Source organism: Rhizobium sp. NXC14, assembly GCF_002117485.1.
Classification (GTDB): Bacteria; Pseudomonadota; Alphaproteobacteria; order Rhizobiales; family Rhizobiaceae; genus Rhizobium.
This window is the reverse complement of sequence record NZ_CP021032.1, coordinates 171,302-227,708: the sequence shown is the minus strand read 5'-3', so window position 1 is coordinate 227,708 and position 56,407 is coordinate 171,302. Positions and strand designations below refer to the sequence as shown.

General features: G+C 60.9%; 57 protein-coding genes and 1 pseudogene (2 of these 58 cut by a window edge). 34 read left to right on the top strand and 24 right to left on the bottom strand.

Annotation, left to right across the window (positions count from 1 at the left end; all coding sequences use genetic code 11):
- The 5 genes from NXC14_RS25375 to NXC14_RS25355 form a co-directional block, all read left to right on the top strand.
- On the top strand, positions 1–756 hold the 3' portion of the coding sequence (locus NXC14_RS25375) for a sugar ABC transporter substrate-binding protein (protein ID WP_157131503.1). 318 nt of this gene lie to the left of the window's left edge; the window shows 756 of its 1,074 coding nt (coding positions 319–1,074); its start codon lies beyond the left edge, outside the window; its stop codon occupies positions 754–756.
- A 63-nt stretch (positions 757–819) separates the two neighbouring features.
- Positions 820–1,638 carry an ATP-binding cassette domain-containing protein gene (locus NXC14_RS25370; RefSeq protein WP_085780791.1) on the top strand — a complete coding sequence of 273 codons (819 nt, stop codon included), beginning with the start codon at positions 820–822 and terminating at the stop codon, positions 1,636–1,638.
- A complete protein-coding gene (locus NXC14_RS25365; RefSeq protein ID WP_085780790.1) occupies positions 1,635–2,894 on the top strand; it encodes an ABC transporter permease in 1,260 nt (419 codons plus the stop codon). Before NXC14_RS25370 ends, NXC14_RS25365 begins: the two co-directional genes overlap by 4 nt.
- A gap of 24 nt (positions 2,895–2,918) precedes the next feature.
- Positions 2,919–3,647: an SDR family oxidoreductase gene (locus tag NXC14_RS25360; protein WP_085780789.1), complete on the top strand. Its 729-nt coding sequence runs from the start codon at positions 2,919–2,921 to the stop codon at positions 3,645–3,647.
- A gap of 42 nt (positions 3,648–3,689) precedes the next feature.
- On the top strand, positions 3,690–4,454 hold the full coding sequence (locus NXC14_RS25355; protein ID WP_085780788.1) for an SDR family NAD(P)-dependent oxidoreductase: 765 nt from the start codon (positions 3,690–3,692) through the stop codon (positions 4,452–4,454).
- Between the two features lie 75 nt (positions 4,455–4,529).
- Here NXC14_RS25355 and NXC14_RS25350 read toward each other — a convergent pair whose 3' ends face one another.
- Together NXC14_RS25350 and NXC14_RS25345 are read right to left on the bottom strand one after the other, a co-directional pair.
- Positions 4,530–4,925 carry a VOC family protein gene (locus tag NXC14_RS25350; protein ID WP_085780787.1) on the bottom strand — a complete coding sequence of 132 codons (396 nt, stop codon included), beginning with the start codon at positions 4,923–4,925 and terminating at the stop codon, positions 4,530–4,532.
- Positions 4,926–5,018: 93 nt separating this feature from the next.
- Entirely contained in the window at positions 5,019–5,447 is a 429-nt protein-coding gene (locus NXC14_RS25345; protein ID WP_085780786.1) for a Tautomerase enzyme, read from the bottom strand.
- A gap of 122 nt (positions 5,448–5,569) precedes the next feature.
- On the opposite strand from NXC14_RS25345, the gene NXC14_RS25340 reads away from it, so the two are divergent.
- Complete coding sequence (locus NXC14_RS25340) at positions 5,570–6,169, top strand: TetR/AcrR family transcriptional regulator (protein ID WP_085780785.1); 600 nt, start codon at positions 5,570–5,572, stop codon at positions 6,167–6,169.
- Positions 6,170–6,197: 28 nt separating this feature from the next.
- Here the strand turns inward: NXC14_RS25340 and NXC14_RS25335 are convergent, their stop codons facing one another.
- Positions 6,198–7,466 (bottom strand): D-tagatose-bisphosphate aldolase, class II, non-catalytic subunit, encoded by a 1,269-nt coding sequence (locus tag NXC14_RS25335; protein WP_085780784.1) that lies wholly within the window; start codon positions 7,464–7,466, stop codon positions 6,198–6,200.
- 3 nt (positions 7,467–7,469) lie between these two features.
- Positions 7,470–8,453, bottom strand: a complete 984-nt coding sequence (locus tag NXC14_RS25330) for a sugar kinase (protein WP_085780783.1) — start codon at positions 8,451–8,453, stop codon at positions 7,470–7,472.
- Positions 8,454–8,753: 300 nt separating this feature from the next.
- On the opposite strand from NXC14_RS25330, the gene NXC14_RS25325 reads away from it, so the two are divergent.
- From NXC14_RS25325 to NXC14_RS25310, 4 genes are all read left to right on the top strand, one after another.
- Positions 8,754–10,067 carry a sugar ABC transporter substrate-binding protein gene (locus tag NXC14_RS25325; RefSeq protein WP_085781258.1) on the top strand — a complete coding sequence of 438 codons (1,314 nt, stop codon included), beginning with the start codon at positions 8,754–8,756 and terminating at the stop codon, positions 10,065–10,067.
- A gap of 148 nt (positions 10,068–10,215) precedes the next feature.
- Positions 10,216–10,986, top strand: a complete 771-nt coding sequence (locus NXC14_RS25320) for an L-iditol 2-dehydrogenase (protein ID WP_085780782.1) — start codon at positions 10,216–10,218, stop codon at positions 10,984–10,986.
- 38 nt (positions 10,987–11,024) lie between these two features.
- Complete coding sequence (locus NXC14_RS25315) at positions 11,025–12,035, top strand: alcohol dehydrogenase catalytic domain-containing protein (protein ID WP_085780781.1); 1,011 nt, start codon at positions 11,025–11,027, stop codon at positions 12,033–12,035.
- Between the two features lie 123 nt (positions 12,036–12,158).
- Entirely contained in the window at positions 12,159–13,169 is a 1,011-nt protein-coding gene (locus NXC14_RS25310) for a LacI family DNA-binding transcriptional regulator (RefSeq protein ID WP_085781257.1), read from the top strand.
- A 6-nt stretch (positions 13,170–13,175) separates the two neighbouring features.
- On the opposite strand, the gene NXC14_RS25305 is transcribed toward NXC14_RS25310, so the two are convergent.
- The 5 genes from NXC14_RS25305 to NXC14_RS25285 form a co-directional block, all read right to left on the bottom strand.
- The gene (locus tag NXC14_RS25305) at positions 13,176–15,065 is read right to left on the bottom strand and encodes a sugar phosphate isomerase/epimerase and 4-hydroxyphenylpyruvate domain-containing protein (protein WP_085780780.1); all 1,890 of its coding nucleotides are present in this window, start codon (positions 15,063–15,065) and stop codon (positions 13,176–13,178) included.
- A 23-nt stretch (positions 15,066–15,088) separates the two neighbouring features.
- Positions 15,089–15,949 (bottom strand): shikimate dehydrogenase, encoded by an 861-nt coding sequence (locus tag NXC14_RS25300; protein WP_085780779.1) that lies wholly within the window; start codon positions 15,947–15,949, stop codon positions 15,089–15,091.
- Between the two features lie 64 nt (positions 15,950–16,013).
- A complete protein-coding gene (locus NXC14_RS25295) occupies positions 16,014–17,030 on the bottom strand; it encodes a TRAP transporter substrate-binding protein (protein WP_085780778.1) in 1,017 nt (338 codons plus the stop codon).
- A 71-nt stretch (positions 17,031–17,101) separates the two neighbouring features.
- Positions 17,102–18,382, bottom strand: a complete 1,281-nt coding sequence (locus tag NXC14_RS25290) for a TRAP transporter large permease subunit (protein WP_085780777.1) — start codon at positions 18,380–18,382, stop codon at positions 17,102–17,104.
- A 10-nt stretch (positions 18,383–18,392) separates the two neighbouring features.
- On the bottom strand, positions 18,393–18,956 hold the full coding sequence (locus NXC14_RS25285; protein WP_085780776.1) for a TRAP transporter small permease: 564 nt from the start codon (positions 18,954–18,956) through the stop codon (positions 18,393–18,395).
- A 278-nt stretch (positions 18,957–19,234) separates the two neighbouring features.
- Here NXC14_RS25285 and NXC14_RS25280 point away from each other — a divergent pair, with 278 nt between their 5' ends.
- Positions 19,235–19,873: a TetR family transcriptional regulator gene (locus tag NXC14_RS25280; protein WP_085780775.1), complete on the top strand. Its 639-nt coding sequence runs from the start codon at positions 19,235–19,237 to the stop codon at positions 19,871–19,873.
- Here the strand turns inward: NXC14_RS25280 and NXC14_RS25275 are convergent.
- From NXC14_RS25275 to NXC14_RS25250, 5 genes and pseudogenes are all read right to left on the bottom strand, one after another.
- Positions 19,863–20,909 carry a HAMP domain-containing sensor histidine kinase gene (locus NXC14_RS25275; protein ID WP_085780774.1) on the bottom strand — a complete coding sequence of 349 codons (1,047 nt, stop codon included), beginning with the start codon at positions 20,907–20,909 and terminating at the stop codon, positions 19,863–19,865. The genes NXC14_RS25280 and NXC14_RS25275 overlap by 11 nt on opposite strands.
- Positions 20,909–21,613 carry a response regulator transcription factor gene (locus NXC14_RS25270; RefSeq protein WP_085780773.1) on the bottom strand — a complete coding sequence of 235 codons (705 nt, stop codon included), beginning with the start codon at positions 21,611–21,613 and terminating at the stop codon, positions 20,909–20,911. Before NXC14_RS25270 ends, NXC14_RS25275 begins: the two co-directional genes overlap by 1 nt.
- A 46-nt stretch (positions 21,614–21,659) precedes the next feature.
- Positions 21,660–23,155 (bottom strand): annotated as a pseudogene (locus NXC14_RS25265) (DUF4173 domain-containing protein).
- Positions 23,156–23,568: 413 nt separating this feature from the next.
- A complete protein-coding gene (locus tag NXC14_RS25255) occupies positions 23,569–23,757 on the bottom strand; it encodes a hypothetical protein (protein WP_020922905.1) in 189 nt (62 codons plus the stop codon).
- 155 nt (positions 23,758–23,912) lie between these two features.
- The gene (locus tag NXC14_RS25250; protein WP_085780771.1) at positions 23,913–24,632 is read right to left on the bottom strand and encodes an Ig-like domain-containing protein; all 720 of its coding nucleotides are present in this window, start codon (positions 24,630–24,632) and stop codon (positions 23,913–23,915) included.
- 631 nt (positions 24,633–25,263) lie between these two features.
- On the opposite strand from NXC14_RS25250, the gene rpsU reads away from it, so the two are divergent.
- Genes rpsU through NXC14_RS25230 form a run of 4 tightly spaced genes read left to right on the top strand, consistent with a single transcriptional unit; the run spans position 25,264 to position 26,866 of the window.
- The gene (gene rpsU / locus NXC14_RS25245) at positions 25,264–25,497 is read left to right on the top strand and encodes a 30S ribosomal protein S21 (RefSeq protein WP_011427834.1); all 234 of its coding nucleotides are present in this window, start codon (positions 25,264–25,266) and stop codon (positions 25,495–25,497) included.
- 45 nt (positions 25,498–25,542) lie between these two features.
- Positions 25,543–25,737 (top strand): hypothetical protein, encoded by a 195-nt coding sequence (locus NXC14_RS25240; protein ID WP_085780770.1) that lies wholly within the window; start codon positions 25,543–25,545, stop codon positions 25,735–25,737.
- A gap of 10 nt (positions 25,738–25,747) precedes the next feature.
- Positions 25,748–26,326 carry an alpha-ketoglutarate-dependent dioxygenase AlkB gene (locus tag NXC14_RS25235; RefSeq protein ID WP_085780769.1) on the top strand — a complete coding sequence of 193 codons (579 nt, stop codon included), beginning with the start codon at positions 25,748–25,750 and terminating at the stop codon, positions 26,324–26,326.
- Positions 26,327–26,386: 60 nt separating this feature from the next.
- Positions 26,387–26,866 (top strand): pyridoxamine 5'-phosphate oxidase family protein, encoded by a 480-nt coding sequence (locus NXC14_RS25230; RefSeq protein ID WP_085780768.1) that lies wholly within the window; start codon positions 26,387–26,389, stop codon positions 26,864–26,866.
- Between the two features lie 29 nt (positions 26,867–26,895).
- Here the strand turns inward: NXC14_RS25230 and NXC14_RS25225 are convergent, their stop codons facing one another.
- Positions 26,896–27,807 (bottom strand): LysR family transcriptional regulator, encoded by a 912-nt coding sequence (locus NXC14_RS25225; RefSeq protein WP_085780767.1) that lies wholly within the window; start codon positions 27,805–27,807, stop codon positions 26,896–26,898.
- A gap of 97 nt (positions 27,808–27,904) precedes the next feature.
- Here NXC14_RS25225 and NXC14_RS25220 point away from each other — a divergent pair, with 97 nt between their 5' ends.
- Positions 27,905–28,780: an aldo/keto reductase family oxidoreductase gene (locus tag NXC14_RS25220; RefSeq protein ID WP_085780766.1), complete on the top strand. Its 876-nt coding sequence runs from the start codon at positions 27,905–27,907 to the stop codon at positions 28,778–28,780.
- Between the two features lie 133 nt (positions 28,781–28,913).
- On the opposite strand, the gene NXC14_RS25215 is transcribed toward NXC14_RS25220, so the two are convergent.
- The 8 genes from NXC14_RS25215 to NXC14_RS25180 all read right to left on the bottom strand — a co-directional run bounded on the left by NXC14_RS25215 (position 28,914) and on the right by NXC14_RS25180 (position 37,279).
- Complete coding sequence (locus NXC14_RS25215) at positions 28,914–29,105, bottom strand: hypothetical protein (protein WP_085780765.1); 192 nt, start codon at positions 29,103–29,105, stop codon at positions 28,914–28,916.
- A 157-nt stretch (positions 29,106–29,262) separates the two neighbouring features.
- The gene (gene ppk2 / locus NXC14_RS25210; protein ID WP_085780764.1) at positions 29,263–30,177 is read right to left on the bottom strand and encodes a polyphosphate kinase 2; all 915 of its coding nucleotides are present in this window, start codon (positions 30,175–30,177) and stop codon (positions 29,263–29,265) included.
- A 154-nt stretch (positions 30,178–30,331) separates the two neighbouring features.
- Complete coding sequence (locus NXC14_RS25205) at positions 30,332–31,984, bottom strand: GMC family oxidoreductase (RefSeq protein WP_085780763.1); 1,653 nt, start codon at positions 31,982–31,984, stop codon at positions 30,332–30,334.
- An 84-nt stretch (positions 31,985–32,068) separates the two neighbouring features.
- Positions 32,069–33,151 (bottom strand): ATP-binding cassette domain-containing protein, encoded by a 1,083-nt coding sequence (locus NXC14_RS25200; RefSeq protein ID WP_085780762.1) that lies wholly within the window; start codon positions 33,149–33,151, stop codon positions 32,069–32,071.
- Positions 33,152–33,159: 8 nt separating this feature from the next.
- Positions 33,160–34,044: a carbohydrate ABC transporter permease gene (locus tag NXC14_RS25195; protein ID WP_085780761.1), complete on the bottom strand. Its 885-nt coding sequence runs from the start codon at positions 34,042–34,044 to the stop codon at positions 33,160–33,162.
- Positions 34,044–34,931 carry a sugar ABC transporter permease gene (locus NXC14_RS25190; protein WP_085780760.1) on the bottom strand — a complete coding sequence of 296 codons (888 nt, stop codon included), beginning with the start codon at positions 34,929–34,931 and terminating at the stop codon, positions 34,044–34,046. Before NXC14_RS25190 ends, NXC14_RS25195 begins: the two co-directional genes overlap by 1 nt.
- A 104-nt stretch (positions 34,932–35,035) precedes the next feature.
- Positions 35,036–36,268, bottom strand: coding sequence for an ABC transporter substrate-binding protein (locus NXC14_RS25185; RefSeq protein ID WP_085780759.1), 1,233 nt, complete (start codon positions 36,266–36,268; stop codon positions 35,036–35,038).
- Positions 36,269–36,325: 57 nt separating this feature from the next.
- A complete protein-coding gene (locus NXC14_RS25180; RefSeq protein WP_085780758.1) occupies positions 36,326–37,279 on the bottom strand; it encodes a sugar phosphate isomerase/epimerase in 954 nt (317 codons plus the stop codon).
- A 220-nt stretch (positions 37,280–37,499) separates the two neighbouring features.
- Between NXC14_RS25180 and NXC14_RS25175 the strand changes: the two genes are divergently transcribed.
- The 11 genes from NXC14_RS25175 to NXC14_RS25120 all read left to right on the top strand — a co-directional run bounded on the left by NXC14_RS25175 (position 37,500) and on the right by NXC14_RS25120 (position 49,337).
- Entirely contained in the window at positions 37,500–38,570 is a 1,071-nt protein-coding gene (locus NXC14_RS25175; RefSeq protein WP_085780757.1) for a LacI family DNA-binding transcriptional regulator, read from the top strand.
- A gap of 199 nt (positions 38,571–38,769) precedes the next feature.
- Entirely contained in the window at positions 38,770–40,644 is a 1,875-nt protein-coding gene (locus NXC14_RS25170; protein WP_085780756.1) for an adenylate/guanylate cyclase domain-containing protein, read from the top strand.
- Positions 40,645–40,740: 96 nt separating this feature from the next.
- Positions 40,741–42,072: a hypothetical protein gene (locus tag NXC14_RS25165; protein ID WP_085780755.1), complete on the top strand. Its 1,332-nt coding sequence runs from the start codon at positions 40,741–40,743 to the stop codon at positions 42,070–42,072.
- A gap of 8 nt (positions 42,073–42,080) precedes the next feature.
- Positions 42,081–42,683 (top strand): hypothetical protein, encoded by a 603-nt coding sequence (locus NXC14_RS25160; RefSeq protein ID WP_085780754.1) that lies wholly within the window; start codon positions 42,081–42,083, stop codon positions 42,681–42,683.
- Between the two features lie 654 nt (positions 42,684–43,337).
- Positions 43,338–43,775, top strand: a complete 438-nt coding sequence (locus NXC14_RS25150) for a biotin/lipoyl-containing protein (RefSeq protein WP_085780752.1) — start codon at positions 43,338–43,340, stop codon at positions 43,773–43,775.
- Entirely contained in the window at positions 43,775–45,166 is a 1,392-nt protein-coding gene (gene accC / locus NXC14_RS25145; protein WP_085780751.1) for an acetyl-CoA carboxylase biotin carboxylase subunit, read from the top strand. Before NXC14_RS25150 ends, accC begins: the two co-directional genes overlap by 1 nt.
- Positions 45,163–45,588, top strand: a complete 426-nt coding sequence (locus NXC14_RS25140; protein WP_085780750.1) for an acetyl-CoA carboxylase — start codon at positions 45,163–45,165, stop codon at positions 45,586–45,588. The genes accC and NXC14_RS25140 overlap by 4 nt, the downstream gene beginning before the upstream one ends.
- Complete coding sequence (gene pxpB, locus NXC14_RS25135) at positions 45,585–46,292, top strand: 5-oxoprolinase subunit PxpB (RefSeq protein WP_085780749.1); 708 nt, start codon at positions 45,585–45,587, stop codon at positions 46,290–46,292. Before NXC14_RS25140 ends, pxpB begins: the two co-directional genes overlap by 4 nt.
- Positions 46,289–47,284, top strand: coding sequence for a biotin-dependent carboxyltransferase family protein (locus NXC14_RS25130; RefSeq protein ID WP_085780748.1), 996 nt, complete (start codon positions 46,289–46,291; stop codon positions 47,282–47,284). The genes pxpB and NXC14_RS25130 overlap by 4 nt, the downstream gene beginning before the upstream one ends.
- 21 nt (positions 47,285–47,305) lie before the next feature.
- Positions 47,306–48,073, top strand: coding sequence for a 5-oxoprolinase subunit PxpA (locus tag NXC14_RS25125; protein ID WP_085780747.1), 768 nt, complete (start codon positions 47,306–47,308; stop codon positions 48,071–48,073).
- 61 nt (positions 48,074–48,134) lie between these two features.
- Positions 48,135–49,337, top strand: coding sequence for a pyridoxal phosphate-dependent aminotransferase (locus NXC14_RS25120; RefSeq protein ID WP_085780746.1), 1,203 nt, complete (start codon positions 48,135–48,137; stop codon positions 49,335–49,337).
- Positions 49,338–49,351: 14 nt separating this feature from the next.
- On the opposite strand, the gene nac is transcribed toward NXC14_RS25120, so the two are convergent.
- Positions 49,352–50,311: a nitrogen assimilation transcriptional regulator NAC gene (gene nac, locus NXC14_RS25115; RefSeq protein WP_085780745.1), complete on the bottom strand. Its 960-nt coding sequence runs from the start codon at positions 50,309–50,311 to the stop codon at positions 49,352–49,354.
- A gap of 202 nt (positions 50,312–50,513) precedes the next feature.
- Here nac and NXC14_RS25110 point away from each other — a divergent pair, with 202 nt between their 5' ends.
- The 7 genes from NXC14_RS25110 to NXC14_RS25080 all read left to right on the top strand — a co-directional run.
- Positions 50,514–51,293 carry an SDR family oxidoreductase gene (locus tag NXC14_RS25110; protein WP_085780744.1) on the top strand — a complete coding sequence of 260 codons (780 nt, stop codon included), beginning with the start codon at positions 50,514–50,516 and terminating at the stop codon, positions 51,291–51,293.
- Positions 51,290–51,997: an amino acid ABC transporter permease gene (locus NXC14_RS25105; protein WP_085780743.1), complete on the top strand. Its 708-nt coding sequence runs from the start codon at positions 51,290–51,292 to the stop codon at positions 51,995–51,997. The genes NXC14_RS25110 and NXC14_RS25105 overlap by 4 nt, the downstream gene beginning before the upstream one ends.
- The gene (locus NXC14_RS25100) at positions 51,994–52,752 is read left to right on the top strand and encodes an amino acid ABC transporter permease (RefSeq protein ID WP_085780742.1); all 759 of its coding nucleotides are present in this window, start codon (positions 51,994–51,996) and stop codon (positions 52,750–52,752) included. Before NXC14_RS25105 ends, NXC14_RS25100 begins: the two co-directional genes overlap by 4 nt.
- Positions 52,749–53,513, top strand: coding sequence for an amino acid ABC transporter ATP-binding protein (locus NXC14_RS25095; protein ID WP_085780741.1), 765 nt, complete (start codon positions 52,749–52,751; stop codon positions 53,511–53,513). The genes NXC14_RS25100 and NXC14_RS25095 overlap by 4 nt, the downstream gene beginning before the upstream one ends.
- Before the next feature lie 31 nt (positions 53,514–53,544).
- A complete protein-coding gene (locus NXC14_RS25090; RefSeq protein WP_085780740.1) occupies positions 53,545–54,378 on the top strand; it encodes an ABC transporter substrate-binding protein in 834 nt (277 codons plus the stop codon).
- Between the two features lie 88 nt (positions 54,379–54,466).
- Positions 54,467–55,141 carry a 4-carboxy-4-hydroxy-2-oxoadipate aldolase/oxaloacetate decarboxylase gene (locus tag NXC14_RS25085; protein ID WP_085780739.1) on the top strand — a complete coding sequence of 225 codons (675 nt, stop codon included), beginning with the start codon at positions 54,467–54,469 and terminating at the stop codon, positions 55,139–55,141.
- A gap of 100 nt (positions 55,142–55,241) precedes the next feature.
- Positions 55,242–56,407, top strand: partial view of a hypothetical protein gene (locus NXC14_RS25080; RefSeq protein ID WP_085780738.1) — the 5' portion only. Its footprint extends 19 nt past the window's final position; the window shows 1,166 of its 1,185 coding nt (coding positions 1–1,166); it begins with the start codon at positions 55,242–55,244; its stop codon lies off the right edge, out of view.

Below are 56,407 nucleotides of genomic sequence, written 5' to 3'. Positions count from 1 at the left end.
GCCGCATCTCTTGTCCAGCTCGCCCAAAGCCAGGGCGTCAAGGTCATTGCCTATGACCGCCCGATTCCGACCGGCAAGGCCGATTTCTATGTCTCCTTCGACAACAAGGCGATCGGCAAGGCGATTGCGGAATCGCTCGTCAAGCATCTGAAGGCGAAGAACGTGCCAACGGACAGCGGCGGTATTCTGCAGATCAACGGTTCGCCGACCGATGCTGCTGCCGGCCTGATCAAGGACGGCATTCACGAGGGTCTGGCGAGCGGTGGATACAAGACGCTTGCTGAATTCGATACGCCGAACTGGCAGCCGGCGAATGCGCAGCAATGGGCCGCCGGACAGATCACCCGCTTCGGCAAGCAGATCGTCGGCGTCGTCGCTGCTAATGACGGCACCGGCGGTGGTGCCATCGCAGCCTTCAAGGCCGCCGGTGTCGATCCCGTGCCGCCGGTGACCGGCAACGACGCGACGATCGCGGCGCTGCAGCTCATCATATCAGGGGATCAGTACAACACGATCTCCAAGCCGAGCGAAATCGTCGCCGCCGCCGCAGCCGACGTCGCCGTAAAGCTCCTGGCAGGCGAAACGATCAAGGCCGAGATGACGCTCTACGACACGCCGGCGCAGCTTTTCGTGCCGGCCGTCGTCACTGCCGAGAATTTGAAGGCCGAGATCATCGACAAGAAGATCAACACTGCCGAAGAGCTCTGCACCGGCCGTTACGCCGAGGGCTGCAAGAAGCTCGGCATCATCAAGTAAATCCAACGGAAGCGCGTCCGACATCGGCCGCGCTTCCTTTTCGCTTTTCCGAAAGATCAGGCGATGTCTGAAATCTCACATCAATTTGATCCCCGCCAGCCCGTCCTCAGCCTGCGTGGGATTTCGAAGAATTTCGGAGCGGTGTCGGCGCTGACCGATATCGAGCTTGACGTGCACGCCGGCGAAGTCGTGGCGCTTGTGGGCGACAATGGCGCCGGCAAATCAACGCTGGTCAAGATTCTGGCGGGCGTCCACCAGCCGACCGCGGGCACCATCCTGTTCGAGGGAAAACAGGCAGATCTGTCGAGCCCAAGCGCTGCGCTCAATCTCGGCATTGCGACCGTCTTTCAGGATTTGGCTCTTTGTGAGAATCTCGACGTCGTCGCCAATATCTTTCTCGGCAAGGAGCTCAATCCCATCCAGCTCGACGAGGTCGCGATGGAGATCCGCGCCTGGAAGCTGCTGAACGAACTTTCCGCGCGGATCCCAAGCGTGCGCGAGCCCGTCGCCTCGCTTTCCGGGGGCCAGCGTCAGACCGTGGCGATCGCCCGGTCGCTGTTGCTCGAACCGAAACTAATCATGCTCGACGAACCCACCGCCGCACTCGGCGTTGCTCAGACGGCCGAGGTGCTGGATCTGATCGAGCGCGTGCGCGAGCGCGGCCTCGGCGTTATCATGATCAGCCATAACATGGAGGATGTGCGGGCTGTAGCCGACCGTATCGTCGTGCTCCGGCTCGGGCGAAACAACGGCACCTTCATGCCCGACGCATCGAACGAAGAGCTCGTCAGCGCGATTACCGGCGCATCCAACAACTCCGTCTCCCGCCGCGCTATGCGTCGCAAGGCGCAAAGCCAAGAGAACGAGGAGGGCAGGGCATGATGAAGACCATTGAGAACGAACCGGCAGCACCTGTTCTCCTCGATCGGCGTGACGAAAGAGTACGCCATGACGATAGCCTTGCCGGTTGGGTCCGCGCCTTCTGGGATCGTATCCGCTCCGGTGACCTCGGCTCGCTGCCTGTCATCATCGGCTTGGTGATCATCTGGACGGTGTTCCAGGCGCTCAATCCGGTGTTTCTCTCCAGCGCCAACCTCGTCAACATGCTATTCGATTGTTCGACGGTCGGCGTCATCTCGCTCGGCATCGTCTGCATCCTGATGGTCGGCGAAATCGATCTGTCCGTCGGTTCAGTCAGCGGCTTCGCCTCGGCGCTGGTCGGCGTCTTCTGGATCAACCAGGGCTGGCCGGTGGTACTGGCCATACTTGCCGCAATGGCGGTCGGCGCCTTGATCGGATCACTTTACTCCTTCCTCTTCAACCGCTTCGGCATGCCGAGCTTCGTCTCTACCCTGTCGGGACTGCTCGCCGTTCTCGGGCTGCAGCTCTATATTCTCGGAGCGACCGGCTCGATCAATCTGACCTATGGCTCGTGGCTCGTGAATTTCGGGCAGATAATGGTCATGCCGGATCCGGTCTCCTATACGCTCATTGCGCTTGCCGGCATTGCGTATTTTTTCTCCAGCTACCGCACCGCGGCGCGGCGGCGGGCCGCCGGGCTGTCGTCGAAATCCGTCAGCGGACTGCTTCTGCGCGCCGTCGTGATCACTGTTGCCCTGGAAGCGGTAGCCTTCTATCTCAACCAGTCGCGCGGAATTCCCTGGATGTTCGGCCTTTTCGTCGGCCTCGTCGCGGCTATGAATTATGCGCTGACCCGCACGAAATGGGGGCGCTCCATGCATGCCGTCGGCGGCAACAGGGAGGCGGCCCGCCGCTCCGGCATCAATGTGCCGCGTATCTATGCCAGCGCCTTCGTCATGTGCGCCCTGCTGGCCGCGACCGGCGGCGTGCTCTCGGCGGCGCGATTGGCGACGGCCAGTCAGCAGGCCGGCACCGGCGACGTCAATCTCAACGCCATCGCTGCGGCGGTCATCGGCGGCACCAGCCTGTTCGGCGGACGCGGCAGTGCCTACTCGGCCCTTCTCGGCATCATCGTCATTCAGTCGATCGCGAGCGGTCTGACGCTCCTCGATCTGTCGTCATCGCTTCGTTACATGATCACGGGGGCCGTTCTTGCCGTAGCCGTCATCGTGGACTCGCTGGCACGCCGATCGCGTATTTCGCACGGCCGGGCCTAATCAACAGGAAAGCAGAGGAAGAAAATGGGACAGGATCTGTCTGGAAAAGTCGCGGCTGTTACCGGGGCCGCGTCGGGTATTGGCCTGGAGTGCGCCAGGACCATGCTTGCATCAGGCGCGCGGGTCGCGCTGATCGACCGCAACGAAGAAGCATTGAGAGATGTCTGCTCGAAGCTCGGCGAACAGGCTATTCCCCTGGTCATCGATCTTCTGGACCCTAAAAGCGTGGGGCAAATGATGCCTGCTATCCTGGAGAAAGCGGGCCAGCTGGACATTTTCCACGCCAATGCCGGCTCCTACATCGGCGGCGAAGTGCTTGACGGCGACCCCGACGCCTGGGATCGCATGCTCAACCTGAACATCAACGCCGCCTTCCGTTCGGTGCACGCCGTCCTGCCGCATATGGTCGAACGCAAGACCGGCGATGTCATTCTGACGAGTTCGGTCGCCGGGATGATCCCGGTGGTATGGGAGCCGATCTATACGGCTTCCAAACATGCGGTCCAGGCCTTCGTCCATACCCTCAGGCGACAGGTCGCCAAGCACGGCTTGCGGGTCGGCGCCGTAGCACCCGGCCCTGTCGTGACCGCCCTTCTCAGCGATTGGCCGCAGGAAAAGCTCGACGAGGCACTCGCCGCCGGTGGCTTGATGGAGCCCAAAGAAGTGGCCGAAGCGGTGCTCTTCATGCTCACGCGCCCACGCAACGTCACCATCCGTGACCTCGTCATTCTACCGCAGAGCACCGACATCTGAGCGATGCGCCGGCCCCCTAGTAGCCAGAGAAAGGAAACGGCCATGATCTTCGACAGATTTCGCCTGGACGGACAGGTGGCGCTGGTGACCGGCGGCACGCGCGGCATCGGCCTGGCGATCGCCGAAGCACTGGGAGAGGCGGGCGCCAAAATCTTCATCAGCGGAAGAAACCGCAACGCGGCGGCGGACGAGCGGCTGGCCAAAGCCGGGGTCGATTGCGATTTCGTCGCCGCCGACATGATGAAAGATAATGCCGCCGATGCGCTCGTCACTGAGACCCTCTCACGGGCGGGTCGGCTCGATATCCTCGTCAACAATGCCGGTATCGCCATTCATGGCGACAGTGGGGAATTCTCCGATGCCATCTGGCGCGAGATCATGACCGTCAATGTCGATGCCGTCTTCCGCGCCTGCCGCGCAGCACTTGCACCGATGCGGCGCCAGGGCGGCGGCGTTATCCTCAATATCGGCTCGATCTCCGGCATCATATCCAACATTCCGCAGAACCAGGTCGCCTACAACGCCTCCAAAGCGGCGGTCCACATGATGACGAAGAGCCTGGCAAGCGAGGTCGCCGCCGAGAACATCCGCGTCAATGCCATTGCGCCCGGCTATATCGAGACCGATATGTCGCGCGGCGGCATCGCCAATCCCGACTGGTTCCCGACCTGGCGCAGCATGACGCCGATGGACCGTGTCGGGCAGCCGGAGGAGGTGGCGGGTGCAGCCTTGTTCCTCTGCTCGGCCGCGGCAAGCTATGTCACCGGCGAAGTGCTGGTCATCGATGGTGGCTATACAACACGATAATGGACGGAGATCGGATAGGGGAGGGGCCGCAGCTGCTTGGTCGGCGAACCACAATTGCTCATGGTCAGCCCATGCTCACGCCAAGCAATCGAGCATCCACTGAACACCAAAGCGATCGGTGAACTTGCCGTAGTAACTCCCCCACGGCTGCACGGCGAGGGGTGTCGTTATCTCACCGCCTTCGGCCAGCCGGGCGAAAAGCCTGTCAGTCCTGTCATGGTCGTCCATGATCAGCATATGGGCGGAGCCGCGCATCGGCTCGGCATCATGATTGTCCGAGGCGAAAAACATGATGCCAGGTCCTTCGAAGCGAGCATGCATAACCTTGCCCCGCATGGTTTCACTGGCAATAGGCATTCCGTCTGCGCCGTGCCGCTTCAACTGCGTGACATGCCCGAGCCCGCATTCGGCATAAAAGCCGAGCGCCTCCTCGCAGCCGGAGGAAAAGAACAGATAGTTGGCAAGCTGCATCGCTTGGCTCCGTGGTGGTGCCGGACCGCGACTCATTGTTGTCGCCGGTCCGGTCTTGCATCAGGTCAGAGATTTCCGCGCATGGGCCGATCGTTACGAGGCGGTAGCCGCGCCCTGGATGGCGCCGACAAACTCGGCGTTGTTGTAGCTGCGGCCGGCGATACCCCAGGCCCCCTCAGGCGCATAGACGATATTGGACCATATATGCTCGCGCTTCAGCCGGCCCTCCGCGGCCCGTTCGACCACATCGGCCGCTTTTTCGAAGAAAGCCTGTTTTGCTTCAGCGCTCGCCAGTGCGATCTCGGGCAGCTTGAGTTCGATGAACGCAGCGGCAACTGGCGCTCCCCCGGCAAGCACATGTTCGCGCGGCAGCACGTTGATGGTGCCGACGATATTGGCGGTCATGAAAGCATTGCCGGTCAAATCGGCAACATCAAGCAACGCGTTAGTCAGTCCGGCAAAGACTTGCGCCTGTGCTTGCTGCGAAAGCATGCCTTGCGGCACGGTGAGTGTAATGGGCATCGCATATTTCCCTATTTTGGATCGTGACCGTTTCTGATATATACCGATCACTCTTTATGCATACACACTGATCACTCTCTTAGCAAGGTATAAAGAGTGATCACTCCGAATGAGGGTATTCCATGCGTTACAGTGCCGAACACAAGCAAGAGACCCGAATGCGAGTCATCGCGGCGGCCGGGCAGATTTTCAGAAAGGAAGGCTATGGCGGTGCCGGTATTGATGCGTTGACCAAGGCAGCGGGCGTGACCAACGGCGCATTCTACGGACACTTCAAGTCAAAGGGCGAAGCCTTTCGCACAGCCGTGCTGGCGGGCCTCGAAGAACTGCGGCAGGGAATTGCGGCGCTGAAAGCCAATCAACCGAAAGACTGGCTGACGACATTCGTCGGCTACTATCTCGGCTATAAAAGGACCTGCGAGTTGGATGAGAGCTGCGCTCTGCCGAGCCTTTCCCCCGACGTGATGCGCGCGGACGATGAAACGCGAAACGCCTATACGGAAGAGATCAAACGCCTCGTCGAGGAAGTCGCCGCCGGCCTGCAAGAGGGTGCGATACAGGGCCAATCCGACCCGCGGCGCGAGGATCGGGCGATCCTGCTGCTCGCCATGCTGAGCGGCGGCGTTACCTTGGCGCGCGCCGTCTCCGACCCAGCGCTGTCCGAACGCATCGCAGATGTCATCGCGCAGGCTGCGTTGACAGTGATGGAGCCTGGAAATTGATCCGCTCGCCTAGACGACGTCGCGCCGCTCAGATTGGCCTGCCGCAGGCGCTCTGATAGTCGGCAAGAACGCGATCGACCGCTGAAATCAGAATATTCTCGGGATCGCCGGCTTCGGCCGCAGAAAGCTGCGGCAGGAATTGGTGAAGCAGCGTTTCCGGAATGGTCTTGCCACGCAGCGCGCCGAGCAGCTTCTCGAAAGACCGGTCGGCCTCGGGCCTATTCCAATAGTAGCGGATGCGGTCGCTGTAGCTATAGTGCCGTTGCAAGCGCAGGGCGGTGGCGTCACCGTGATAATGGGCCTGCCAGTCGCCGGGCGCCGACAACATCACCGCCTCCATCGCGGCGGCGAGCGGCCTGTCGCCATAACCGGGCACCATTTCGGTGGCGATCAAATCAAGCGCATAGGCGGCCTCGCGCAACGCAAAGGTCAGGCCGGGGCCGACCTTCAGGATCGGAAAGCCGTCCTGCACCAGGCGCCTCAGCGCATCGCGCGTCTGATAATCCGTGGAATGAGCTTCGAAGACGAATTGCGGTTCCTCGTCGAGAAGTGCGGTCAATTCAGTCGCAAGTTCGGGCCTGTAGCCGATTACGTTCTCGCTGCCGAATTCGACGCCCGGCTGGACGACGAAAGCGATGACGCGGGAAAAGGCGTCTTCCAATCCCGCCTGCGAAAAGATCTCGCGATGAATGGCGATCGTCGCCCGGGCAGCCTCCGGCGTGGTCGGCTGGAGTTCTTCGAGGGCATGGTCGGCGCCGCCCGGCACCGGAACCTCGGTGCCGAGAATATAAAGCGGCAGCGGCCCGCCGATCGCCTTCGCGGTCCTTTCGCTCACCTGCGCCAGTCGGGCGGCGCGCTCGGCGATGGTCCGGTCGTCGAGCGCGGCCGGCTCGCCGGCACAGCCCATCGATGCATCGAGATGGATCTTGCCGAACCCGGCTCGGACGTAAGCTTCAACCATCGCCTCGGCCTTATCGAGTGCGGCCTCCGGCTTTTCCTTGCGCCACGGATTGGGACCTAGGTGATCACCCCCGAAGATCATCTGCGAACGGTCGAGCCCTTCCTCGGTAGCAATGCGCTCGGCAAAGCCGATGAAGCCTTCCGGCGTCATGCCGGTATAGCCGCCGAGATGGTTGACCTGATTGCAGGTCGCCTCGATCAGGACCGGCCGGCCGTCGCGCACCGCCCGCCGGATGGCGGCCTTGAGGACGAGGGGATGGGCGGAGCAGACGGAGGTAATGCCGAAGGGGGTGCCTTCGCGCCGCGCAGTTGCAAGACGGGTCAAAATCCGGTCCATCGTCTATCTCCTCGGGGTCTCAGCGATGAAGGCCGTCAGTTCGGCAAGGGTGGAAACGCCTTCCATCGGGCCCAGCCGGGTCACATTGCGGGCGCCGGCTGCATTGGCATGGAGGAGGGCTGCCTCCGGGGTCATGCCCTTACGGCGACAGGTGAGGTAGGCAGCGCCGAAGCAATCCCCGGCGCCGGTCGGATCGATCTCGTCGACCGCAAAAGCGGCGCAATCAACGCGCGCGAGATCGCGGCCGAAGAAGGACGCGCCCTGTTCGCCCCGTTTGAGGACGATTTCACCGATACCGCTTTCCAGCAACTTTGCGACAGCCCCGGCCTCGTCAGTTACTCCAGCGGCGGTGAAAAGCTCGTCGCCTGATGGCAGCAACAGATCGGCTGCGGCCAGCACCTTGTCGAAACTTTCCAGGACGCCATGATCCGTCAGCAGCTCCTTACGGAGATTGGGATCCAGAGACACCGATCCGCCGCGGGCGCGCACCGTCTCGATAGCGTCGAGAATCACCTCGCGGGCGCCGGGAATGGAAAGAGCCGTTCCCATGACGTGCACATGGCCGGCGCGCTCGACGAGCGCCTCGGCCGCAGGCGTCAGAGCGATCTGACCGGCAGCGGACCTGGCGATATTGAAGACGAAATCGCGGGCCCCGTCGGATCGATAGCGGACGAATGCGCTGCCGGTCGGCCAGTCCTCTTTAACGGCGACGGCAGAGACGTCGACGCCGTCCCGTCGCAGGCGTTCGATGTTCAGCCGACCGAAATCATCCTTGCCGACGCTGGCGATGATGCCGCTGGCACCGCCCATGCGCGCGACCTGATCGATGAAAATGGCCGGCGCGCCACTCGGATAGGGCCCGGTTAGCGATTGCGGCTCGAGGAAGCCGGCGCCGACCGTGGCCGCCATGATCTCCACCAGAATTTCGCCAATTGTGATCGTCGGTCCGAGCGCCTCTGGCGCAAGTGCCTTGGGACGTGACGGCATCTGCAATCTCCTTCATGCGGGCCGATCAATGCCTGCGCTTCCGCGCCATCCCGCCCTATCGCGCCGTTCCATAGTTCGTCAAGAATTAGTTTACGTACGGCAATATTTGTGCTGCACCGCAGAAACTTATTTTTGATTCCAGCGCATTGCAAAATGACGCAACGCCGCTGGACTTGCACGTCTGTTGCTTCTATCCAGCAGAAGAATAAGTGAGCGGAACGCGCTTGACAACAGATCTTGAGAAGCCGATACAAAGTTTACGCATGTAATATTATGCGTGACATCGTGGAGGAGGAAATCATGAGCAAGATCATTTGCATCTTTTCTGCATCCGTCGCCTGCCTCGCGCTCACCGCCGGGATGGCGGGCGCCGATGAACTGACGATCGCCACCGTCAACAATGGCGACATGATCATCATGCAGAAACTGTCGCCGGAATGGGAAAAGGAGACCGGCAACAAGCTCAACTGGGTGGTTCTGGAGGAAAACGTCCTGCGCCAGAAGGTAACCACCGATATTGCGACGAAGAGCGGCCAGTACGACATCATCACGATCGGCGGTTACGAAGCACCGATCTGGGGCAAGCAAGGCTGGCTGGCGCCCGTTGGCGACCTCGGCGACGATTACGACTATGACGATCTGCTCGCCCCGATCAAGACGGGGCTGACCGTCGACGGCAAGCTCTATGCCGTGCCCTTCTATACGGAAAGTTCGTTCACGCTCTATCGCAAGGATCTCTTCGACGCCGCGGGCATCAAGATGCCGGATGAGCCAACCTACGATCAGATCAAGGAATATGCGGCCAAGCTGACCGACAAGTCCAAGGAACAATACGGCATCTGCCTGCGCGGCAAGCCTGGCTGGGGCGAGAACATGGCGTTCCTCGGCACGATGATCAACTCCTATGGCGGGCGTTGGTTCGACATGGATTGGAAACCGCAGATCAATTCCGAGCCCTGGAAGAAGGCAATTACAGACTATGTCGAGTTGATGACCAAATACGGTCCTCCTGGCGCGATCGGTAACGGTTTTAACGAAAACCAGGCGCTGTTTTCGACCGGGCATTGCGCAATGTGGATCGATGCGACCTCGGCTGCCGGCCGCGTTTATGACCCGAAGCAGAGCAAGGTCGCCGACAAGATCGCCTTCACCCGCGCTCCTGTCGCCGTCACCGCCAACGGCTCGAGCTGGTCATGGTCCTGGAACCTGGCGATTCCAGCCACCTCGACCAAACTTGATGCGGCTAAATCCTTCCTGAAATGGGCGACCTCCAAGGACTACGTGAAGATGGTGGGTGAGAAGGAAGGCTGGGTCGCTGTGCCGCCCGGCACACGCAAATCCACTTACGCCCTGGCTGAATATCAGAAGGCGGCCCCCTTTGCCGATACGGTGTTGAAGGCAATACTTTCGGCCGACCCGGCAAAGCCGACCAAGGATCCTGTTCCTTATACCGGCGTGCAATTCGTCGCCATTCCGGAATTCCAGGGCATCGGCACCATCGTCGGTCAACAGATCGGTGCGGCATTGTCCGGCCAGCAATCCGTCGATGCCGCTCTCGACAACGCCCAGAACCAGGTCGAGCGCGACATGAAAAAGGCAGGCTACCCAAAGTGAGTTCGTGCTCGCGGGCGCTGCCGCGAGTTCCTCCCGGAGAGGTTCCGGCAGCGCTGCTGCCGGAACCTTCTGGCTGCCGGATCCGATAACAGACAGGACGGGCGCCGCGTGGATCTTCCGGCTCTACGCCGGCTGAATGGAGACAGACATGAGACTGAAAGACAAGATCGCCCTGATTACCGGCGGGGCACGCGGCATCGGACTGGGCTTCGCCGAAGCCTTCGTCAAAGAGGGCGCCAAAGTCGTCATCGCCGATATTGACATCGAACGGGCGACGAGATCCGCCGCTGCGATCGGCCCCGCAGCCAAGGCAATGCAGCTTGACGTTACAGATCTTGCTGCGATCGATGCCGTCGTCAATACGATCGATGCCGAGTTCGGCGGCATCGACATTCTGATCAACAATGCCGCCATCTTCGACATGGCACCGGTCAACGACATCACCGAGGAAAGTTATGACCGCGTCTTCTCGATCAATCTGAAGGGACCGCTGTTCATGATGAAGGCAGTCTCGAATGTCATGATCAAGCGGGGCAGGGGCGGTAAGATCATCAACATGGCAAGCCAGGCCGGCCGTCGCGGCGAAGCCTTGGTGCTTCTCTATTGCGCTTCCAAGGCCGCCATCATCTCGGCAACGCAGTCGGCCGCACTTGCCCTCGTGAAACACGGCATCAACGTCAATGCGATTGCACCGGGCGTCGTCGACGGTGAGCATTGGGATGTCGTCGATGCCCATTTCGCCAAGTGGGAGGGCTTGAAGCCGGGTGAGAAGAAGGCAGCGGTTGCCAAATCCGTTCCGATCGGCCGTTTCGCCACACCTGACGACATCAAGGGTCTGGCCGTCTTCCTCGCCTCCGCCGATAGCGATTATATTCTCGCCCAGACATACAATGTCGACGGCGGCAATTGGATGAGTTGATCGCTCTCCCGCAGCCAGGCAATCCAGGAGCCAGCGAGATGGAATCCATTTGTTATACCGAAAAGGGCGTCGCGGTCACCACGGCGCTGCCGCTGCCGGAACTGAGGCCCGGCCATGCGCTGGTGCGCGTGCGCGCGGCCGGCCTCTGCCATACCGATATCGACGTCCTCCATGGCCGTTACGGAGAGGGTCGCTTCCCTCTGGTTCCCTGCCATGAATATGCCGGCGTGGTCGAGGCGGTCGCGGGCGATGTCTCCGGTGTTGCCGTCGGCGCGCGGGTCGTCGTCGATCCCAATCTTCCCTGCGGAGAGTGCCGGGCCTGCCGCAAGGGACTGACCAATCTCTGCCGCGACCTGAAAGCCTATGGCGTTACGGAGAATGGCGGTTTTGCTGAATACAGCCTGGTCAGGACCGACCATCTGTATGAGATCGGCGACCTCGACTTCAACCTAGCCGCGCTCGCCGAACCGCTCGCCTGCGTCTTAAACGGCCTTGGCAGCGCCGGCCTCGAAGCCGGTCCCGCGGTACCGGAAAACGCATTGGTCTTCGGCGCCGGGCCGATCGGGCTGCTGCTGGCGCTGTCCCTGAAAGCCAAGGGCGTTCCACTGGTAATGGTCGCCGATATCAATGAGGGGCGGCTTGCCCTTGCGAAAAAGCTGGGGCTGGAGACGGCCGTCCCCGAATCCGCGGCACTTTCAGGCCTCCTCCGGGCCTTCGATTTCGTCGCCGATGCGACCGGCATCGCTCGGGTCGTCGAAGGCATGATCGACTTCGTCGCCGATGGCGGTACGGTTCTTGTCTTCGGGGTCTGCGCACCGGACCAGCGCATTTCCATTTCGCCCTTCGAGCTTTTTCGACGCCAGATCCATTTCGCCGGCTCCCATTCGCTGAACCGCAACATCCCTGAGGCCCTCGACATTCTCCGAAGGGACAAAGGCGCGATGGCTGCACTGGTTTCCCATCGTCTGCCGCTCGGCGAAGTGCTGCATTTCATCACCAAGAAATCCGCTGATCCGGCAACGATGAAAGTGCAGTTTTCAGCTGACTAGGTCCGAACTATTGCCGTTATCCCGTTCCGTCGGGGGAGCGCTTTTCGTTGAGCGATGAGTCATCTAGAAACGGTCAGAGGTGCCGTGTCAGGAGATCAGATGGTGGGAAAGACAATCAAAACCATGGAGGACTTTTCCGAGTTCGTCGGCCTGTCGCGTCCCACCGTCTCCAAATATTTCAGCGATCCGATGTCCGTGCGTCAAAAGACCCGGGAGACGATCGAGCAGGCGCTGAAAAAATCGGGATTTCGGCCGAATATATTCGCCGTCAATCTCAACCGCCGGCGCAGCAACATCCTCGGCGTCATCATTCCCAATTCCACCGATCCCTTTTACATGGCGCTCACCCGCCGCATCGAACTGATCGCCAATGAGACCGGCTTCCTAGCCTTCGTCCTGTCCTCGGACGGCAAGGCCGAGATGGAAGACCGGGCGATCAAGACGCTGAAATCGATGAATGTCGCCGGCGCGATCATCGCGCCGCTCGGCGTCGAGTCCCATCATGCGACGCTCGACGAGCTCGGCCGCAGCGTACCCCTCATCTATGTGGACTCGCCGCTCGATGAGACGTCTTCCTTCGTCGGCACCAACAATCGCCAGAGTTTCAGCCTGATCGTCGATTATCTCTGCCGCTCGGGCGAGCCGCCCTGCTATTTCGGCATGCCACATGTTAACACCAACGCCCTGACACGCCAGACGGCGTACCTGGAGGCGATGGAGCAATTCCGCATGGCGCCCAGCATTGTCGAGCTTGCGGATAGCAAGAGCTGGGATTTCGAGCGTTTCGGCTTCGAGGAGGCAACCCGCATCCTGACGTCTGGCCAAGGCTTCCCGACGCGAACCGTGCTTTGCGCCAACGACCGCGTCGCTTTCGGCGTCATCGCCGCCGCCTTCCAGCAGGGCCTCAAGGTTGGCCACGGCGCCAGCCATGACCTGCGTGTCGCCGGACATGACGACCATCCACTGTCCCGATACGCCTGCCCGCCGATAACGACAGTTGCGCAGAACTATAACGAGATCGGCAGGCTGGCGATCGAACTGCTGCTCGAACGGCTCGGCGAAGGGGAGGGGCCCGCCGCACCGGCGGGCCGCATTCTTCTCAATGCCGAACTGATGCTGCGAACCTCGGCCTGAGGCCTCTCAGGCCCGGGGCAGGCCAGTCGGCCTCAGATGTTTCCTCAGCGCTGCGATCCTGAAAATGGCGTTCGCGGCGCCATACCCGCGATAGCCGCGCCGCTCGACGATCTCGAAGAACAGACCCTCGCCATAGGTCGGGCTGTAGAGCTGGAAATACTCGCCATAATCATCGCGGTCGTAGAGGATGTTGTTGGCCTTAAGGCGATCGGCAAATTCGGCGTCGAGGCCGAAGCGGGCTTCGAGATCGTCATAATAGTTCGGCGAAATCGTAAGCGATATGAAACCGTTTGCGGCAAGGGCAGCGGCGGTGGCGAAGATGTCGTCGGTCCTGAAGGCGAGATGCTGGATGCCGGAGCCGAAGGTTTCGGCGATGAAGCGGCCGGCCAGCGTGTTGCGGTTTTCCGCGCCGTTCATGGTGATGCGCAAAGAACCTTCCCGATTTTCCACCACCTGGCTGCGGACGATGCCGGAGGGATCAACGATATCAACCATCGGCGTCTTCTCAGCCTCGAGGAGCGAGGTGTAGAACAGCAGCCAGGTCAGCAGCGCCTCGTATTTCATCGTCTGCGCCATATGATCGATCGTTTGCAGTCCCGCCGGCTGCGAAGCGACATCATCCTCGATCGCATCGAATTCGATCTCCCAGATGCGGCCAAGCTCGGATTTGCGGTCAAGGAAATAGAGGACGCCGCCACCGACACCACGCACCGCCGGCATCTCGATCTCGCCGGCATCGAGCGATTGTTCGAAGCGTTCGGCGCCGAGCGCCATCGCGCGTTGCAAGGCCGCCTTGGCATCGTCGACCATAAGCCCGGCGGCGTAGGCCGAAGTGCCGTGCACGGCATATGAGGCGCTGGCAAAACCTTTCCGCTCGGTATTGACGACGAGATTAATGGCACCCTGGCGGAAGACCGTTACCCGCTTGGTCTTGTGTTTGGCCGCCTTGCGGAAACCGAGGCTCGCAAACAGCGCTTCCAGTTCCGGCGCCTCGTCTTCATCGGCAGTGAACTCGATGAAGGCGATGCCCTCGACGACAGCGCGTGGCGGCATGGCGGGCACCGGCAGGGCGCTCTCCGGCTGCTGCCGCTTCACCTGGTCTCCGAGATAGATCAGCGAACGACGACCGTCGACAGCAATCGCGTTCGGCGAACCGCCGCGGAATTGGTCATTGAAGATCTCCAGCGAGAGATAGCCGTCATAACCGGTTGCCGCCACAGCCTTCATGAAATCAAGTACCGGCAGGTCGCCTTCACCAGGCATGTTGCGGAAGTGCCTGCTCCAATAGAGCAGGTCCATGTCGATCGACGGCGCGTCGGCAAGCTGAATGATGAAGATCTTTTCCTTCGGGATCGACCGGATCGAGTTGACGTCGATCTTCCTCGACAGCGTGTGAAAGCTGTCGAGGATCAAGCCGACATTCGGATGATCGGCCCGCCGGACGATCTCCCAGGCGTCGCGGTGATCATGAATGTGGCGGCCCCAGGCAAGCGCTTCGTAGCCCACGCGCAGACCGCGTTTCGCGGCGCGCTCGCCGAGTTCATGAAAATCGGCCGCCGCTCGGTCCAGACCACCGAGCGAAGCCGGCGAAACATTCGAACAGACGAGGACGAGGTCGGTACCCATTTCCTGCATGATGTCGAACTTGCGCTCGGCGCGATCGAAGGTGCGGCTGCGCAGCGGCTCGGGCATGCCTTCGAAATCGCGGAACGGCTGAAAGAGGGTGATCTCCATGCCGAGATCGTGCACGATCCGGCCGACCTCCTTCGGGCTTTCATCGAAGATCAGGAAGTCGTTCTCGAATATCTCCACGCCGTCGAAGCCGGCCTTGGCGATCGCCTCCAGCTTGTCGCGGAGGTCGCCACTCAGCGAAACAGTCGCAATCGATGTCTTCATCGCAGTGGTCCTTGCGGGTAGCGTTAAGTCGTCATGGTCTTGAAATGCGCTAGCATGCGACCGGCGTCAGGCTCCCTGCCGGTGATCAGACGAAAGGCGCCAACCGCCTGAAAGACCGCCATGCCGCCGCCATCGAGCGTCCGGCAGCCACGCTGCCTCGCCTGCCACAATAGCTCGGTCTCCAGGGGGAAGTACACGATTTCGGCGACCCAATGCCGCCTTTCCAGAAGTTCGGGCGGAAGCGGCGTGCCGGGATATTTGGCCATGCCGGTCGGCGTCGCATGGATCAAGCCGGAAGCCGCCTTCATCGCGACAGCAAGATCGCTGCCGGCGGTGATCGACGCATCGGGAAAGAGCGCGGACATCGTTTCCGCCAGATCGATGGCACGCTCATGCTCGCGATCGAAGACCGTCAGCCTCTTCAGGCCGAGCGTCAGGATCGCATAGGCGGTCGCAACACCCGCTCCACCTGCGCCGAGCTGCACGGCCGAGGAAAGATCGGCTTGCGGCAGTCCACGCCGAAAACTCTCGGCGAAGCCCCACCAGTCGGTATTATGCCCGAAGCGCCTGTTGTCCTTCAGGACGACGGTGTTGACGGCGCCGAGCGCCTGGGCTTCAGGCGACAACTCGTCGAGCAGGGCGATGACGAGCTGCTTGCAGGGATGAGTGATGTTGAGGCCGGCAAGACCGCGCTCTTCGGCATCCGCGACCAGCCGCGAAAGATCGGCCGGCGAGGCGTTCAGCTTGACGAGATCGATCAGCTCATAGTCGTAGTCCAGCCCCTGCGCCGCACCTTCCTCCATATGCATGGCAGGCGTCAGCGAAGCCTGGATGGCGGAGCCGATCAGCCCGGCCTTCAACGGTTTCAGCAGTGTCTCGGACATACGCCAGTTCCCGTTTCTCTCGTGATGGCAAAGGCCCGCAGATTCGCTGCGGGCCCTGATCCGTTTACTTGCCGCGAACCGCGTCGAGCTCCTTGAAGAGCTGTGTGACGGTGTCCACGCCAATCTCCGCTGTGAATTTGTCGATCAGCGGCTTGACGGCGTCGCGCAGCTTCTGCGTCTCTTCCGGACTGAGTTCGGTGACTTCCATGCCGGTCTTCTTGATTTCCGCGATCGCGTTGGCATCCTTTTCCCTGGACACCTTGCGCTGATAGTCGCGGGCTTCCGTCGCGGCCGACTGGAAGACCGCCTTTTCCTCATCGTTCAGGCTGTCCCAGAACTTCTTGCTGATGAGCACGATCTGCGGATTGTACTGATGACGGGTGATCGTCATGTACTTCTGCACTTCGAAGAACTTGGCGTTGATGATGTTGGCGGCCGGATTTTCCTGACCGTCGACGGTGCCGGTTTCAAGCGCGGTATAGAGCTCCGTATAGGGCAGCGGCACGGCATTGGCCCCGAGGCTGTTGAAGAGTTCGATCGGAATCGGCGACTGGATCGTGCGGATCTTCAGACCCTTGATATCCTCGAGCTTGGTGACGGGATGACGGTTGTTGGTGAGGTTGCGGAAACCGAGCTCCCAATAGCCGAGACCGACGAGGCCGGTATCGGGCAGGAGCTTCATCAGCTCGGTGCCGAACGCGCCGTCCATCACCTTGTCGGCCTCTTCGCCGCTGTTGAAGAGGAACGGCAGGTCGACAGCGCCGAACTGCTTGACGTTGCTGGCGAGAATTCCGGCGTTGAGCACCGTCATCTCGATGACGCCGCCCTGCAGCGCCGACACCGTCTGGACGTCGCCGCCGAGCACGCCGCCCGGAAACAGCTTGACCTCGATCTTACCGTCGCTCTTTTCCTTCACCAGCTCGGCGAACTTCTCCATGCCCATGACCTGGGGATGGCCCTTATTGTTGGCGGCGGCGAATTTGAGGCTGTGCTCGCGGATTTCTGCCACGGCAGGGCCGCTTGCCAGAAGCGCAATCGGCAGAGCCAGTCCCAGCGCCAGTTTCGTCAATCTGTTCAGCATGTTTTCCTCCCAGGATAGAGCCGGCATCTCCCTCCGGCCGCGTTGAAATTCCATCGCCGTCAGCGGCGAAATCAGTGCCCGAACCAAGCGACCGGGGCGGTCACCAGGGCGGGGAAAAGGACGAGCAGAAAAAGAACGAGCAGTTCGGCGATCATGAAGGGGATGACACCCTTCATCAGATCCTCCATCGAAAGCTTCGACACGCCGCAGATGACGTTGAGAACCGTGCCGACTGGCGGCGTTATCAACCCGATCGAATTATTGATGATGAACAGCACGCCGAAATAGACAGGATCGATTCCAGCCTGCTTGATGATGGGCATCAGCACCGGCGTCATGACCAGGATCGTCGGCGTCATGTCCATGGCGGTACCGACGACGACGATCAGCACCATGATGGCAAGCAGCAGCAGTGTCTGATTGTCCATCAGCGGTTCGACGAGCGACGCGAGTTCGCCGGGTACGTCGGCGACGGTGATCAGCCAGGCCGAAACGGCAGCGCAGGCAACCAGGAACATCACCACCGAGGTTATTTTCGCAGCCGCGACGAAGACCTCGAACAGCCGCGACGGCGGCAGTTCCCGATAGACGACCATCGATACGAAGAGCGAATAGACCGCCGCGACGACGCCAGCTTCAGTCGGCGTGAACACGCCGAACTTCAGGCCGACGATGATGATGACGGGCAGCATCAGCGCCCAGATGCTCTCAGCGAATGCCTTCATCCGCACCGCGCCGCTTTGCTTCGGCGGCAGGGCGAACTGCTCCTTGCGCGCCACGATCATCCAGGTAACGCAGAGGGCCGCTCCGATCATCAGGCCCGGGAAAATGCCGGCCAGGAACAGCTTGGTGATCGAGACTCCGCCGATGACGCCATAAAGGATGAAGCCGATCGAGGGCGGGATGATCGGACCGATGATCGAGGCGGAAGCAAGCAGGCCGCCGGCGCGAGCAGGATCATGGCCCGATTTCAGCATCATTGGGAAGAGCAGGGCGCCAAGCGCGGCCGCATCGGCGACGGCCGATCCGGAAAGGCTCGACAGCACACAGGCCGCGAAGATGGCGACGAAGCCGAGGCCGCCCCTGATATGGCCGACCAGCGCCATGGCGAGATTGACGATGCGGCGTGAAAGGCCGCCGGTATTCATCACCTCGCCGGCGAGAAGGAAAAAGGGCACGGCCATCAGCGGAAAGCTGTCGGCGCCGTTCAGCACGTTCTGCGCGACGATCTGCGCATCGAACATGCCGAGATACATCATCAGCGCCACACCTGTGATGATGAGGGCAAAGGCGATCGGAACGCCGAGCGCCATCGGACCGAGAAGGGCGCCGAGGAAGATCGTGACAGTCATGACGCGCTCCTCAGTGCTTCGGCTTGAGAACGGGGAAGGCCGTCTGCGCGGGATCTTCAAGTGCCGCCTGTTCCTCGCTGTCGCGCACAAGCCCGGCGGTCGTCACGTCGATGCGGTCGGTCACGATGGCAAAAGCGTCCCAGAGAAGGATGAAAAAGGCCGGCACGCCGAAGGCGAGCCCCGCGCCGTAGAAAACGCCCATCGAAATGCCGGTCGCCGGGGCCGAGACGTGAAGGTTGATCAGCGTCTGGGCCCAGCTGCCGCTGATCATCAGCCAGGTGGCGACCAGCATCATTCCATAGCCGAGGAGCACTGCAAGCTTCGCGAGCGGTTTCGGGAGGCGGATGATGAGGGAGTCGACGCCGAGATGGGCATGCTCGCGCATCGCCACGACGGCGCCGAGGAAAGTCAGCCATATGAAAAAAATGCGCGACAGTTCTTCCGAAGAGGTGATGCCCTGGTTGAAAGCGTAACGAAGTACGACATTGCCGAAAACCAGCAGGACCATACCTGCCAGCAGCAGCGCGATCGTCACCTTCAGCGCGAAGAAATAAAATTCGATGATACGGGTCATTCGCTCCTCCCAAGCGTAGCTTGCCCTTGCCGGCCGACCGTCGTCAGACCCGCGAATGCACGTCGTGACCAAATATTAGCGTCGCGATCAATTCCTCCACTGTTCGCTTCTCCAAAATGTACTAACTAGTTCGTATGTCAAGCGGCATCTATTGAAACATGCCTGCAACGTGAATAAGACTGGCGGAGACGGGTACAGAAGACACTTGCTTCGAGTGAAGCCGAAAGCCGGAATTCGAGAAACAAACCAATAGATTAGAAAGTGCGGTAATCAGGCTCATGACGGAACGGGGCGAAACCGGTCGGAAGAACGATCCACAGCAGACGAAGGAAGATATTCTCCTCGTTGCAACCGAGGAATTCTCTACCCATGGGCTTGCCGGCGCCCGCGTCGACTCCATCGCCGAGAAGACGCGCACCTCGAAGCGGATGATCTATTATTATTTCGGCAGCAAGGAAGGGCTCTATCTTGCCGTGCTCGAGCAGTCCTACCGCAAGATACGCTCGCTGGAATCCGATCTGCATCTGTCCAATCTCGAGCCGGAAGAGGCGCTGCGGACACTGATTTCAACGACCTTCGATCACGACGAGGCCAATCCCGATTTCGTCCGACTCGTCAGCATCGAGAACATCCATCATGCCGCCCATATGCTTCGCTCCGAGGCGATCCGCGACCTCAACGTCTCCGTCATCGAAACCATTGCCGGCATATTGGAGCGCGGCTTCGACCAGGGCATCTTCCGGCGCAAGGCCGACCCGATCGACATCCATATGATGATCAGCGCCTTCTGCTTCTTTCGCGTCTCGAATCGCTACACATTCGGCACAATCTTCCGGCGCAATCTCTCGGACGGCGAAACGATCGAACGCCATCGCGGAATGATCGCCGATGCCGTCGTCAGCTATCTCAAGAACTGACGAACGCGCGCTCCTCAACCGCGCTAGTTAGCAAGGGTATTGCAATTTCGAATTCGGCGCCGGCGCCCGTCGTCTGCCGAAGGCGGATCGTGCCGCCGTGAGAGCTGAGCATGGCGTGGACGATTCCGAGCCCCATGCCGGTGCCGCCGTCTTCACGGCGAGTCGAGAAGAACGGCTGGAAAATACGGTCGCGGTTCGCCGCGGAAATACCGCTGCCATTGTCCCGGACGAGGATGTGAGCTGTGCGGGCATCGGTCGACACCGTGAGCTTGAGCAGCGCGGCGCCGTGTTGCAGGGCGTTGTCGGCAAGGTTGGAAAAGACGATGATGGCCGCCTCCTCCGGAAGCGCAATCAATGTGTCCGTATCTCCCGTCCCTGAAATATCAAGGGCAGGGAATCGCTTGCGCAATAGGGTTATGACGTTCGCGATGCTGCTTCCGCCCTCGGTCACCGGCGATTCCGCCTGGGCAAGTTCCCGCAGCCGCAGCAGCAACCCGTCGAGCCGGACTGCATCGGCGACGATATTGTCCAGAAAGTGCAGGCGTTGCGCCTTCGTCATCGGCCTCTCCACATCATCATCACGCAACAACTCCGCCGCGCCTCGAATGGCCGTCAGCGGCGATTTCAATTCGTGGGACACATGGGCGGCAAAGGAGCGGACATATTCCGTACGGTCGACGAGCTTGCCCGCCAGATCGAGGAAACTCTGCGACAACACGGCGATCTCCCGCGTCCCATAGCTATCAAGCGGACGGATTGCTGCCTTGCCGCCGCGGGCGATCTCATCCGTCAGGGCGATCAGGGCGTCGATGGGGCCGGTGATGGTGCGCGTCAGCACATAGGCGACGGCGAGCGTCAGCACGAGGACGACAACGAGCGCGATGATCTCCACCGGCTCCATCCGGTTCGCGCTCGCCTCCGTGGCGCGAAACCAGATGACAATCAAAGCAGGCAACGCCATCACCGTGAGAAGCACCGCGTAGACGATCAGCGCCAGCGGCGGCCGCCATTTCACCCTGACCTTCGGCGCCGGCATCACGCCTTCCTCCCGATGTCGCCGCCGAGCTTGAAACCGATCCCGTGAACCGTTGCGATAACCCCGCAGCCGCCGGCGGCAGCAAATTTGGCCCTGATATTGCGGATATGGCTGTCGATCGTGCGATCGGCGACATAGGTGCCGGCGCCGTAGGCCGCCTGCATCAGTTGCTCGCGGCTGAAGACCATACTGGGCCGTGACAGCAATGCGTCCAGGATGGCGAATTCGAGAGCCGTCATCGCAACAGCGCTCTTGCCGAACATAACGGTCCTGCCGGCGCGATCCAGGCTGAGCTCGCCGGCGACGAGCGTGGCGTGGCGCCTGTCAGACCCCGCTTCATTGCCGCTGCGCTTCAGGATCGCCTTCACCCGCGCCACCAGTTCACGCGGGCTGAAAGGCTTCGTCACATAGTCGTCCCCGCCGATTTCGAGCCCCAATACCCTGTCAATCTCTTCGTCGCGCGCCGACAGAAACAGGATCGGCAATCCTGAGGTCGTGCGGATCTGACGGCAGACTTCCAGACCGTCCATACCGGGCATACCGATGTCAAGAATGATCAGATCGATGTTGCCGCGGCGGAAGGCCGCCATCGCCTCGGTGCCGTTGCAGGCCGCCATCGATGCCAAGTCGGCGCGTTCAAGGGCAAAGCAAATCACATCGCGGATATGAGGCTCGTCATCGACGACGAGAATGCGGGGCGTCATCACCGGTCCTGTACTGGTTGTCGTGCCTGTTGTTATCGTTCTTGCTCTATCTTGCAATGGCTGCAGGGGACAGAAGATAGCTCTGCAGCCGCGCCGCCCGGAAGGTCCAGTTCCGCCAGTCGCTCCGGCGCATCCCGAAATTCCTGGCGAGGTAGTACCGAACCGTCACCGCTTCGCTCCTCCGGTCAATCAGGTGTTCCGGCAGCATACTGAGATAAAGATCGAGCGTCGGAATGACGGAGGGGCCGAGCGAGGAGAGATAAGCAAGGTCGAGCGGCGGGCCTTCCTGGCTGATCTCCTGGCTATGGTAGACATTGAAGCGGGCGATGAATGCCGGGAAATCGATGAAGGCGCTGATGTAGAGAACCGTCGCGAGAGAGGCGAGGTTAGCCGCGATCAGCCACTGGTTGGATCGGTTGAGCAGAATGCGGAGAAGGATGAGCATGAGACCGATGGCGACGAGCCCCATCCACAGACCGGCGGCGACACGCAGTTCGGTCAGCGAATAGGCTTCGACGTAAAGTCCAAGGCGCAGCATCGACGACAGGCAGAGAAGGACGTTTTGAGCGATCCAGGCATGGACAAGGCCGCGGATGAGCGGACTATAATCGCCAGGCCCGCCTCGTCGCATGGAAACGAGGACAAAGCCGGCAGCGAGAAGCGCTGTCGCAATCAGGGGATAGGCGCCGCGATGTGCATATTCAGCATGACTCATGTGATCGGGCAGATCCGCGCCACCCCAGAGATAGACCAGGTCGAGGAGTGTCTGGACGGCAAACACGGCATTGAACAGGACGAGCGACCGCAGCAGCGAAGCGTGGCCGAATGGCGCATTCCTGGCGGGCACAATCATGAACGTCCTGCGGCCTGCGGCCGCGCAGCACGCCGCTTCAATCGAGGCCGCAGCATCGCCCAAACCACAATGGCGGTCATCAACCAGAAGCAGATCCGCCAAGGATCGAGGAACTGCAGCAGAACGCCGAAATCGATGCTCCGCAGCGCAATCTCGATAAGCGGGTTCGCAGCCGCAAAGAGAGACACGAAGACCGCTGCGAGAACGACAGGCATGATCCAGAGACCGATGCCCCGCCGAACGCTGACAAGGGAGAGGCGTCTGCCCGGCGTCGCAAGATATTTCTTGATGCTCTCGACAAGTCGCAAAGGAATGACGAGAGCGAACCGAAGAAATACCGGGGGCAGGGCTGCTAGCCGACGAGGCATCAGTTCGGCGCTCACGAGAGCGACCGTCATCAGCCCACCGACGCAAAAGGCAAGGCCCGTGACTGACGGCGCTTCCAGCAGGGGCGCCGAAGCCAGGACCAGAAAGCCCACGAGAAAAGCTGCCGTCGGAGGCGATGGAGGCTTGCGGGCCGAGAACAGAATGCTGACGCAGACCGCAACAGCAAAGAGAAAAAGGTTGATCCCGGGGGCGTGGCCAAAGATCAGAAAGTCGGCAAGCGCCACCAGCGCAAGCAGCGCGGCGACCCTGCCGCTGCCGCGCCTGATGGGCATCGGTTGTGTCAGGATGTCGGCTGTGTCCATTGGTGCTCCTCTCGCAGACGCCGATTTTCGATCACGATGAGCGTACTTCCCAACCTTCCCTCGGCAGAGGGACCCTCAGTCAGCCACCACCCGTCCTTGCGCAGGCGGTCCGGCAAGGTTGGCGATGTGAGACGCGGCGGGATGTCGGTTTTGCTCATGGCGGGAAGATGCCGCGCCGGATTGCAGATTTTGTGCAGAGAGTGAGGAGCAATTCAGGAGATTGTCCGATCCTGGAGGTCATGGAGGGTCGCTCCAGCTCGCAGCGGCCGTGACGGCGGTTGGGAATTCACCAATCCCTCGGAAGCACGACAACGAACGTCACCGATCGGGTGGTGCTTCTGCCGGTTCCACGGGATGGCAAGTCGAGATCAACTAGGGAAACGGGAAATATTGCCGGTCGGCGAGCGAGGACCTCATCGGTATCGAGGCGCGCGCCTGGCATTATGGAGCAACTCGCAGGCTGTCGCGAATGGTCCGAAGAGTTTGAGCAACAACGCTTGCTCCTCGACATCTATCCGATGGCGAGCGCAGAACTCTGTTACGGACCAGACTTTCGTCAGATCGTCCGTTTCGATTTGCTTGGGTTCGATGTGTTCGGTCAAGGGCGTGTCCTCCGAACATCGAGACTACGCCTGCCGATCTTTTATAAGAACTAGCTAAAAAGGGTTATGTTTGCCAACCTTTGAGGAGCGGCGCATATAAAAAAGCCCGCCGATTGCGCGGCGGGCATCTTATCTCACTGATCTACTGCTGCGGATCAAACACCAACGCCGTCGGGATGAGCGTCCGTGCCGAGGATGTTGAGCGTCACCTTGGCAGTGTCCGTATGGCCTTCGCCGTCAGAGATCTTGTAGTAGCGCAGAACTTCCGTGTAGGTCACGCCTGCATCCAGATCGGCCGTCAGATCATAAGTGAAGGAGCCGTCGGCCTTGACGTGGAACATGCCGTAGGTGCCTTGAACATCGGTAATGGCGTCATTGTGGGCGTCTACCTGCTTGGTCAGGAACTGACGCAGGAACATCTTGCCGTTGTCGCCGGCGATATCGTTATCGAGGACGTTGCCACCGATCGGGCTGCCTTCGGTGAAGCTGTAGACGTCGTCGACAGCAATCGGCTTCACCTGGGTGACGCCCTGGATGTTCAGCGTGAACAGGCCGACATCGGTATGGCCGCTGCCGTCGGAGATCTTGTACGATACCTTTTCCTGGAGCAGCTCGCCGTTGGTGAAGCCGATTTTGGCTGCGTCGCTCAGAACATAAGTATAGCTGCCGTCCGGCTTGACGAAGAACGTGCCGTACTCGCCCTGGATTTCGGTGATCTGGCTCATGCCGCTCTTGGCGCCAACGCTAGCGCCGTCAAATGCACGCAGGAACAGGTGACCGTTCTCGGATGAATCGTTGGAAAGCAGATTTCCGGAAATTACATCGGTTTCTTGAAATGTTGCACTATCATCAGTTGCGTGAATCAGTGAAGCCATTAGTTTCTCCTAAAATTGTTTATCAGCAGGCCAATTTGACCTCAGCGAGCCGCCCCTTTAACAACTTATTAATAGTACAAGTCAATGGGTTATTTAACGCAAGGTTAACATTCGCCTTTAACGTGTGTCTGCTCTTATAAGACGCTTATTACGGTCTCCGTTTCATTCAAATTTGAAGCAATTTCGACCAATTTACACGCGGTAAACTTGAAAGAAGCTCTGCGGCGACTACGCAATGACGGCGCTTTTCTGGCGCTGCTTTATGGTGCCTGCACACCATTGCAATGCCTGACACCCGCACCTATTTTAAGGTCGACCCCCGATCCCATCGGACACTCAAGCGGTGCCGCCTCGTCAACGAGGGCGAAGGATTGGCGGTGTGCGCCAGCCGGAGCGGTATGGGCAATCCCGATAACAAGCGATGATGCCGGCTACGATCGGCAGAGGATTTCTTTCGAACGACGAAGATAGCGACTGCGATTGCGGTCGAAGGCCGGCTACTGCGGGGCGGCATGCCGTCCCAAACTGCGGTGAAGGCATTTCACCGCTTAGCCGCAGCGTATGTAGGCGCCGATCGCCGCGCGGTCCGACCGAAAGTCGATCGACAAATCATTAGCAAGGAGAATCCGACATGCAGGTACTCGTAAGAGACAACAACGTCGACCAGGCCCTCAGGGCCTTGAAGAAGAAGATGCAGCGTGAAGGGCTGTTTCGCGAAATGAAGGAACGGCGCGCCTATGAGAAACCATCCGAACGCCGCGTCCGGGAAAAAGCGCAGGCGATCAGCCGGCAGCGAAAGGCTGCACGCAAGAAGATGCAGCGCGAAGGGCTGCTGGTCGGGCGCAAACGGACCGCCGCCCGTTAGACTCCCGCCCCGTTTCAGCAGTTACATTTCCCGAAAGGATAGACAATGAACGAATTGAATAGCCTCACCGTTTCGGAGGAACGCCTCGAGGATTGCCGCGATGTCGTTGAGCCGGATTTGCAGGATCTGATTCAGCGGGCACTGACGTCGGGCTTTTCGCGAGAGGAAATCCTGATAGCAGTCAGCGAACTGGTCGCAGAAGACTTCGCGACGGTCATGGAAACCCCGAGCGTGCATTGAGGAACGAGCGGTGACCGTGATTGCACAGAAGGATCTCTTTGGCGCGGCCGACGACGGCTTTCCCGAGGGTTTCCGATATAGTCAGGATATTGTGCCCGTCGATCTGCAGCGCTCAGTTCTCGAAGCGATACCGGCCCTGCCGTTGAAAGCCTTCGACTTCCACGGGTTCGAAGGCAAACGCAGAACGGTCTCCTTCGGCTGGAAATACGACTTCGATAGTCAGCGCATGAGAAAAGCAGAGGCGATACCGTCATGGTTGCTCCCCATTCGCGAGATCGCCGCACGCTTCGCGGAAATTGTGCCGGAGGCGCTCGAACATATTCTCGTGACGGAATACGCACCCGGCGCGCCGATCGGCTGGCACAAGGATAAATCTGTGTTCGGCCGCATCGTCGGCATCTCCCTGCTTTCGTCCTGCACCTTTAGGCTGAGGCGCCGGAATGGCGACAAGTGGCAGCGGCGATCGCTCGTGCTTGAACCCGGCTCCGCCTACGTCATGGCCGGCGCCTCAAGAACGCTCTGGGAGCATTCCATCCCGCCTGTCGATCGGCTGCGTTATTCGATCACCTTCCGGGAGTTGGCCACCTAAAACCTCGGGAACATCGGCTCCAGCAGATGGTTACTCCGTCTCGCACAAATGGAGATGACGATGGCCGAGCAGGATGACGCGACGCGGGTATGGGAATTGATCGACCGAATAGGCTTCTGCATGTTGACGACCCGCAACGGCGACAATCTGCGCGCCCGGCCGATGTCCGCCTATAGCGCGCAGCTTGAAAACGCGGTCTATTTTCTGACTGATCTCGCCAGTAACAAGGACGACGAGGTCGCCCGCTGGCCGAACGTCTGCCTGGCCTTTGCCGACACCAAGGCGCAGAAATATCTTTCCGTGGCGGGGACGGCCGAGGTGCAGAACGACCGCGAAAAGATCCGTGAATTGTGGGCAACGCCGGCAAAGGCATGGTGGGACAATCCCGACGATCCCTCCATCCGCATCCTCAAGGTTACCCCGTCTTCGGCTGAATATTGGGACAGCCCCGGCACCATCATCAGCTATATCAAAATGGCGGCCGCAGCGATCACAAACAGCAAACCTGATATGGGCGACAACGCCGAGGTCACGCTCTGACGCTAGGCGCGGAGGCTCGCCGACGGACATCAAACCCAGTTGGCCGATGCCTTGACGAAGTCGATGAATGCCCTGAGCGGCGCAGGCACCAGACGCCGGCCGGGATAATAGAGAAACGGTCCTGAAAAGCGCTGCCACCACGGCTCGAGGACGGGCTCCAGTGCGCCGCTGTCGAAATGCGGACGCAGCCAATCCTCGAAAATGCAGATGATTCCTGTGCCCGCTATCGCCGCGTCGACGGAAAGATCGGTCGCCCCGCCGACCCTGACGATCAATGGGCCGGTCGGTTCGACCCGCACCACCTCGCCGTCCCGCTCATATTCCCATGGCGTCGTCAGCGCACCGCTGGCAAAACGGCCCAACAAACAGGCGTGATCAAGGAGTTCACTCGGATGTCGCGGCCGCCCTCGGCGGTCGAGATAAGCAGGCGATGCCGCGGTGGCAAAGCGCTGGTGGCGCGGACCAATCGGAATCGCGATCATATCCTGCTCCAGCCGCTCGTCATAACGGATGCCGGCGTCACACCCGGCAGCGAGCACGTCGACAAAGCTCTCCTCGGCGACTATCTCCAGGCAAATGTCGGGGTAGGCGGCGAGGAATGGCGGGATGATGGCAGGCAGCACCAGCCGCGCAGCGCTGACCGGCACATTGAGCCGCAGCGAGCCAGCCGGCCTGTCGCGAAAGCGGTTGACCACGTCGAGCGCGGCCTCCACCTCCGTCAAAGCAGGGCCGAGCCGCTCCAGCAGACCCTTGCCCGCTTCGGTCGTAACGACGCTACGCGTCGTCCGATTGAGGAGCCTGACGTCGAGATCAGCCTCCAGGCGACGCACCGCTTCGCTCAAGAAGGAGGCGCTGCTGCCACTGGCACGCGCTGCCTCGCGAAAACCACCCGCCCGCGCCACTGCGACGAAGGCGTTGAGGTCACTCAGGTCTGCTTTCACTGTTCGCCACTCCGCACGGCCCGTGCGCATTGTACCCAATTATCACACGCACCGCCAAGGAGTAAGTTTAATCTCATCTGTTGAAAGGAGCGCGACCATGTCCATCATCCATCAATCCGGCACATTCAATATCGGCGACCGCAAGGTGAGGCGACTTGGCTATGGCGCCATGCAGCTGGCAGGGCCCGGCGTGTTCGGCCCGCCAAAGGATCGCGGCGCCGCTCTGGCGGTGCTGCGCGAGGCGGTCGCATGCGGCGTGAACCATATCGATACCAGCGATTTCTACGGCCCGCACGTGACCAATCAGATCATCCGTGAAGCGCTCCATCCCTATGGCGACGATCTCGTCATCGTCACCAAGGTCGGCGCGCGGCGCGGCGCGGACGGGTCCTGGATTCCGGCCTTCTCGCGCCAGGAACTGACGCAGGCGGTTCACGACAATCTTCGCAACCTCGGCCTCGAGGTGCTTGATGTCGTCAACCTCCGGATCACATTTGACCTGCATAGCCCGGCCGAAGGCTCGATAGAAGCACCCCTGACGGTTCTGGCTGATCTCCAGCGGCAAGGTCTGATCCGTCACATAGGTTTAAGCAACGCCACATCGAAACAGGTCGCCGAAGGCCGCGGGATCACCGAGATCGTCTGTGTGCAAAACCAGTACAATCTGGCGCATCGGAACGACGACCGGCTCATCGACGAGCTCGCCCGTCAGGGCACCGCCTATGTGCCGTTCTTCCCGCTCGGCGGCTTCACGCCGCTGCAATCGTCCACACTCTCCAATGTTGGCGCACGCCTCAGCGCCACGCCGATGCAGGTGGCGCTCGCCTGGCTGTTGCGCCGCGCAGCCAATATCCTGTTGATCCCCGGCACGTCGTCGCTCGGCCATCTCAGGGAGAATCTCGCTGCTGCCGGATTGGTGCTGCCGGATGATGCCGACGAGGAACTGAACCATATGGCTGACATCGCGGCCTGACGGCCGCGGCTGCGGCGGTGCAATCGTTAGGCCGTGTTCTAGCGCGGCGTAACGAGCTTGCCGGACGTGCTGGCGCAATCTGTCGGTCGGCCGCACCTTATTGGCTGCGCCAACCGGCCGGTAAACGAGAGCATCAGGATGGCTTCCGTGTCAGAAGCTCATAAGTCACCAAAGCCGCTGACATCGCCAGAAAAACCACGGCTGCCAAAGGATAATCGGCGCTGGCGTTCGGGTCGGCAAGCTTGGGAAGGCCGATAACACTGCCGGCCGCCAGAATCGCCGAGAGCACAACCTCCTGAACGATTAATCTCCAAAAGCCGGTCATGACCAACCTCCCGTCATCTCCGTATTATCGGCCGAAGGACGCTCAGTCTTTATACCTCACGATGCAGCCGTTGGGAAACACGCGTTGACCGCACGGTCCAGTGACCATGCGGTCTCGGTTTCAACGCTTCGGAAGCCGACTTGTTGCGGCTATGCTTTCAATAGCGCTCAGGCACATACATATCAGCCGGAACCGGCGCCCTGATGTAGTCGGCATGACGGATACGATCCGGCAGCTGAATCTCAGGCTTCGGCACGTCCTCGTAGGGAATCTGATCAAGAAGATGGGCGATGCAGTTCAGCCGCGCCCGCTTCTTGTCGACGGCCTGCACCACCCACCAGGGCGCCTCCTTGGTGTGTGTGCGCGCCAGCATTTCTTCCTTGGCCTTGGTATATTCCTCCCAGTGGATGCGGCTTTCCATGTCCATCGGCGAAAGCTTCCACTGCTTCAGCGGATCGTGGATGCGCATCTTGAAGCGGAATTCCTGTTCCTCGTCGGTGATCGAGAACCAGTATTTGATCAGCACGATGCCGGATCGGACGAGCATCCGTTCGAATTCGGGCACCGAGCGGAAGAACTCCTCGAGTTCGTCAGGAGTGCAGAAGCCCATCACGCGCTCGACGCCGGCGCGGTTGTACCAGCTGCGGTCGAAGAGCACGATCTCGCCGGCGGTGGGAAGATGCGGGACATAACGCTGGAAATACCATTGATGGCGCTCCCGTTCGGTCGGCGCAGGCAGTGCCACTGTGCGGCAGACGCGCGGGTTGAGCCTTTGGGTTACGCGCTTGATCGCGCCACCCTTGCCGGCCGAATCCCGGCCTTCGAAAAGCACGACGACCTTCAGCTTCTTGTACTGAACCCAATCCTGCAGCCGAACCAGTTCGTGCTGCAGTCGGAAAAGCTCGCGGAAATAGATCTTCCGATCGAGCGTCTGCTCCGCCGGTTCCGTCATTCCTTCGACGACCAGATCGTCCAGCCGGTCTTCCTCCAGCTGCATTTCCAGCTCCTCATCGAAGCTGTCGGCGATTTCGGCCTTTATCCGGCTGAGCTGGTCCTGATGTGTTTTAGACATGGGCTTTCCCTTCCTGCTCAGTTGACAGGAGCATGTCACTGCAAAGTTAGTGTGACGGTTGGATAACCCACAGCTCGTTCACTTGTTCGCCTCTTTCGCCACTCCACATGCCGGCGAACTTTTTAGACGCCGCCTACACGAGATGGAGGCGTGCCTAGAGCAGTCCCGTTCGGTAGTGGTCGACAAGGTTGCGGCAGGCGCGGATGGTCAGCGCCATGACGGTGAGCGTCGTGCCAGCGATGCCGCTGCCCGGAAAGGCGCTGGCGTCGGTGACGATGACGTTCGGAGCATCCCACAGTTGATTGTAGGGATTGAGCACTGAAGCTTCCGGGCTTTCGCCCATGCGCGCACCGCCGGTTTCATGGATTGCTGCGCCCATGCACATGGTCTTGCGGAACCATGTGCGGAACATGAAGCGGCTGAAGGCATCGGCGTCGGGAAAGGCGCCTCTGCCCATCTCCTTGAGGCCGGTGGGCGATCCGATGAATTCAAGATCGCCGCCGACCTCTTTGACCATGGCGATCAACGTCTCCTCCTGCCGGCGGAGCAGCCGCCGCTCCTCCTCCTGCATGACGCAGCGAATGTGTGGCACCGGAATGTTCCAGGCGTCCTTGCGCTTGCCATCGAGGGTGATGCGATTATCGGCATAGGGCAGCATGCGGCCGAAGCCGAAGAAGGCGAGACGCGCATCGGCATCCTCTGAAACCGGCGCCCTGCCGATGCTGCCCTGATAGTCGAAATCGCCGCGGGCGGCGTCACCCTCGTCGAAACGCGGGATGAAGATGCCACCCGACGGATTGTAGAAGGGATCGACAGGAGCGGAATCGTCGACGGCCCAACCCTTCGCCTTGGGAAAGGAGCCAAAGGCAAGGCATGGAAGCTGATCCATGAAATAGCGCCCGAGCGCGCCCGAGCTGTTTCCGAGCCCGTCAGGATGTCTTGCCGATACCGAGTTCAGCAGCAGCCGCACGCTCTCGATCGGCGAGGCCGCAAGCACGATTGTCGCGGCGCGAGCCGTCGAAACCTTGCCCGTGTTGCGATCGATGAATTCCGCACCGGTGGCGCGGCCGGTTTTTTCGTCGGTGGTGATGCGACGCACGACGGCGTCATAACGGACCGTCAGCCGGCCGGTCGCCTTTGCGTCCCGCAGCGGTCGCGGCATGCGTTCTGCGTCGGGCGCTATATAGCGCCAGGAGATGACGCGCCGGTCCGGCCAGCGGCTTTCTACAGCCTGCTTGAATATCTGCTCGGCGGGCGTGAGGCTTGCCGGCTTCGCATAGACGCCGTCCGGCAAGGTCGGCACATCGTCCTTGTTGCCGTAGAGCTCGAGATAGGCCTCGACTTCGCCATAGAAGGGCGCAAGCTCGTCATAGGAGATCGGCCAGTCCACGCCCTTTCCGGTGCGCGATCGGATCTTGAAATCATCGTCGGTCCAGCGCAGCAGCACGCGGCCGAAACTGTGCAGGCGCCCGCCGCCCTGGCGGCCGCGGATCCAGAGAAAGGGCTCGTTCTTCGGCGTCGTATAGGGGTTCTTGCGATCGTTGACGAAGAAGTGGCTGAAGCGCTCGGTAAAGAAGGCCGCCCGCGCCTGGATCGGCTGGCCCTTCAGGGTGGCGCGCGCACGCTCCCATATATTGATGCTGCTTGCCGGCGCCTTCTTGCGTGCCGGGTTGAAATCCCTGGGGCCGACGGCCGGCCCAGCCTCGAGCAGCAGCACCGACAGGCCCTTGGCCGTCAGCTCTTTGACCGCGAAGGAACCCGCCGCGCCGGAGCCGATCACCAGCGCATCATAAATGATCTCAGACATGTCTTTTCAAATCCTGTCCTGGAGCAATTCCTCAATGCAGCGCAAAGCACATCCGAAATTGCGGGAAAGCAAAGGAATGGCGCGTCAAAGCCGCGATCCATCGGCAGCGAAGAGTGACGCCTTGGTGATATCAAGGCCCGGAGCCATGGCATCGCCGGGCTTGAAGTCGACGTCGCCCATGAAACGAAGGGAGAGACTGTGCTCCGCCCAGTCGAACCAGACGATGGCATCCGAACCCATCGGCTCGACGACGGAAACACGGCCAGCAATCGTGGGAAGCCCGCTTGCCGCCCCGTCGAGCACAAGGTGCTCAGGGCGAAAGCCTAACGTAACAGGTCCTTCCACGGCAGCCGTGCGAAAGGTATAGTCGGTGAGGTCGACGGTTAGGCCGTTGCTTCTGAAGACGGGTGCTCCGCCGCCGCGCTCGATCCGGCCCTCGACGAAATTCATCGCCGGAGCACCGATGAAGCCGGCGACGAAGAGATTGGCCGGACGGCGGTAGATCTCGGCCGGCGAAGCAAGCTGCTGGATCACGCCGTCGCGCATGATGGCGATGCGGTCGGCGAGCGTCAGGGCCTCGACCTGATCGTGGGTCACGTAAATCATGGTGTTGCCGAGGCTTTGATGCAGCTTCTTGATCTCGACGCGCAATTCGTTGCGCAGCTTGGCGTCGAGATTCGACAGCGGCTCGTCGAAGAGGAACATATCCACTTCTCGCACCAGTGCCCGGCCGATGGCGACGCGCTGCCGCTGGCCGCCGGACAGCTCGGCAGGACGCCGGTCGAGCAATGTGTCGAGATGGAGGAGCGCGGCCGTGCGGGCGACGCGTGCCTCGATCTCGGCCTTTGGCAGGCCTGCGACGCGAAGCCCGAAGGAGAGGTTCTTGCGGACCGACATGCGCGGGTAGAGTGCGTAGGACTGGAAGACCATGCCGATGCCACGGTCCTTCGGCTCCTCCCAGCTGACATTCTTGCCCGAGATCCAGATTTCGCCTGCAGTAATGTCCTGCAACCCGGCGATGGCGTTCAGAAGCGTGGACTTGCCGCAGCCCGAAGGGCCGAGCAGCACCAGGAATTCGCGCGGCGCGATGTCGATCGACATCTTCTCGATCACTGTATGGTCGCCATAGGCGATCTTCAGATCCTTGACGGAGACAGCAGATTGCATGGAATACGTTACCCCTTGACTGCGCCGGCGGCGATGCCGCGCACGAACCAGCGGCCGGACAGGAAATAGATGGCGAGCGGAACGATGGCGGTCAGGATCGTCGCCGCCATGTTCACGTTATAGGTGCGCTCGCCCATCGTGGTGTTGACGATGTTGTTGAGCTGCACGGTCATCGGCAGGTTGTCCCGGCCGGCGAAGACGAGGCCAAGCAGGAAGTCGTTCCAGATGCCGGTGAATTGCAGCATCGAAACCACGACCACCATCGGCACGGCGATCGGCAGCATGATCTCGAAGAAGATGCGCCAGAAGCCGGCGCCGTCGACGCGCGCCGCCTTGCAGAGCTCCTCCGGCACGCTGACGAAATAGTTGCGGAAAAGCAGCGTCACCAGCGGCAGTCCGAAGATGACATGGACGAGAATGATGCCGGCGAGCGAATTATAGAGACCGATATTCGCCATGGCGCGAACCATCGGATAGAGGAAGATCTGATAGGGGATCAGACCACCGGCCATCAGCAGGCCGAAGAGCGCATTTGCCCCACGCGGCCGCCAGAGCGACAGCGCATAGCCGTTGACGGCGCCGATGAAGACCGAGAGCGCGACGGATGGAACGGTGATCGCCACCGAATTCCAGAAGCCGCTACGAATGCCGACGCAGACGGTTCCCATGCAGGCGCCCGACCAGGCGGTCACCCAGGCGGAGAAATCGAGCGTGGCAGGCAGGGCAAAGATCTGCCCGAGCCGGATTTCGTCCATCGACTTCAGCGAAGTGACGACCATCGTATAGAGCGGCAGAAGGAAGAAAAGCGCAGCGCCGACCAAGAAGGTATAAAGGCCGATGCGTCCCGCCGTGATCCGTGCCGGCTTCGGCCCATTCGGGTGAGGCTGGTTCATCACGCCCCTCCCTTTGCCTGGTTGCGCATGTGCATCGCGTAACGGAACGGCGCGACTGCGATGACGACGCCGAGGACGAGCACCGTCGCGCCTGCTGTGGCAAGGCCGAGGTTCTGGCGCCCGAACAGATTGTCCATGATGAATTTCGCCGGCACTTCGGTCGCATTGCCGGGGCCGCCATTGGTCATGGCGACGACGATGTCGTAGGTCTTGATCACGCCCATGGCGAGCAGCATGCCGGCAGCGGCGAGCGCCGGCCCGAGCTGGGGCAGAATGATGGAGACATAGATGCGCCAGACGGGAATGCCGTCGATGCGCGCCGCCTTCCATTGCTCGGCCTCGATGCCACGTATGCCGGCAAGGGCAATCACCATGACGAGCCCCGCGCCCTGCCAGACGCCGGCGAGCACCAGCGCATAGATCGCCATGTCGCGATTGACCACCCAGTCGAGGACGAAGCTTTCCCAGCCAAGCGAACGCACACTCGCCTGAATGCCGAGTGTCGGATTGAGCATCCATTGCCAGATCAGCCCCGTCACCACGAAGGACATGGCGTAGGGATAGAGGAAGATCGCCCTGAAGGCGCTTTCGAAGCGGATCTTGCGGTCCAGTGCTGCGGCCAGCAAGAAGCCGAGCACCAGACAGCCGGCCACATAGAGGACGCCGAAGATCAAGACGTTTTGCAGCGAGGCGAGCCATTTGGCGGAAGCGAAGAGCTTCGCATACTGTGCAAAGCCGACATAGGTCGAGGACGGAAAGAGTGTGGAGTTGGTGAAGGACAGCCGGATCGACCAGGCCATGGTACCGATGAAGACCACGACCGCGGCGAACCAAGTCGGCAAGAGGGCGATGGTGGCGGAAAGATTACGCTTGCGTTTGACGGACATCGGCCAACTCTTTGACGGATGGAAAGCGAAACTCCGCCGCCGCGTAGCACGCGGCGGCCGGCAGCCGTGGCGGTCAGGGTCGGTCTGACGCCACGGGCACGATCCTACTCGAAGATGGCGAAGAAGTTTTCGGCAGCGGTCCCCGCGTCGTTCGAACCGCCGCTCCAATATTCGTCGACGAAATCGTCGAGCGCGCCGACCTGCTGGGGCGTGAGCACGATCGCCTGATCCGGCACAATGGCGCCGGCGCTCATCAGCTCTAGACCCTTTTGGGCGCAGGCATCGAGTTTCGACTTGTCGACATCGGAGCGCATCGGAACCGAGCCCTTCTTGAGGGCGAATTCGACCTGGACGGTCGGGTCCATGACGACCTCGGCGAGAAGCTTCTGCGCCTTGTCGGTCTGGGCGTTGCCGGTCTTCGGGAACCAGAGGGCGTCGGCGATATAGACCATGCCCTTGGATTCAGGAGCGATCATGCAGCCATAATCCTTGCCCGGCTCCTGGCCGGCAACTGTGAATTCGCCCTTGGCCCAATCGCCCATGAACTGCACGCCGGCCTTGTCCGTGATCAGCATGGCGGTTGCGTCGTTCCAGTTGCGGCCGGCCGCACCCGCATCGACATAGCCGCGCAGCCTGCCGAGGATTTCCAGCGTCTTCTTCACGCCCTCGACGGAGGCTTCGCCTTTGTCCTTGTCGGCGTAGATCTTCAGGAAACCGTCGGTCCCGACCTGGGAGAGCAGGATCATGTTGAAGACCTTGGTCTGCTGCCAGGGCTGGCCGCCCCAGGCGACCGGGATGATACCGGCGGCCTTGAGCTTGTCGAGATCGGCGAAAAACTCGTCCCAGCTCTTCGGTTCCTGCGAAATACCGGCCTTGCTGAAGGCTTCCTTGGAATAGAAGACCCAGCTTTCGCCATGAGCACCTGTTGGAGCGAGATAGACCTTGCCATCATAGGAAATGAGGTCATGGATCGATTTCGGCAGGGCATCGGTCCATTTGCCGGCGGCGGCTACGTCGTCTATTGGATTGAACAGGCCCTGGCTGACGAAATCGGCGGCGGCAAGACCGATGACGCCCTGCTTGGCGCCCGGCGCGTCACCGGCAACGATGCGGTTCTGGAAGGCGGCATCGGCCGCGCCGAAACCGGCGATCGAGGAATCCTTCCAGACGCCGCCGCGCTTTTCGAATTCGCTTCTGATGACGTTCAGGGCCGCGGCTTCGCCGCCCGACGTCCAGGAGGACATGATCTCGATCGTCGGCTTGTCCTCGGCATGCGCCGCGGCGAAGAAACCGGCGAAAGCCACGCCGGCAAGAAAAAGCTTCATCATGGTCTTCATTGTTCCACCTCTTGAAAATGCCCTCTTGGCGGGGCGTTTATTGTCTTCGAAATGATATCAGCGGTAGATCGGCAGGAGCGCCTGCCGGACGAGCGTGAGCCCGTTGGCAATGTCGCGGACCGGATCCGGCGCGGCATCGAGTTCTAGGATCGCCCAGCCTTCATAGGCCCGGTCGCGCAGCAGCCGGATCCAGGCCGGCCAGTCGACCCGTCCGAGGCCGAAGCCGCAGAAATAGGGCTGATGGCGTTCGTGGATGTGCTTGTCGATCGGGGTGTCGGCAGGCATCGGACCCATCGCATCCTTCCAGTGAGCGATGATCATCCGCTCGTGATGGCGATCGACGAGCTGAACGGGGTCGGAGCCGGCAACGATGATATGGGCCGTGTCGGGGCACATATGCACATAGGCCGGATCGGTCAGCAGCATCATCAGGTCGACGTCGCGCGCGCTGGCAAAGACCGAATGCGCCTCAGTGTGCAGCGCAAGCCGCACGCCCCTGGCATAAAGGGTCGCGCCGAGCCGGTTCAAGAAATCGGCGATTGATTTGGCACGGTCGAAACCGTGGAACTGCACCGGCTGGGCGCCAAGGGTCTGGCGTAAGGGCGCACCGATCACCATGATGTCGCTGCCGCAGGTCTTCAGGAAATCGGCATAGCGTTCCGCCTTGTCGATCAGCGCGCGCTGGGCTTCAGGCTCGGTAAAGTCTCCGGCTGCCTCGAGCTCTGCGAAGAAGCCGCTGCAAAGCGTCAGCCCGCGCCTTGCCAGTTCGGCGGCAAAGCCGTCAATCGAACCATAGGTCTTGATCGCGTCCTGCCAGTTGAAGGGAGAGAAGGTCAACTCGACACCGGTGACGCCGGAAGCCTGGACGCTGTCGAGGATCTTGTCCCAGAAGGCACGCGGCGCGGCGCGTGCATGGTCGACAATCGCATCATGGCTGCCGACGCCCCAGAAGCCGGGATGGAAGAACGTCACGAGATCGACGCCGAAGCGTAGTCTGTCGTCAGTGGCCATAACCTATCCATTCTCAAGGCACGATCCATCTGCATGCGAAACAGCGGCTACGCATTCAATAAATCATGCATTTTCAAAGCATTAAAAACGGCAATCGTTTGCCATGCCCAAATGATAGCCAGGCTGGTTTTTTAAGCAAGCGATTTTTGGCAAACGTTTGCTATAAATCGTCACCTGCCTTAGAATCGCAAATCGAAGCATCCGGGAGGCAGAAGTAAAGGTGAATAAAAACAAAGATGTGGCGGCAGAAGAGCCGTCCGGCGCGTTGATGGCTGATGTTGCGCGGCTCGCCGGTGTCGCGATATCGACGGTCAGCAGGGCGCTTGCCAATCCCGGACGGGTCAACGAGAAGACCCGCGCAAAGATCAATGCGGCCGCCAGGCAACTCGGCTACACGCCGAACGCGATGGCGCGCGGCCTTAGGGTTGGAAAATCCAACATCATCATGATCATCCTGCCGGGATCGCTTTATTATGGCGTCTCCCAGATCATTCCTCAGGTCCTGCAGAGCATCAACAAGACGCTGATCCAGGCCGGCTACAATCTGATGATCGCCAACCTTGACCGCGACCAGGCCTCCGAGCGGCACATTCTCGATCTCGCCTTCGGCGGCAGCGTGCGGGGCGCCATCATCCTGTCATCGAAGCTTCCGGAGGTCGACGGGCGTTCGCTGGCAAATTCCGGCCTGCCGATCGTGTCGATGCTGCTCGACATGAGCGATGCGGGCCTGCAGAGCGTCGTCACCAACGATCGCGAGGCTGTGCGCGACGTCACGGCCGAGCTGGTCCGGCTGGGGCATAGGCGGTTCTTCTATCTTGCCGGACCTGAAGGCAATTATCACGATGTCGAGCGCTATGGCGGCGTGCTCGAGGCGCTCGATGCAGCCGGCTTGCCACAGCAGGCGGTGCGTCGCTCGGGCGGTCGCCTCGATTATCAGCACGGCTTCGACATCGGCGTTCAGGCGGCGGACGATTTCACGAAGCTGGCCGAAAAACCAACGGCGGTTATCGCCACCAGCGATGACATGGCCATTTCATTTATGAGCCGCATCAAGCGTGCAGGCTTGCGCATTCCCGATGATCTGTCCGTCGTCTCCTTCGACGGCTCGCCGGTCTGCGAATTCTCCGCGCCGCCACTCTCAACGATCGAGCAGCCGGTGGAAGAGATGGGCCGCGCGGCGGTGGAACTCCTGCTCGACACCATTGGCCGGGCGCAAAACCCGGCAAAGCTGCGTACCGTCATCCGCAGCAGGCTTATCCTGCGGGAGAGCATCGCCGCTGCAAAAACTTGACGATGCCGGAACCGGCGGCCTCTCGTTATGAGGGGCCGCACCATCAATTCTGAAGCTCCACTCAAATCATCAAGCGGCTCCGGCGGTTCTTACAACCGAGCGGGAGATTTTAGTTGTCAGTAATACAATCGTCCGGCAACATTACTGGCTAGCTTCTTGAACTGAATAGTATTGCCACCAGCGCGTTGAGGAGACGGGCATGTGCGCAGAGCTTGTTGAACGTCGGCTGGCGGCTATTCTGGCTGCCGATGTGGTGGGCTATAGCCGTCTTCTGGAAGCCAATGAAGAGGAGACGCTCAACGCCCTTCGTCAGCATCGACGGGAACTCTTCGATCCTGCTGTCGCAACCCATGGCGGACATATAATCAAGGTCATGGGTGATGGTTTTCTGGTCGAATTCGGCAGCGTGCTGAGTGCGGCACGCTGCGCTGTCGAAATCCAGCGCGGCATGCTGGAGCGCAACATAGGGATTCCAGCGGACAGGCACTTTGCGTTCCGCATAGGCTTGAATCTCGGCGACATCGTCTTCGATGAAGATGACTTTCATGGGGACGGCATTAATGTCGCGGTCCGGCTGCAAGCTCTTGCAGCCCCTGGCGGTATCGCCTGTTCGGCGGCCGTGCGCCACGAAGTCGCCAACAAGCTCGGCCTCGGTTTCGCAGACCAGGGCGCCATGACCGTCAAGAATATATCCCGACCGGTCCATGTCTATTTTGCCGATTGGGGCAATGCCCCCTCCCGCGAAGAGATTCCGCTTACGGCAGGCGGACACACACGGGCGCCCGTCAACAAGCCGTCGGTTGCAGTTCTGCCATTCGCCAACATCAGCAACGATCCCGAGCAGGATTTCTTCAGCGACGGCATCACCGAAGATCTCATCACTGATCTGTCGAATGTTTCAGGCCTGTTCGTCCTAAGCCGCAACACTGTCTTTACGTGGAAAGGCCGGAGCGAAAACCTCCAACGTATCGCTGCCGAACTCGGCGTTGCCTATATCGTGGAGGGCAGCGTCCGCAAGGCAGCAAATCACGTCCGGATCAATGCGGAATTGATTGAAGCAGCCAGCGACGGCCATGTTTGGGCCGCGCGTTACGACCGCGACCTGACCGACATTTTCGAAATGCAAGACGAGATCGTGAAGGCAATCGTCGGGCAGCTCAAGGTCAAGCTGCTGCCGGAGGAGAAGCGAGCAATCGAGCAGGCGCCGACAGAGAGCGTTGAGGCCTATACGCATTTCCTCCGGGGGCGCGAATACTACCATATTGCCTCACGCTCCAACCATCTGATGGCCAGGCGGAGCTTCGCCAGAGCCATCGAACTGGATCCGGGTTATGCCCGCGCCTATGCCGGCATCGCGGTCTGCGATGCGCGCCTACGGTCTCAATTCGGCGCTGAAATTCCGGTGGAGGATATTCTTGCAAACACGGCGACGGCGCTCGTTATCGATCCCAATCTGGCGGAGGCCTATGCAGCCAAGGGATTTGCTTTGGCGGTGGCCGGCAATCGCACCGAGGCAGTTTCCGCATTCGAGCAGGCTTTGTCGCTCGATGCGAATTGCCACGAGGCGAACCGCTACTATGCCGAATTTTGCGTGACCGACGGTCAGTTCGAACTTGCGGCTACGCACTTTCAGCGGGCGATGGAAATCAAACCTGCCGACTACGGTGCACCGATCATGCTTGTGAATGTCTTACGTTCACTCGGACAAATAGATAAGGCCAGCAGCTATGCCAGGATCGCATTGAAAAGGGCGGAGGAGGAACTGCGGCTCCACCCGGAGAATGCCAATGTTGCCTGCCTGGGAGCGACGGCCCTTGCCTTCCTCGGTGTTCGCGACACCGCACTGGAATGGTTGGCGCGCTCCCTGGCGACGGATCCCGATGACATAAACATCCAGTACAACGCCGCCTGCACCTATGCACTGCTTGGCGAGATCGATCGGGCGATAGACTTGCTTGAAGTCTGGATGCCGCAAGTCGGTATCGAAATGCGGCTCTGGTTCAAGAATGATTCCGATCTCGATCCCATCCGCAGTCACCCGCGTTATTTGAAACTGGTTTCACTGTCTGAATAACGCCCCTAATACTATTTTATTACTTGCTAAATCTGCCGCGAGCGTCGAATGTCAACTTAAACTGGCAATCATGAAAGTCTTTTGAGGGGGGAGCGGATGGGCACCCGGTTCAGACTTTTTGTGCAGCCTCCCTTTGAAGATGCTCGGTCCAGTCCCGAGATTGTCGAAGTGTCGTCTCCGTTGGGCAGCCTGACCGCTGGTCCGGCCGACGATCGCATGTTTGTTGTTGAGCCGGTCGGCAAAATCTCTCCCTATGGTGTAAACCACGGCCCGCTCGGAACGCCGTATATGTCCTTTCCGCCCTGGACCGGCAAAATCCTCGACCCGGCTAATCCCGACGGGGGCGGCAATTTCGACCATCTCCGACCTTCGATGCCTGGTTTCGAAGCCGCGCATGTCTTCGGCTGCGTCCGGTTCACACTCGATGTCTGGGAGCGCTATCTCGGCCAGCCGCTTACGTGGCATTTTCGCGATCATTACGACCGATTGGAAATCTCCATTTTGCCGCAGTGGGACAATGCTCAGTACGGCTATGGCTTTCTTGAAGTCGGCAGCCAGTTCGAGAAGGACGGGCGCATCCTCCCCTTCAGCCTGGATTTCGACGTCATCGCCCACGAGGTGGGACACGCGATCATATTCAGCGTCCTCGGCGTACCGCGCCCGGGAACCGAGTATCCGGAATATCTCGGTTTCCAGGAGGCCTTCTCCGACTGCGTGTCGCTGATCGCTGCCATGCATTTTCCATCGGTGATCGATAATGTTCTTGAGGAGACGTGCGGCAACCTTTACCGGGCAAATCGCCTGGCGCGTTTTTCGGAATTTTCGCCGCATCGCCAAATTCGTTCGGCAAACAACAAACGGACGATGGCCGAGTTCACTCGTGGCTGGAAGGACGAACACGAGCTCTCGCAACCGCTAACCGGTGCGGTATTCGATATACTCGTCGATATCTTCCACGAGAGCCTGGTGGCGCGAGGTCTTATCTCGCGGGCCGTCGAAGATCTCTCCGATATTGCCGAGTTCGATCCGACTGCCGAGGCACCCGTACAGCACGCTTTCGACCGCGCTTTTGGGCGGAACCCGGATGGATTTGTCGAAGCGCTGCTCGATGCACGAGACATCGCCGGCACATATCTGGCCGAAACCTTGTGGGCTCTCGCACCCGATTTTCTGGACTACGGCGACGTCGCGGAAACGATGCTTGCAGTTGATCGGAAGGAAAGTGGCGGCCAATTCGCGGGGATCATCACCGGAAATTTCGGGCAACGGGCGATCGGCGAGCTACACGCCGGCGCGCCTCTCAAGGGTAGCGAGCATCGCAGCCATTTTCACTCTGCGCGAATATTGCTGCCGAGAGATCATCTGAAGCTTCCGAAGATGAGCTATCGCGAGAAAGTTCTGCTGTCGAGATCAGGCATCGGTCAATAACCAGGTAGATGGAGGCAGACGTGGCAGACAACGAAACCTTGTTGGGCGTATCAGCAGTGTATCTCTTCGGTCGTGAACTGAGTGACCTTCTTTTGAGAGGCGACGTTTATCAGCCGCTGATGGGAAATCCATTGGGCGCGAATAGTTTTCTGCGGCGCCAGCTCGGCACGAACGACGCGACTCTCGCGCGGATCTACGCTTTCTCTTTCGAGGGAACTTTCGTTGAACTGAGCCGGCCCGCTATCTTCGTTGTCCACGGCAGCGGCCTGAATCCCGACGATCCCCCTCCTCGGAACGTCGATGGCGATATTGAATACGACAGATTGTCTCGCTCCCCGGGATCGAGTGCACGAACAGGCCTCGGCTCCCAGATCGGAGCTCTCGCCAGAGATATGAAGGTCTGGATTTACGACAAGGACGACATCTCGATGAGGCTTGATGCCCAAACGGGAAGTCTGGAGCAAATCCTGCTCTCGGCCGAGGCCTCGGCTGATCCTCGAGGAATGGCGAGCGGCGGATTGTCCAGATCGGGCGGCGCCTTGTCCCGCTCCGGCGGGGTGATGTCGAGATCAGGCGGCTTCATCCCCCGCAGATCGGGCGATGGTGATTGATTTTACGGATAGGGATGAACCCGGGAGGTTAACATGCCCGCGAAAACTACTCTTCAAATTGTGCGTCTGGACCCCAGGCCCGTGCAAGCTCCGCTACGCACACGAACGCCGTTCACGCTCATAGGCCACGGCTTCGGTGAGGGGATGGATGTATATGTATCCACCAAACAGGACGGCAGCGACAGAGTTGACGTCGAAGTCCTTCGGGATGACTCTGCTACGAGCACAGACAAGGTATGGCCAGTCGTCGCCAAGCCGTCGCTCGGCGCTCCGCCTACCGATACCACTAAAGACAAACCCGACCCGCCCTTGTGGGTTGTGATAAAACTGAATGGCCAGAAGAGCGCCATACAAGGATTTTTGATCGTCTGAGTCTTGAGAGATCATCTCAATCCGAGTTGATCATTGGCCAGCATTGTCTTGGCAGTCTGTCTGTCAATCGCGCGTTCCAATGGACCGATCGACAGGCCACGACAGAAGCAGGCGTCGGCTGCCATAAGGGCGTCCGGCGATATCGCTTATAGGGCGCGGATTGCGCTCCATCAAAACTTCGTCTGACCCCATCAGTCGGCGCGACGTGCTAGGAAAATCACGACGCCGGGCGATCTGAAACTTCAGCTATGCGCGGCGGAATTTGGAATTCCGAGCACGCACATGGACCTCTCGAAGATCAAGACGCTGATCGACTTTGTCGGACGATCGAACATTACCGAGCTGACCGTGACGGAGAAGGACGTGACGGTGCGGATTTTCCGCTCGTCGCCCGACAAGGCCGCGACTGCTGTTGCTGGAGCCGGGCAAAAGCCGGCATCGACGCCAAGCTCTGGCTCGGATACGCCTACCGATGCGGTGAAAACCTCCCATGCGGTGAAGGCGCCGGTCTTCGGCGTCTTGCACCGGGCTCCGGCGCCCGGGGAGCCGCCTTTCGTGGCGATCGGTGACGAGGTTGAGGAGGGGCAGACCCTTTTCATCGTCGAAGCCATGAAGGTCTTCAACACAATCGCCGCGCCGCGGGCGGGACGCGTCGTTCGCTTGACTGGAATCGACGGGACCGAGGTCGAGACCGGCGATCTGCTTGCGGAGATTGCCTGATGCCGGAACCATCCGAACAACCCCTCGCCACAGGGCGCCGCTTCGACACCGTGCTGATCGCCAATCGCGGCGAGATCGCCGTCCGGATTCAGCGCACCTGTCACGAACTTGGCTTGAAGACGGTCGCCATCTGCTCCGAGGCGGACAGGCAGGCGCCTTACATCAAGAGCGCAGACAATTTTCTTTGCATCGGCCCGTCGACTGCGGGCAAGAGCTATCTCAATCAGGACGCCATCCTTCTCGCAGCGCGTCTGACCGGAGCGGGCGCCATTCATCCCGGTTACGGTTTTCTTTCGGAAAATGCCGCATTCGCCGACGCCGTCGAAAGGGCCGGGCTGATCTTCATCGGCCCGACGGCTTTATCGATCGCAACCATGGGCGACAAGATCGCGGCAAAACGGGCGATGATGGCAGCCGGCGTCCCCTGCGTTCCAGGCCCCGACACCGCGCTGCCCGATGACCTGGTGTCGGTCGAGCTCGTTGCGCTTGACATCGGATATCCGGTCATCGTCAAGGCGGCCGGCGGCGGCGGCGGGCGCGGCATGCGCGTCGTTCCGAAGGCTGACCAGTTGCATGAAGCGATCGCGCTGACCCGCGAAGAGGCCCGCAAGGCCTTCGGCTCGCCCTCGCTTTACATGGAGAAATTCCTCCAGCATCCGCGCCACATCGAAATCCAGATCATTTGCGACGGCCATGGCAATGCCGTATGGCTGGGGCATCGAGACTGCTCGATGCAGCGCCGCCATCAGAAGGTGGTGGAGGAGGCGCCGGCCCCGGGGATCGCGCCTGAGATCATCCAGCCGGTCGGCATGGCCTGCGTAGAGGCCTGCCGTCAAATCGGTTACCGCGGCGTCGGAACCTTCGAATTCCTCTATGAAGACGGCGCTTTCTATTTCATCGAAATGAATACGCGCCTTCAGGTCGAGCACCCCGTTACCGAGATGACGAGCGGGGTCGATATCGTCCGAGCACAGATCAAGGCGGCCGAAGGTCACGTTCTGGAACTCACCCAGGACGGCGTGACATGCGACGGCCATTCCTTCGAATGCCGCATCAACGCCGAGGATCCCGACACCTTCCTGCCGTCGGCCGGCGTCATCACCCGCCTGGTTTTACCCCAGGGGTCAGGCATCCGCGTCGATACGCATATCCATGCCGGCTACAAGGTCTCACCCTATTACGACTCGCTGATTGCCAAGCTGATCGTGCATGCGCCGACGCGGGCGAAAGCGAGGGCAAGAATGTGCGAGGCGCTCGCCGGCATAGAGATCGAGGGCATCGCCACCAACATCCCCTTCCTTCGGGCCCTGTTCGAGGACCATGCGTTCGCGCGCGGCGAGACGGACATTCACTATCTCGAACAATGGCTGAAGCTGCGGAGGGCGGCATGAGCTCGATCGATTTCGGCGACCCGGCCACCATCGCGCTGCTGACCCAGGCGCTGACGGACGCCGGCGTGGACGGGCTGGAAATTTCCCGTCCGGGCGCACAGCTTCGCATCGTCATTTTAGGGGAGGGGGAGGCGCGGATCAGCCCGACGGAAGCGGCGCAGCGCGCGCCTGGCTCCGTACAGACGGTCGTGAAGGCGCCGATGGCGGGCCGCTTCTGCGTCGAACATCCGGCAGCCTCCGCCGCGCTGCAAAATTTGCCGCGGTCGCTGTCCGACACCGATATCCTCGGCTTCATCGGAGTAGGAGATGTGCTGCTTCCCCTTCGCGCCGGCAGGCCCGGCGTTATGACCAGGCAGCTCGCCGCGCCGGGCGCGCTGGTGGGCTACGGCGATCCTCTCTTCGAAATCGAGTTCCCATCATGATCGTCACAACGAACAGACACGCATCGCAACGCCAGATCGTTGCCGCCACCAAAAGCCGGCCACGGGTTTCCTCGATCGGCGCCAAGGCCTTCCTGCTCGAGGCGCCTGGTGAATTCGATCTTGCAGCGCAGCGGCGGATCTGGGCTCTGTCCCGGAGCGTGAAAGGCTGGGCGGACCTTGCGGAAGACATCCCCGGCATGACCAATCTGCTGGTGATCTTCAAGGAGACGCCCGAAGATCCCGATGCGGTGGTAGCCCGGCTGCTGCAGGCGTGGGAAAACGCGCAGAGCATCGATCTCAAGGGTAAGATCATCGAGATCCCGGTCCATTACGGCGGCGAACATGCGAGCGATCTTCCGGCCCTTTGCGATCTCTCCGGCTTGAGCGACCGCGAGGTCGTCCGTATCCACCACCAGGCCACCTATCGTGTCTTCGCCGTGGGCAGCGCCCCCGGTTTCGGCTATCTGCACGGCCTCGATCCGCGCATCTACATGCCACGAAAGACCGTGCCCTCGCTGAAAATGGCGAAGGGATGCGTGACCATCGGCGGCATGCAGACCGGCGTCGCCATGCTCACAGGACCGAACGGCTGGAATTCCATCGGCTTCGCGGCACTGGAGATGTTCGACCCGAATTCGCCGACCCCGGCCATGATGGCGCCGGGCGATACGGTGTACTTCCTGCCGGCAAGGATCGAGCTATGATCGAAATCCTGGAAAGCGGCCCGTTCAATACGGTGCAGGACCTGGGACGCCCCGGCTATCGCGACATCGGCGTCACGGCCAGCGGCGCGATGGATCCGCTGGCGGTCCGGATCGGCAATATTCTCGTCGGCAACGACGAGAATGCCGCCGCAATCGAGGTGCAGACCTTTCCGTTCCGCCTGCGTTTCGAGCAGTGCACCGTCTTCGCCGTGACCGGCGCCGACGGCAATCCTGATCTCGACGGATCGGAACTCCTTCCCTGGTGCGCCCATGCCGCCGAGGCCGGACAGATTCTCGAGCTGAAGCAGCCTCCGCGGCTCGCTCGTGTCTATATCGCGCTTGGAGGCGGCCTGAATGTCCCCGTCGTCATGGGCTCGCGCAGCACGTCTCTCCGTGGCGGCTTCGGCGGCAATGCCGGCCGGCCGCTCGCGAAAGGCGACCGGATCGCGCTCGGCGAGGACGCAGAAATCTCCATGCTGCCGGCCGCCGGTCTTGCGGTCGTCGAACCGGCCGTGGCGCTGCGCGATATCTTCCCGGCGCCGGCCGACGGCGTACTGCCGATCCGCGCTCTGCCGGCCGGCGAGCATCATCTTTTCGCCGGAGACGGTGAAGCATTCTGGCGCCAGACTTGGAGGATCTCCTCGCGAAGCGACCGCACGGGCTACCGCCTGTCCGGCGATCCGATCACGCCGACCGCATCGGTCGAGATGCGATCCCACGGCGTCGTGCCCGGCGTTGTCCAGGTTCCGCCCGGCGGCGAGCCGATCGTGCAGATGAGCGATGCGAATACCGCCGGCGGCTATCCGAAGATCGCCGGCGTGATCGAATGCGATCTCTGGCGGCTCGGACAAGCCCGCGTCGGTGCCTGCCTGCAATTCGTCCGGTCGACGCATGCGGAGGCGCGAACGGTGGAGCGAGCCGTCGCCCGCTATGTCGACGATATCAGGCAGACGTCGAAGATGGTCAAGCGGGCCCTGAAGGCGATGGCTTAGGACCCTCATAAGGAGGAACTCATGAAGATCGATCTGAATTCCGACATGGGCGAAGGATTTGGTCCCTACCGGCTGTGCGACGACGAAGCGATGATGAAAATCGTCTCGTCGGCCAACATCGCCTGCGGTTTCCACGGCGGCGACCCCGATACGATGGGGCGCATGGTCCGGCTCGCAAAGCTGAACGGAGTCGGCATCGGCGCTCATCCCGGCCTGCCCGACCGGCTGGGCTTCGGCCGGCGCGAAATACCGTTCTCGGCAGACGAGCTGCGCCAGCAGATGCTCTACCAGCTCGGCGCCCTGATGGCGATCGCAAAAGCCGAGCGGGTCGCCGTCTCCCATATCAGCTTCCATGCGGCCATGGGCAATATGGTCAACCGCGATCCTGATATCGCCGACCTGATGATGGATGCCATCGCTACCGTCGATCCAGGTCTCATGGTTTTCGTCACGTCGGGCAGCGAGATCGAATTGGCGGCCAGACGCGCGCGCCTGAAGACGCTGGCACTTTTCCTCGCGGATCGGGCCTATGATGCCGACGGCAAACTCGTCGCGCGCGGGCTCCCGGGTGCCGTTATCAAGGACGAAGCTTCGGTGCGCGCCCGCGTCCGACGTTTCCTTGTCGACGGAACCGTCGAAACCATCGACGGAGCCGTGATCGCCATGTCGGCGCGCTCCATTCTCGTCCACAGCGACACACCCGGTGCCCTCGAACTGGCCGGCATCGTGCGCGGCGAGATCGAAGCCACCGGTGCGGCGCTCGCTCCTGCTGCCGAACTCGCCCAATGACACAATCCCGATCGTCCGCGGGCGGTCCGTAACTCCAATCCCTCACCGAAGGACCATTCCGATGTCCATCAAAGCCGACCGTCTGAAAAACGTCTCCGTTTCAGCATCCGCCGCCATGACCCAGCGGGCTAGGGAGCTCGCCGCCAAAGGGATCCAGGTCGTCAGCCTCTCCTCCGGCGAGCCCGATTTCCCCACGCCGGCGCACGCCATCGAAGCGGCGCATGCGGCGGCTCTCGCGGGCGATACTAAATATCCGCCGATGGACGGCACGCCGGCCCTCAAGGCCGCCATCATCCGAAAGTTCAAGCGCGACAATAATCTCAACTATGACGCCAGCCAGCTCGTCGTCTCGGGCGGCGGCAAGCAGGTGATCTTCAATGCGATGCTTGCAACCTGCAATCCGGGCGACGAGGTCGCCATTCCGACACCTTCCTGGGTCAGTTATGCCGATATCGTGAAATTCGCCGGCGGCGTCCCTGTCGCCGTTCCCTGCCACGAGCACACCGGCTTCAAGCTGCGCCCGGAGGATCTGGAGGCGGCGATTACGCCACGCACCAAATGGCTCTTCTTGAATTTCCCGAACAATCCGACCGGCGCGGCCTGCTCCCGGGCCGAGATGGCCGCCATTGCCGAGGTCATGCTGCGCCATCCCCACGTCTGGATCATGACCGACGACATCTACGAGCACCTGGTCTATGACGACTTCCAGTTCTGCACCATGGCGGAAGTCGAGCCGAGGCTTTACGATCGCGTGCTGACGATGAACGGCGTCTCCAAGGCTTACGCGATGACAGGCTGGCGGCTCGGTTTCTGCGCCGGCTCGAAAGAGCTGATGACAGCCATCAGCAACGTCAACGGACAGAACGGCGGCGGCATCGCGACGCTCACCCAGGCGGCCGCGACCGCAGCGCTCGATGGACCTCAGGATCTCCTTAAGGCGCGTGCGGCGATCTACAAGACACGACGCGACTTTGTCCTCGACAAATTGTCCGACGTGGAAGGGCTGCGCTGCCACAGGCCGGAAGGGGCCTTCTACATCTATCCGAACATCTCCGGGCTGATCGGTAAGACCAGCAAGGGCGGACGAAAGATCGAAACGGATGTCGATTTCGTCATGGCGCTCGTGGAAGAACATCATGTCGCGACCGTGCAAGGCGCGGCTTACGGAATGAGCCCCTTCTTCCGCATTTCGTACGCCACCAGCATGGAGAAACTCGACGAGGGCTGCGCCCGCATTGCCGAGTTCTGCAAGGATATGCGCTGACCGGCAGCCCCGCCTCAGGCTTTCAGCCGTGTCGTCAGTTCGAGGAGGATATCCCGGACGGCAAGGGCCGGCTCCGACAGGGGATTCTGGTCGGAAACGCAAAGCGATAGGGTTTCCTCGATCCGCGGGGAGACGAGCCGGCAGATCAAAGGCTCGCTCGATTCCGATACGATACGATCGGCGATGGCCTTCGGCATGATGGTCGCGCCGAGACCGTCGCCGACCGCGCGCCCCAGGGTGCGTACGATCTCGACTTCCGCCACAACTTTCAAATTGGTGCGGGTACGCGTGAAGGCGGTATCGACCGCGCGGCGGACAAAATTATAGGCCGGCGGCAGCAGCATCGGTATTCCGTCGAGAGTGCTGACGGCGACAGGTTTCGCATCCGCGTCGATCGCAAAATCGCGATGTGCGACCACGAAAAATTCTTCGCTGAGAATCGGTTCGAACCGCACGCCTTTGATCGGCCCGGTTCCATGGAGAAGGGCCATCTCCAGCCGGCCGTTCATGATCATCTGGCTATAGGTCTGGCCTACACTTTCGGTCAGATGCAGCAGGATGCCGGGATGCCGCTTCCGCGTCTCCGCCAGCAGATCGACCGATAGCGTGGCAGCACTGCTAAAAGGGACCAGACCGACGGACACGCGCCCTGCCAGGGAATTGCCGGCCGCGGAAGCATCCGCTTGCGCCTGCTCCATCTGCCGGAGGATAATCTGGGCATGGCGATACACAGCATGGCCCGCATCGGTCATGCTGACGCCCTGCTGGCTGCGGATCAAAAGCTTCTGGCCGAAATGCTCCTCCAGCGCCGCCAACTGCTGGCTGAGCGCCGGCTGGGCGATATGCAAGAGATCCGCCGCGCGCGTGATGCTGCCGCTGTCGACGATCACGATGAAGGATTTGAGGCGTCTGATGTCCATGAGGATCGGGGAACCGTTCTGATCTGCTGGGATGGCATGTTTGCAGACGCGTATAGCTTTTGCAACGCGACGCGATCGTCAACCGGCCGGGCCTTGCCGAGGCACGAACACCGCCAATAGCGCCGACATCGCACCTTTCTCTTCTTCGGCAGCCGCGCAAGGCTCCATAACCGTTGCTTATTGCTCCAGAGATAATCGGTCTTAGGCAAGGGGTTAAAGCTTCGCTACTGTCTCGATCAATAACAAGGGAACGACAATGCCATTCTCCGACTACAAGACCGCACTGGTAACCGGCGCATCCTCCGGAATCGGCGCAGCCGTTGTCGAGCGGCTCCGCCAGGAGAACATCGAAGTCCATGCCGTTGCCCGTAGCGCCGAGACGCTGCAGCAGCTGGCCGCGCGGACGGGTTGCATCCCTCATGTCATCGATGTGACCGACCGTCAGGCGTTGGCCGAGCTCGCGGGTCGAGTGGAATTCGACATTCTCGTCAACAATGCCGGCGTCGACCGGCCGAAGAAATTCCTCGAAGCCGACGAGGGCGACATCGATCTCATCGTCGACGTCAATCTCCGGGCGGTGCTGCACCTCTGCCGCCTGGTGGTCCCGGGCATGGTGGCGCGCAACCGCGGCCACGTCATCAATATCTCGTCGATCGCCGGCGCCTATAATTTCGGCGGCAATTCATCCTATCACGCCACCAAGGCAGGGGTGAGCATGCTGTCCAACCAGTTGCGCATCGACGCCTTCGGCAAGCGGGTGCGGGTCACCGAAATCTGCCCCGGCCGCGTCGCCACCGACATTTTCAATCACGTCCACGGCAATGACCCGAGCGTCCGGGAGCGGTTCATCGACGGCTTCGAATTGCCGCAGGCGGTCGATATCGCCGACGCGATCGCCTTCGCCATCGCAGCCCCCGTCGCCGTCAATATCGGACATATGGAGATCACACCGACGCTGCAGGTCATGGGCGGCCTGCAGACGGCGAAGCCGCAGCCTGCGGCGAAGACGGATCAATCCGGGGAGCCAAAACCGTGAGCGGCTTCGACCTTTCGGCGATCCTCGGAAATCCGGAATATGCCGCCATGCTGCTGCATGGCATCGAGATGACCTTCATCATCTACGCCGGTTCCTGGTTGCTGGCGATGACGCTGGCGCTTATGCTGCTGGGTCTGCGCCTGTCACCCTTTCGCTTCGGCGATCCGTTGGTTGCCGCTTACGTTTCCTACCACCGCAATGTCCCGACGCTGGTGCAGCTCATGCTGTGGTATTTCGGGATCTTCACGCTGATGCCGAGCGGCATCGCGAATTGGCTAGCAAGCCACAATGCGGAATCCATCTTCGCGGTGATCGGGCTGGGGCTCTGCCAGGCGGCCTATTTCAGCGAGGATCTTCGTTCGGGTGTGCGCTCGGTCAGTGACGGCCAGATGCAGGCGGCGCGCGCTCTCGGCCATGGCTACGTCTCGGCGATGCGTTTCGTCATCATGCCGCAGGGCGTACGCAACGCGCTGCCGCCGCTCATCAATCACAGCGTTTCGCTGTTCAAAAACAGCAGCCTTGCCATCATCATCGGCGCGTCGGAACTGACGCATGCGGTCAAGGAAATCGAAAACCTCAGCTTCCGCACCTTCGAAATCTACCTGATCGGCACGGTCCTCTACCTCTTCTTCTCACTCGTGATCATGAGCATCGGCGCCTATCTGTCGATGCGCGCCGATCCTGCCCGGAGTGCGCGCGCATGATCCAGGACATGATTGCCATCGTCCGCGACTATTGGCTGCTGCTCCTGATCGGCCAATATCCGAACGGACCGCTCGGCGGGCTCGCCAATACGCTGATCCTTTCGGCGCTCAGCATCGCTCTCGCCTTTCCGGTAAGCATCCTGTTCGCAATGGCGCGGCTTTCCAAATCGCCGCTGCTGCGCTGGCCGGTCACCGCGCTTGTCTATTTCACCCGCGGAGTGCCGCTCCTGATGCTCATCCTGTGGAGCTATTTCCTAGTCCCACTCCTGACGGGCGCCGATGTGCCGAGCTTCGTCACCATGCTGACGACGCTCGTCGTCTATCAGAGCGCGTTCCTCAGCGAAGTCGTCCGCGCTGGCATCGTCGCGCTCGGACCGGGCCAGATGGATGCCGCGCGTGCTCTTGGCCACGGCTATATCGGCGCGATGCGTTACATCATCTTGCCGCAGGCGCTCTACAACATGATTCCGAGCATCCTCTCCACCTTCGTCTCGATGACCAAGGATACGACGCTCGGCTACGTGATCAACGTGCCGGACCTGACCTTTGCGGCAAGTCAGGTCAATAACCAGCTCCTGACGCAGCCCTTCCAGGTCTTCCTCATCCTGGCGATCGTCTACTTCATCATCTGCTGGACGCTGACCTACTTCGCAAATCGCCTCGAGCGGCGCATCACGCGTCGGCGCGCGGGACTTCTCAACGTTCCCACGGCCTCCTTGGTCACGCCATCCAAAATCGTATCGGAGCAGCTATGACCATGTCAGTTTCCGCGCAGCAAGCGCAGACGATTCGGCTTTCGCAAGTCTGCAAGAGCTACGGCGACTATCCGGTCCTGAAGGACATCGATGCTGAGGTCGCGCGCGGCGAGGTGGTCGTCATCTGCGGTCCATCGGGCTCGGGAAAATCGACGCTGATCCGTACGATCAATCGCCTGGAAGAGATCAACAGCGGATCGATCACGCTCGACGGGCAAAACATCCACGCGTCGATGCGGGCAAAGGAGCTCAACGCAATGCGCAGCCGGATCGGCTTCGTATTCCAGAACTTCAATCTCTTTCCGCATCTTTCGGTGGCTGAAAACGTCTCGATGTCGCCGATCCGGGTGAAGGGCGTGGCGGCCGATGTCGCGCATGAAAAGGCGCTCAAGCTTCTCGACCGCGTCGGCCTCGCCGACAAAGCGCGGGCCTATCCCGGCCAGCTCTCGGGCGGCCAGCAGCAGCGGGTGGCGATCGCCCGCGCTCTTGCTATGGAACCGCCGGTAATGCTGTTCGACGAGCCGACGAGTGCGCTCGACCCCGAAATGGTCGGCGAAGTGCTCGCCGTCATGAAGAGCCTGGCGTCGGAAGGCATGACCATGCTCTGCGTCACCCACGAGATGGGTTTCGCGCGCGAGGTCGCCGACCGGATCTGGTTCATCGATGCCGGTCAGATCATCGAAATGGCGACGCCCGAGGACTTCTTCAGCAATCCTACCCATTCCCGGGCTCAGCGTTTCCTCGCTGACCTCAGACATTGAGACCAACCATCAAAAACAAAGGAGAACAGCTATGAACTGGAAATACCTGAGCCTCACGGTTGCATTGGCCGGCCTGGCGGCAATGCCCGCGAAAGCCGATCAGCTCGACAACATCATCTCGGCAAGGACCCTGCGCTGCGCGACTTTCGCCGACGTTCCTCCTTTCGCCTCGCCCGATCCGAAGACCCGCGAAATGGCCGGTTTCGACGTCGATCTCTGTGGCGCCATCGCCAAGGAATTGGGCGTCAAGGCCGAGATCAAGCCGGTTTCGGTCGAGGCTCGCGTGCCCGAGGTCAAGCTCGGCCGCGTCGACATCACCGTTGCCAATCTTGCCTATACGCTGAGCCGCGCCGAGCAGATCCAGTTCAGCGATCCCTATTACCTCGCCAAGGAAATGCTGATCGTGCCGGCCGACGATGCCGGCAAGACCAAGGCCGATTATGCAGGCCAGCGCATTGCCTCGACCAAGGGCTCGACCTCGGAAATGTCGATCAAGCTCAACAAATCCGAGCCGCTCACCTTCCAGGATACCGCCTCGGCCTATCTCGCCGTCCAGCAGGGCAAGGCGCGCGGCATGGTGGCCAACACCATGACGACAACCAAGTTCGTCAATGAATCGAAGAGCAAGGGCAAGCAAATGCGGATGATCGAGGAGCCGATGCTCTATCAGCCGATCGGCATCGGCATGGCCAAGGATCAGCCGGCGCTGACCGCCAAGATCAACGAGATCCTGCACAAGCTCGATGAGTCCGGCGAGATCAACAAGATCTGGGACAAGTGGCTCGGCCCGAGCACCGAATACAAGATGACCCGCACCGACAAAGTCGTGCCGCTTAGCGGACTGAAGTTCGACCCGATCCCGTAGACCGACCGGTCTCGGAACCTCCCGATGACAATCAACCGAGATAAGACGGCGGGATTTGCCCGCCGTCTGCAAACGATGTGAGGCATCCATGATCCATATAAAAGACATCGCTGAACGGCCCAGCAAAGCTGCCATCGAGGCCGTTTCCAAATTTTCGCCGGCGACCATCCATGAAGCCCAGGGGCGCCGCGGCGCACTCTCCTCGCGGCTCAAGCCCGTCGACTACCGCATGAAATTGTGCGGCCCGGCATTCACGGTCAAATGCGCGCCGCGCGACAACATCATGCTGCAGCTCGCCATCAACTATGCAAAGCCCGGCGACATCATCGTCGTCTCCGCCGGCGAATACGAGGAGGCCGGCTCCTTCGGCGACGTGCTTGCCAATGCCTGCCTCGCCAAAGGCATCGGCGGTCTCATCACCGACACCGGCGTGCGCGACACGCTGCAATTGCGGGAACTTGGTTTCCCGGTCTTCTCGCTCAGCGTCTGCATCAAGGGGACGGTGAAGGAAACCATCGCGGCGGTGAACGATCCGATCATCGTCGGCGGCGAAACCATCAATCCCGGCGACATCATCGTCGGCGATGCCGACGGGCTGGTGGTCGTGCGCAGGCAGGAAGCGCAGGAGGCCGCCCGGCTCTCGCAGGCGCGCGAGGATGCCGAAGCCGGCTACATCGCCGCCTACAAGGCGGGCAAATCGGTCATCGAGGTCAGCAATCTGGCGCCGGTGCTGAAAGCTAAGGGTCTCGTCGTCGACATCTGACGAACGACGGAGGGCTCCAAGGGCTCATGCTCTAAGATCGGTCTGGACACTATTATGGACACATGTTCTATAAAGTGGACAGATTTGACGGGAGCGTGCCATGCATCTATCCGTGTGGACTTACCCCTGGGACATCCAGGACCAGGGACTCGACGCGTTTGCCGCCGAGCTTACCGGCCGGGCGGGCCTCACCACGGTCAGCCTGGCGACCTCCTATCATGCTGGCCGTTTCCTGCAACCGCGCAGCCCGCAGCAGAAGGCCTATTTTCCCGAGGACGGGACGGTCTACTTCTGGCCGGATGAAAGCCTCTGGCAGGACAAGGTGATCCGGCCGCTGATGGCCAGCAATGTGACCGAGCGGGGCGATATGCTGGAAGCACTCGTCAGAGATCGGCAGGCGACTGGTCTCAAGGTCTCCTGCTGGACGGTCTGCCTGCACAATAGCCGCCTCGGCATGCTGCATCCCGCCCACGTGACACGAAACGCCTTCGGCAATCCCAACTATTACAACCTTTGCCCTTCCAGCCCGGCCGCGCGCGATTATGTCGTCGCTCTCGTGCAGGACATCACGACGAACTACCGGCCCGACATGGTGGAGCTCGAAAGCCCGAACTTCATGGGCTTCGCGCATGAATATCATCACGAGAAAGACGGCGTTGGCCTGAATGCCGAAGACGATTTCCTGCTGTCGCTCTGCTTCTGCGATCATTGTATCGCGCGCGCCGCAAAGGCCGGCGTGCAGGTCGAGGGCGCGCGCAGAACGGTCGCGCGCTTCATCGCCGAACTCTGCGAACGAGCCGTGCCGGAGCGGCAGTTCCCGGATTTCCCGACGGCTGGCATCGATGCCTTCCGGGGCCATTCCGATCTCCATGCCTATCTTGCGTGGCGCAGCGAGCCGGTGACCAGCCTGATCGGCGAGATCAAGGGTGCGGCCGATCCGGCGACGCGCATCGTGCTCATTGACCTGAAGGACGGCTGGCTCGGCGGCGTCGATCTCGCAGCCGTCGGCAAGCTCTGCGACGGGGCGATTCTTTGCTGTTACGACATGACGCCGGAGGCCGTCAGTGATGTCATCCGAGCCGGCCGGGCGGCAATGGGGCCGGGAAAGTTCCTCGGAGTCGGGCTGCGCGTCTTCTATCCCGAGGTCGGCGGACCTATGGTGCTCGCCGCACGCGCCAAGGCCGCCATCGATGCCGGCGCCGATGGGGTAAATTTCTACAACTACGGCCTCGTTCCGGCAAAGCGTCTCGATTGGGTCAAGGCCGC

Coding starts and splice junctions, on each gene's coding strand:
- NXC14_RS25215 (WP_085780765.1), bottom strand. CDS start 29,105: ATGACCGGCTTTTGGAGATTAATCGTTCAGGAGGTTGTGCTCTCGGCG.
- NXC14_RS25270 (WP_085780773.1), bottom strand. CDS start 21,613: ATGACGCCCCGCATTCTCGTCGTCGATGACGAGCCTCATATCCGCGAT.
- NXC14_RS25150 (WP_085780752.1), top strand. CDS start 43,338: ATGGACCTCTCGAAGATCAAGACGCTGATCGACTTTGTCGGACGATCG.
- NXC14_RS25370 (WP_085780791.1), top strand. CDS start 820: ATGTCTGAAATCTCACATCAATTTGATCCCCGCCAGCCCGTCCTCAGC.
- NXC14_RS25240 (WP_085780770.1), top strand. CDS start 25,543: ATGAACGAATTGAATAGCCTCACCGTTTCGGAGGAACGCCTCGAGGAT.
- NXC14_RS25125 (WP_085780747.1), top strand. CDS start 47,306: ATGAAGATCGATCTGAATTCCGACATGGGCGAAGGATTTGGTCCCTAC.
- NXC14_RS25190 (WP_085780760.1), bottom strand. CDS start 34,931: ATGTCCGTCAAACGCAAGCGTAATCTTTCCGCCACCATCGCCCTCTTG.
- NXC14_RS25275 (WP_085780774.1), bottom strand. CDS start 20,909: ATGCCGGCGCCGAAGGTCAGGGTGAAATGGCGGCCGCCGCTGGCGCTG.
- NXC14_RS25250 (WP_085780771.1), bottom strand. CDS start 24,632: ATGGCTTCACTGATTCACGCAACTGATGATAGTGCAACATTTCAAGAA.
- NXC14_RS25100 (WP_085780742.1), top strand. CDS start 51,994: ATGATCCAGGACATGATTGCCATCGTCCGCGACTATTGGCTGCTGCTC.
- NXC14_RS25205 (WP_085780763.1), bottom strand. CDS start 31,984: ATGTCTGAGATCATTTATGATGCGCTGGTGATCGGCTCCGGCGCGGCG.
- pxpB (WP_085780749.1), top strand. CDS start 45,585: ATGATCGTCACAACGAACAGACACGCATCGCAACGCCAGATCGTTGCC.
- accC (WP_085780751.1), top strand. CDS start 43,775: ATGCCGGAACCATCCGAACAACCCCTCGCCACAGGGCGCCGCTTCGAC.
- NXC14_RS25185 (WP_085780759.1), bottom strand. CDS start 36,268: ATGAAGACCATGATGAAGCTTTTTCTTGCCGGCGTGGCTTTCGCCGGT.
- NXC14_RS25195 (WP_085780761.1), bottom strand. CDS start 34,044: ATGAACCAGCCTCACCCGAATGGGCCGAAGCCGGCACGGATCACGGCG.
- NXC14_RS25120 (WP_085780746.1), top strand. CDS start 48,135: ATGTCCATCAAAGCCGACCGTCTGAAAAACGTCTCCGTTTCAGCATCC.
- NXC14_RS25085 (WP_085780739.1), top strand. CDS start 54,467: ATGATCCATATAAAAGACATCGCTGAACGGCCCAGCAAAGCTGCCATC.
- NXC14_RS25180 (WP_085780758.1), bottom strand. CDS start 37,279: ATGGCCACTGACGACAGACTACGCTTCGGCGTCGATCTCGTGACGTTC.
- NXC14_RS25325 (WP_085781258.1), top strand. CDS start 8,754: ATGAGCAAGATCATTTGCATCTTTTCTGCATCCGTCGCCTGCCTCGCG.
- NXC14_RS25315 (WP_085780781.1), top strand. CDS start 11,025: ATGGAATCCATTTGTTATACCGAAAAGGGCGTCGCGGTCACCACGGCG.
- rpsU (WP_011427834.1), top strand. CDS start 25,264: ATGCAGGTACTCGTAAGAGACAACAACGTCGACCAGGCCCTCAGGGCC.
- NXC14_RS25200 (WP_085780762.1), bottom strand. CDS start 33,151: ATGCAATCTGCTGTCTCCGTCAAGGATCTGAAGATCGCCTATGGCGAC.
- NXC14_RS25345 (WP_085780786.1), bottom strand. CDS start 5,447: ATGCCCATTACACTCACCGTGCCGCAAGGCATGCTTTCGCAGCAAGCA.
- NXC14_RS25330 (WP_085780783.1), bottom strand. CDS start 8,453: ATGCCGTCACGTCCCAAGGCACTTGCGCCAGAGGCGCTCGGACCGACG.
- NXC14_RS25280 (WP_085780775.1), top strand. CDS start 19,235: ATGACGGAACGGGGCGAAACCGGTCGGAAGAACGATCCACAGCAGACG.
- NXC14_RS25220 (WP_085780766.1), top strand. CDS start 27,905: ATGTCCATCATCCATCAATCCGGCACATTCAATATCGGCGACCGCAAG.
- NXC14_RS25140 (WP_085780750.1), top strand. CDS start 45,163: ATGAGCTCGATCGATTTCGGCGACCCGGCCACCATCGCGCTGCTGACC.
- NXC14_RS25305 (WP_085780780.1), bottom strand. CDS start 15,065: ATGAAGACATCGATTGCGACTGTTTCGCTGAGTGGCGACCTCCGCGAC.
- NXC14_RS25300 (WP_085780779.1), bottom strand. CDS start 15,949: ATGTCCGAGACACTGCTGAAACCGTTGAAGGCCGGGCTGATCGGCTCC.
- NXC14_RS25170 (WP_085780756.1), top strand. CDS start 38,770: ATGTGCGCAGAGCTTGTTGAACGTCGGCTGGCGGCTATTCTGGCTGCC.
- ppk2 (WP_085780764.1), bottom strand. CDS start 30,177: ATGTCTAAAACACATCAGGACCAGCTCAGCCGGATAAAGGCCGAAATC.
- NXC14_RS25160 (WP_085780754.1), top strand. CDS start 42,081: ATGGAGGCAGACGTGGCAGACAACGAAACCTTGTTGGGCGTATCAGCA.
- NXC14_RS25130 (WP_085780748.1), top strand. CDS start 46,289: ATGATCGAAATCCTGGAAAGCGGCCCGTTCAATACGGTGCAGGACCTG.
- NXC14_RS25095 (WP_085780741.1), top strand. CDS start 52,749: ATGACCATGTCAGTTTCCGCGCAGCAAGCGCAGACGATTCGGCTTTCG.
- NXC14_RS25365 (WP_085780790.1), top strand. CDS start 1,635: ATGATGAAGACCATTGAGAACGAACCGGCAGCACCTGTTCTCCTCGAT.
- NXC14_RS25350 (WP_085780787.1), bottom strand. CDS start 4,925: ATGCAGCTTGCCAACTATCTGTTCTTTTCCTCCGGCTGCGAGGAGGCG.
- NXC14_RS25340 (WP_085780785.1), top strand. CDS start 5,570: ATGCGTTACAGTGCCGAACACAAGCAAGAGACCCGAATGCGAGTCATC.
- NXC14_RS25230 (WP_085780768.1), top strand. CDS start 26,387: ATGGCCGAGCAGGATGACGCGACGCGGGTATGGGAATTGATCGACCGA.
- NXC14_RS25335 (WP_085780784.1), bottom strand. CDS start 7,466: ATGGACCGGATTTTGACCCGTCTTGCAACTGCGCGGCGCGAAGGCACC.
- NXC14_RS25090 (WP_085780740.1), top strand. CDS start 53,545: ATGAACTGGAAATACCTGAGCCTCACGGTTGCATTGGCCGGCCTGGCG.
- NXC14_RS25320 (WP_085780782.1), top strand. CDS start 10,216: ATGAGACTGAAAGACAAGATCGCCCTGATTACCGGCGGGGCACGCGGC.
- NXC14_RS25355 (WP_085780788.1), top strand. CDS start 3,690: ATGATCTTCGACAGATTTCGCCTGGACGGACAGGTGGCGCTGGTGACC.
- NXC14_RS25295 (WP_085780778.1), bottom strand. CDS start 17,030: ATGCTGAACAGATTGACGAAACTGGCGCTGGGACTGGCTCTGCCGATT.
- NXC14_RS25290 (WP_085780777.1), bottom strand. CDS start 18,382: ATGACTGTCACGATCTTCCTCGGCGCCCTTCTCGGTCCGATGGCGCTC.
- NXC14_RS25310 (WP_085781257.1), top strand. CDS start 12,159: ATGGAGGACTTTTCCGAGTTCGTCGGCCTGTCGCGTCCCACCGTCTCC.
- NXC14_RS25285 (WP_085780776.1), bottom strand. CDS start 18,956: ATGACCCGTATCATCGAATTTTATTTCTTCGCGCTGAAGGTGACGATC.
- NXC14_RS25165 (WP_085780755.1), top strand. CDS start 40,741: ATGGGCACCCGGTTCAGACTTTTTGTGCAGCCTCCCTTTGAAGATGCT.
- NXC14_RS25110 (WP_085780744.1), top strand. CDS start 50,514: ATGCCATTCTCCGACTACAAGACCGCACTGGTAACCGGCGCATCCTCC.
- NXC14_RS25360 (WP_085780789.1), top strand. CDS start 2,919: ATGGGACAGGATCTGTCTGGAAAAGTCGCGGCTGTTACCGGGGCCGCG.